This is a genomic window from Planococcus donghaensis, from assembly GCF_001687665.2.
Taxonomy (GTDB): domain Bacteria; phylum Bacillota; class Bacilli; order Bacillales_A; family Planococcaceae; genus Planococcus; species Planococcus donghaensis.
In genome coordinates, this window is sequence record NZ_CP016543.2 from 2,652,359 (window position 1) to 2,710,029 (window position 57,671).

General features: G+C 42.2%; 60 protein-coding genes and 1 riboswitch (2 of these 61 running past the window's edge). Of the genes, 11 read left to right on the plus strand and 49 right to left on the minus strand.

Features of this window, described 5'->3' with window-relative positions; translation table 11 throughout:
• From BCM40_RS13050 to BCM40_RS13100, 11 genes are all read right to left on the minus strand, one after another.
• Positions 1-322, minus strand: the 5' portion of a protein-coding gene (locus tag BCM40_RS13050; RefSeq protein ID WP_065525521.1) for an L-threonylcarbamoyladenylate synthase. It extends 671 nt beyond the left edge of the window; 322 of the gene's 993 nt are visible here — the first part of the coding sequence; the start codon lies at positions 320-322; the stop codon falls past the left edge of the window.
• An 89-nt stretch (positions 323-411) separates the two neighbouring features.
• Positions 412-1,269, minus strand: a complete 858-nt coding sequence (prmC, locus tag BCM40_RS13055) for a peptide chain release factor N(5)-glutamine methyltransferase (RefSeq protein WP_065525520.1) — start codon at positions 1,267-1,269, stop codon at positions 412-414.
• Positions 1,256-2,335 carry a peptide chain release factor 1 gene (prfA, locus tag BCM40_RS13060; RefSeq protein WP_065525519.1) on the minus strand — a complete coding sequence of 360 codons (1,080 nt, stop codon included), beginning with the start codon at positions 2,333-2,335 and terminating at the stop codon, positions 1,256-1,258. The genes prmC and prfA overlap by 14 nt, the downstream gene beginning before the upstream one ends.
• Before the next feature lie 219 nt (positions 2,336-2,554).
• Entirely contained in the window at positions 2,555-3,148 is a 594-nt protein-coding gene (locus BCM40_RS13065; protein WP_008432982.1) for a thymidine kinase, read from the minus strand.
• Positions 3,149-3,473: 325 nt separating this feature from the next.
• The gene (rpmE, locus tag BCM40_RS13070; RefSeq protein ID WP_008432981.1) at positions 3,474-3,689 is read right to left on the minus strand and encodes a 50S ribosomal protein L31; all 216 of its coding nucleotides are present in this window, start codon (positions 3,687-3,689) and stop codon (positions 3,474-3,476) included.
• Positions 3,690-3,839: 150 nt separating this feature from the next.
• Positions 3,840-5,123, minus strand: a complete 1,284-nt coding sequence (gene rho / locus BCM40_RS13075; protein ID WP_065525518.1) for a transcription termination factor Rho — start codon at positions 5,121-5,123, stop codon at positions 3,840-3,842.
• 130 nt (positions 5,124-5,253) lie between these two features.
• Positions 5,254-6,219, minus strand: a complete 966-nt coding sequence (gene glpX, locus BCM40_RS13080; RefSeq protein WP_008432979.1) for a class II fructose-bisphosphatase — start codon at positions 6,217-6,219, stop codon at positions 5,254-5,256.
• 72 nt (positions 6,220-6,291) lie between these two features.
• The gene (locus BCM40_RS13085) at positions 6,292-7,590 is read right to left on the minus strand and encodes a UDP-N-acetylglucosamine 1-carboxyvinyltransferase (RefSeq protein ID WP_065525517.1); all 1,299 of its coding nucleotides are present in this window, start codon (positions 7,588-7,590) and stop codon (positions 6,292-6,294) included.
• Positions 7,591-7,763: 173 nt separating this feature from the next.
• Complete coding sequence (fsa, locus tag BCM40_RS13090) at positions 7,764-8,411, minus strand: fructose-6-phosphate aldolase (protein ID WP_065525516.1); 648 nt, start codon at positions 8,409-8,411, stop codon at positions 7,764-7,766.
• 79 nt (positions 8,412-8,490) lie between these two features.
• On the minus strand, positions 8,491-9,348 hold the full coding sequence (locus BCM40_RS13095; protein WP_065525515.1) for a class II fructose-bisphosphate aldolase: 858 nt from the start codon (positions 9,346-9,348) through the stop codon (positions 8,491-8,493).
• Positions 9,349-9,435: 87 nt separating this feature from the next.
• Positions 9,436-9,792, minus strand: coding sequence for a response regulator (locus BCM40_RS13100; protein ID WP_065525514.1), 357 nt, complete (start codon positions 9,790-9,792; stop codon positions 9,436-9,438).
• 49 nt (positions 9,793-9,841) lie between these two features.
• Between BCM40_RS13100 and BCM40_RS13105 the strand changes: the two genes are divergently transcribed.
• Positions 9,842-10,327 carry a DUF2529 family protein gene (locus BCM40_RS13105; RefSeq protein WP_065525513.1) on the plus strand — a complete coding sequence of 162 codons (486 nt, stop codon included), beginning with the start codon at positions 9,842-9,844 and terminating at the stop codon, positions 10,325-10,327.
• Positions 10,328-10,379: 52 nt separating this feature from the next.
• On the opposite strand, the gene BCM40_RS13110 is transcribed toward BCM40_RS13105, so the two are convergent.
• The 29 genes from BCM40_RS13110 to BCM40_RS13255 form a co-directional block, all read right to left on the minus strand.
• The gene (locus BCM40_RS13110; protein WP_065525512.1) at positions 10,380-11,978 is read right to left on the minus strand and encodes a CTP synthase; all 1,599 of its coding nucleotides are present in this window, start codon (positions 11,976-11,978) and stop codon (positions 10,380-10,382) included.
• Between the two features lie 157 nt (positions 11,979-12,135).
• Complete coding sequence (gene rpoE / locus BCM40_RS13115) at positions 12,136-12,702, minus strand: DNA-directed RNA polymerase subunit delta (protein WP_065525511.1); 567 nt, start codon at positions 12,700-12,702, stop codon at positions 12,136-12,138.
• Positions 12,703-13,782: 1,080 nt separating this feature from the next.
• Positions 13,783-17,034, minus strand: a complete 3,252-nt coding sequence (gene icmF, locus BCM40_RS13125) for a fused isobutyryl-CoA mutase/GTPase IcmF (protein WP_065525509.1) — start codon at positions 17,032-17,034, stop codon at positions 13,783-13,785.
• The gene (locus BCM40_RS13130) at positions 17,034-17,681 is read right to left on the minus strand and encodes a TetR/AcrR family transcriptional regulator (RefSeq protein ID WP_065525508.1); all 648 of its coding nucleotides are present in this window, start codon (positions 17,679-17,681) and stop codon (positions 17,034-17,036) included. Before BCM40_RS13130 ends, icmF begins: the two co-directional genes overlap by 1 nt.
• Before the next feature lie 15 nt (positions 17,682-17,696).
• Positions 17,697-18,836 carry an acyl-CoA dehydrogenase gene (locus BCM40_RS13135; RefSeq protein WP_008432888.1) on the minus strand — a complete coding sequence of 380 codons (1,140 nt, stop codon included), beginning with the start codon at positions 18,834-18,836 and terminating at the stop codon, positions 17,697-17,699.
• A 16-nt stretch (positions 18,837-18,852) separates the two neighbouring features.
• Positions 18,853-19,989: an acyl-CoA dehydrogenase gene (locus BCM40_RS13140; RefSeq protein ID WP_065525507.1), complete on the minus strand. Its 1,137-nt coding sequence runs from the start codon at positions 19,987-19,989 to the stop codon at positions 18,853-18,855.
• A 17-nt stretch (positions 19,990-20,006) separates the two neighbouring features.
• On the minus strand, positions 20,007-20,858 hold the full coding sequence (locus tag BCM40_RS13145; protein WP_065525506.1) for a 3-hydroxybutyryl-CoA dehydrogenase: 852 nt from the start codon (positions 20,856-20,858) through the stop codon (positions 20,007-20,009).
• Between the two features lie 2 nt (positions 20,859-20,860).
• Entirely contained in the window at positions 20,861-22,054 is a 1,194-nt protein-coding gene (locus BCM40_RS13150) for an acetyl-CoA C-acetyltransferase (RefSeq protein WP_065525505.1), read from the minus strand.
• A 224-nt stretch (positions 22,055-22,278) separates the two neighbouring features.
• Positions 22,279-24,420, minus strand: coding sequence for a (Fe-S)-binding protein (locus tag BCM40_RS13155; RefSeq protein ID WP_065525504.1), 2,142 nt, complete (start codon positions 24,418-24,420; stop codon positions 22,279-22,281).
• 209 nt (positions 24,421-24,629) lie between these two features.
• A complete protein-coding gene (locus BCM40_RS13160; RefSeq protein WP_065525503.1) occupies positions 24,630-25,307 on the minus strand; it encodes an alpha-ribazole-5-phosphate synthase in 678 nt (225 codons plus the stop codon).
• Positions 25,297-25,779, minus strand: coding sequence for an ECF transporter S component (locus BCM40_RS13165; RefSeq protein ID WP_065525502.1), 483 nt, complete (start codon positions 25,777-25,779; stop codon positions 25,297-25,299). Before BCM40_RS13165 ends, BCM40_RS13160 begins: the two co-directional genes overlap by 11 nt.
• 1 nt (position 25,780) lies before the next feature.
• Positions 25,781-26,371 carry a cob(I)yrinic acid a,c-diamide adenosyltransferase gene (locus tag BCM40_RS13170; RefSeq protein WP_065525501.1) on the minus strand — a complete coding sequence of 197 codons (591 nt, stop codon included), beginning with the start codon at positions 26,369-26,371 and terminating at the stop codon, positions 25,781-25,783.
• Positions 26,343-26,774 (minus strand): bifunctional adenosylcobinamide kinase/adenosylcobinamide-phosphate guanylyltransferase, encoded by a 432-nt coding sequence (locus tag BCM40_RS13175; protein ID WP_065525500.1) that lies wholly within the window; start codon positions 26,772-26,774, stop codon positions 26,343-26,345. Before BCM40_RS13175 ends, BCM40_RS13170 begins: the two co-directional genes overlap by 29 nt.
• Entirely contained in the window at positions 26,726-27,310 is a 585-nt protein-coding gene (locus tag BCM40_RS13180; protein WP_065525499.1) for a histidine phosphatase family protein, read from the minus strand. The genes BCM40_RS13175 and BCM40_RS13180 overlap by 49 nt, the downstream gene beginning before the upstream one ends.
• Positions 27,283-28,053, minus strand: coding sequence for an adenosylcobinamide-GDP ribazoletransferase (gene cobS, locus BCM40_RS13185; RefSeq protein ID WP_065525498.1), 771 nt, complete (start codon positions 28,051-28,053; stop codon positions 27,283-27,285). Before cobS ends, BCM40_RS13180 begins: the two co-directional genes overlap by 28 nt.
• Positions 28,050-29,507 (minus strand): cobyric acid synthase, encoded by a 1,458-nt coding sequence (locus BCM40_RS13190; RefSeq protein WP_065525497.1) that lies wholly within the window; start codon positions 29,505-29,507, stop codon positions 28,050-28,052. Before BCM40_RS13190 ends, cobS begins: the two co-directional genes overlap by 4 nt.
• A gap of 4 nt (positions 29,508-29,511) precedes the next feature.
• On the minus strand, positions 29,512-30,060 hold the full coding sequence (locus tag BCM40_RS13195; RefSeq protein ID WP_065525496.1) for a bifunctional adenosylcobinamide kinase/adenosylcobinamide-phosphate guanylyltransferase: 549 nt from the start codon (positions 30,058-30,060) through the stop codon (positions 29,512-29,514).
• A complete protein-coding gene (locus tag BCM40_RS13200) occupies positions 30,042-31,121 on the minus strand; it encodes a pyridoxal phosphate-dependent aminotransferase (RefSeq protein WP_065525495.1) in 1,080 nt (359 codons plus the stop codon). Before BCM40_RS13200 ends, BCM40_RS13195 begins: the two co-directional genes overlap by 19 nt.
• Positions 31,108-32,061, minus strand: a complete 954-nt coding sequence (gene cbiB, locus BCM40_RS13205; RefSeq protein WP_065525494.1) for an adenosylcobinamide-phosphate synthase CbiB — start codon at positions 32,059-32,061, stop codon at positions 31,108-31,110. The genes BCM40_RS13200 and cbiB overlap by 14 nt, the downstream gene beginning before the upstream one ends.
• Positions 32,058-33,524, minus strand: a complete 1,467-nt coding sequence (locus BCM40_RS13210) for an adenosylcobinamide amidohydrolase (RefSeq protein WP_065525493.1) — start codon at positions 33,522-33,524, stop codon at positions 32,058-32,060. The genes cbiB and BCM40_RS13210 overlap by 4 nt, the downstream gene beginning before the upstream one ends.
• A gap of 2 nt (positions 33,525-33,526) precedes the next feature.
• Positions 33,527-34,519: a FecCD family ABC transporter permease gene (locus BCM40_RS13215; protein WP_065527664.1), complete on the minus strand. Its 993-nt coding sequence runs from the start codon at positions 34,517-34,519 to the stop codon at positions 33,527-33,529.
• Entirely contained in the window at positions 34,512-35,483 is a 972-nt protein-coding gene (locus BCM40_RS13220) for an ABC transporter substrate-binding protein (protein WP_065525492.1), read from the minus strand. Before BCM40_RS13220 ends, BCM40_RS13215 begins: the two co-directional genes overlap by 8 nt.
• 174 nt (positions 35,484-35,657) lie before the next feature.
• A riboswitch (cobalamin riboswitch) is annotated at positions 35,658-35,844 on the minus strand.
• 45 nt (positions 35,845-35,889) lie between these two features.
• Positions 35,890-37,551 carry an arginine--tRNA ligase gene (argS, locus tag BCM40_RS13225; protein WP_065525491.1) on the minus strand — a complete coding sequence of 554 codons (1,662 nt, stop codon included), beginning with the start codon at positions 37,549-37,551 and terminating at the stop codon, positions 35,890-35,892.
• Positions 37,551-37,958, minus strand: a complete 408-nt coding sequence (locus BCM40_RS13230) for a YwiB family protein (RefSeq protein WP_065525490.1) — start codon at positions 37,956-37,958, stop codon at positions 37,551-37,553. Before BCM40_RS13230 ends, argS begins: the two co-directional genes overlap by 1 nt.
• 194 nt (positions 37,959-38,152) lie before the next feature.
• The gene (locus BCM40_RS13235) at positions 38,153-39,376 is read right to left on the minus strand and encodes a cation:proton antiporter (RefSeq protein ID WP_065525489.1); all 1,224 of its coding nucleotides are present in this window, start codon (positions 39,374-39,376) and stop codon (positions 38,153-38,155) included.
• 152 nt (positions 39,377-39,528) lie between these two features.
• A complete protein-coding gene (locus BCM40_RS13240) occupies positions 39,529-40,026 on the minus strand; it encodes an antibiotic biosynthesis monooxygenase family protein (RefSeq protein WP_065525488.1) in 498 nt (165 codons plus the stop codon).
• Between the two features lie 390 nt (positions 40,027-40,416).
• Complete coding sequence (speB, locus tag BCM40_RS13245) at positions 40,417-41,289, minus strand: agmatinase (RefSeq protein WP_065525487.1); 873 nt, start codon at positions 41,287-41,289, stop codon at positions 40,417-40,419.
• A gap of 3 nt (positions 41,290-41,292) precedes the next feature.
• Positions 41,293-42,126: a spermidine synthase gene (gene speE, locus BCM40_RS13250; RefSeq protein ID WP_065525486.1), complete on the minus strand. Its 834-nt coding sequence runs from the start codon at positions 42,124-42,126 to the stop codon at positions 41,293-41,295.
• 398 nt (positions 42,127-42,524) lie between these two features.
• On the minus strand, positions 42,525-43,040 hold the full coding sequence (locus tag BCM40_RS13255; protein ID WP_065525485.1) for a YwhD family protein: 516 nt from the start codon (positions 43,038-43,040) through the stop codon (positions 42,525-42,527).
• Positions 43,041-43,102: 62 nt separating this feature from the next.
• On the opposite strand from BCM40_RS13255, the gene BCM40_RS13260 reads away from it, so the two are divergent.
• Entirely contained in the window at positions 43,103-43,288 is a 186-nt protein-coding gene (locus BCM40_RS13260; protein ID WP_065525484.1) for a 2-hydroxymuconate tautomerase, read from the plus strand.
• A gap of 307 nt (positions 43,289-43,595) precedes the next feature.
• On the opposite strand, the gene BCM40_RS13265 is transcribed toward BCM40_RS13260, so the two are convergent.
• From BCM40_RS13265 to lipL, 3 genes are read right to left on the minus strand one after another with little or no spacing between them, the layout of a single operon-like run.
• On the minus strand, positions 43,596-44,090 hold the full coding sequence (locus BCM40_RS13265; RefSeq protein ID WP_065525483.1) for a YwgA family protein: 495 nt from the start codon (positions 44,088-44,090) through the stop codon (positions 43,596-43,598).
• A complete protein-coding gene (locus BCM40_RS13270) occupies positions 44,091-45,395 on the minus strand; it encodes an HD domain-containing protein (RefSeq protein WP_065525482.1) in 1,305 nt (434 codons plus the stop codon).
• Between the two features lie 53 nt (positions 45,396-45,448).
• Positions 45,449-46,270 (minus strand): octanoyl-[GcvH]:protein N-octanoyltransferase, encoded by an 822-nt coding sequence (gene lipL / locus BCM40_RS13275; RefSeq protein WP_065525481.1) that lies wholly within the window; start codon positions 46,268-46,270, stop codon positions 45,449-45,451.
• Between the two features lie 175 nt (positions 46,271-46,445).
• Between lipL and hemQ the strand changes: the two genes are divergently transcribed.
• On the plus strand, positions 46,446-47,195 hold the full coding sequence (hemQ, locus tag BCM40_RS13280; RefSeq protein ID WP_065525480.1) for a hydrogen peroxide-dependent heme synthase: 750 nt from the start codon (positions 46,446-46,448) through the stop codon (positions 47,193-47,195).
• Positions 47,196-47,580: 385 nt separating this feature from the next.
• On the opposite strand, the gene BCM40_RS13285 is transcribed toward hemQ, so the two are convergent.
• From BCM40_RS13285 to BCM40_RS13300, 4 genes are read right to left on the minus strand one after another with little or no spacing between them, the layout of a single operon-like run.
• Positions 47,581-47,958 (minus strand): DUF423 domain-containing protein, encoded by a 378-nt coding sequence (locus tag BCM40_RS13285; RefSeq protein WP_065525479.1) that lies wholly within the window; start codon positions 47,956-47,958, stop codon positions 47,581-47,583.
• Between the two features lie 20 nt (positions 47,959-47,978).
• Complete coding sequence (locus tag BCM40_RS13290) at positions 47,979-48,251, minus strand: YwdI family protein (protein ID WP_065525478.1); 273 nt, start codon at positions 48,249-48,251, stop codon at positions 47,979-47,981.
• A 60-nt stretch (positions 48,252-48,311) separates the two neighbouring features.
• Positions 48,312-48,986, minus strand: coding sequence for a uracil-DNA glycosylase (locus BCM40_RS13295; RefSeq protein WP_065525477.1), 675 nt, complete (start codon positions 48,984-48,986; stop codon positions 48,312-48,314).
• Positions 48,987-48,991: 5 nt separating this feature from the next.
• Positions 48,992-49,711, minus strand: coding sequence for a DUF4230 domain-containing protein (locus tag BCM40_RS13300; RefSeq protein ID WP_065525476.1), 720 nt, complete (start codon positions 49,709-49,711; stop codon positions 48,992-48,994).
• A gap of 70 nt (positions 49,712-49,781) precedes the next feature.
• Here BCM40_RS13300 and BCM40_RS13305 point away from each other — a divergent pair, with 70 nt between their 5' ends.
• The 5 genes from BCM40_RS13305 to BCM40_RS13325 all read left to right on the plus strand — a co-directional run bounded on the left by BCM40_RS13305 (position 49,782) and on the right by BCM40_RS13325 (position 53,644).
• The gene (locus BCM40_RS13305; RefSeq protein WP_065525475.1) at positions 49,782-50,036 is read left to right on the plus strand and encodes a hypothetical protein; all 255 of its coding nucleotides are present in this window, start codon (positions 49,782-49,784) and stop codon (positions 50,034-50,036) included.
• A gap of 58 nt (positions 50,037-50,094) precedes the next feature.
• Entirely contained in the window at positions 50,095-50,928 is an 834-nt protein-coding gene (thiD, locus tag BCM40_RS13310; RefSeq protein ID WP_065525474.1) for a bifunctional hydroxymethylpyrimidine kinase/phosphomethylpyrimidine kinase, read from the plus strand.
• 154 nt (positions 50,929-51,082) lie between these two features.
• Positions 51,083-51,433 (plus strand): YojF family protein, encoded by a 351-nt coding sequence (locus BCM40_RS13315; protein WP_065525473.1) that lies wholly within the window; start codon positions 51,083-51,085, stop codon positions 51,431-51,433.
• A gap of 15 nt (positions 51,434-51,448) precedes the next feature.
• Positions 51,449-52,138, plus strand: a complete 690-nt coding sequence (gene bshB2 / locus BCM40_RS13320) for a bacillithiol biosynthesis deacetylase BshB2 (protein WP_065525472.1) — start codon at positions 51,449-51,451, stop codon at positions 52,136-52,138.
• 153 nt (positions 52,139-52,291) lie between these two features.
• Positions 52,292-53,644, plus strand: a complete 1,353-nt coding sequence (locus tag BCM40_RS13325; RefSeq protein ID WP_065525471.1) for a YjiH family protein — start codon at positions 52,292-52,294, stop codon at positions 53,642-53,644.
• A gap of 54 nt (positions 53,645-53,698) precedes the next feature.
• Here BCM40_RS13325 and BCM40_RS13330 read toward each other — a convergent pair whose 3' ends face one another.
• Positions 53,699-54,643: an L-threonine 3-dehydrogenase gene (locus tag BCM40_RS13330; RefSeq protein WP_065525470.1), complete on the minus strand. Its 945-nt coding sequence runs from the start codon at positions 54,641-54,643 to the stop codon at positions 53,699-53,701.
• Positions 54,644-55,098: 455 nt separating this feature from the next.
• Between BCM40_RS13330 and BCM40_RS13335 the strand changes: the two genes are divergently transcribed.
• The 3 genes from BCM40_RS13335 to BCM40_RS13345 are packed head-to-tail and all read left to right on the plus strand — an operon-like array spanning position 55,099 to position 57,379.
• Complete coding sequence (locus BCM40_RS13335; protein ID WP_065525469.1) at positions 55,099-55,908, plus strand: amino acid ABC transporter substrate-binding protein; 810 nt, start codon at positions 55,099-55,101, stop codon at positions 55,906-55,908.
• Positions 55,895-56,596, plus strand: a complete 702-nt coding sequence (locus BCM40_RS13340) for an amino acid ABC transporter permease (protein WP_065527663.1) — start codon at positions 55,895-55,897, stop codon at positions 56,594-56,596. Before BCM40_RS13335 ends, BCM40_RS13340 begins: the two co-directional genes overlap by 14 nt.
• A gap of 36 nt (positions 56,597-56,632) precedes the next feature.
• The gene (locus BCM40_RS13345; protein ID WP_065525468.1) at positions 56,633-57,379 is read left to right on the plus strand and encodes an amino acid ABC transporter ATP-binding protein; all 747 of its coding nucleotides are present in this window, start codon (positions 56,633-56,635) and stop codon (positions 57,377-57,379) included.
• A 101-nt stretch (positions 57,380-57,480) separates the two neighbouring features.
• Here the strand turns inward: BCM40_RS13345 and BCM40_RS13350 are convergent, their stop codons facing one another.
• Positions 57,481-57,671: the end of a mandelate racemase/muconate lactonizing enzyme family protein gene (locus BCM40_RS13350; protein WP_065525467.1), read on the minus strand. It continues 922 nt past the right edge of the window; the window shows 191 of its 1,113 coding nt (coding positions 923-1,113); its start codon lies beyond the right edge, outside the window; it ends in the stop codon at positions 57,481-57,483.

Sequence of the window (57,671 nt, forward strand, 5' to 3'; positions counted from 1 at the left end):
CTGGTTTGGCTTGCATAATCAATGTTAATGCACCGGGCCAAAAAGCATCCATACATTGTAACGCTTTTGCAGAAACTTCTTGCACATAATTTAATGCAGACTCTTTTGAATCCACATGAACTATTAAAGGATTATCTGCCGGACGTCCTTTTGCTTCGAAAATTTTGCTAACTGCTTCAAAATTTGTTGCATCTGCTCCTAATCCGTAAACCGTTTCGGTTGGAAAAGCGACAACTTCACCTGATTTCAACATTTCCACAGCTTGTGCATAACTATTTTCTTCATCCACATTTTTATCCACAACAATCATTTCCGTTTTCACACGAACAACTCCTATTTTTAAGGGTTTTTCAATCTTTACCCACATTTTGTGGATAAATATATGCGACTTGTGCGTAATTTGTGTATAAGTTACTCAATTACCGCAAAAACCATTCGGTCGTTTTTGTTGATATCTTTTTTACAATAGACGAAAGCATCGGGAAAAGCATCTTTTAACATTTTTTCAACTGCTACACCTTGTTGATAACCTATTTCAAAGCCAATTATTCCAGGTTTATTTAGCATTTTTGGAAATTGCTTTGCCATGTTTTCATATAGTGCTAACCCTTCATTATCTGCAAACAAGGCATTGTGCGGTTCAAAATCCCGAACACTATCTGATAATCCAGGCGCTTCGGCATGGGCAATGTAAGGGGGATTGGATAAAATAACGTCCCATTTTTGATTTTCAATCGGTTTTGTTAAATCTCCTAACCGAAAATCAATTAGAGCATTCAACTCTTCTGCATTTTGTTTTGCTGTTTGTAGCGCGGGCTTCGAAATATCTGTAGCAGTGACTTGGGCTTGTGGCAATTCACATTTCATCGTAATGGCGATTACACCACTTCCCGTGCCAATATCTGCAATTGCTAATTCTTTTTTTATCATATGGCGATCGATCAATTGCAAAGTTTCTTCTATTAACTCTTCTGTTTCTGGTCTTGGAATTAATACATCTGCATTAACTTGAAAGGATCTGCCGTAAAATTCTTCGGTTCCTTTTATATGTTGCACTGGGATACCTTTTGCGTGTTTTTCTATAGTGTCCCAGAAATTCTTAAATTGCGCTTCAGTAATTTCATCACGCATCGCTCCGATTAAGCCAGAATACGAAAGGCCCAGTTCATGCTGAAGAAGAATACGTGCTGCTCCTTCTTCACGGCCGTGTTCCTGTAAAAAAGAAGAAGCCCTCTTCAGGGCCTCATAAACATACTTAAGCTTGGTCATTATTGAGACTTTCCATACGCGCAGATTGTTCTTCAATAATTAATGCATCCACAATTTCATCCATTTTCCCTTGCAAAATCTGATCTAGTTTTTGAATCGTCAAGCCGATTCGGTGATCAGTTACACGGTTTTGAGGGAAATTATAAGTGCGGATTCGCTCAGAACGGTCACCTGTTCCAACAGCTGATTTACGAACTGCATCGTATTCAGCTTGAGCTTCTTGCTGGAATTTCTCATAAACACGCGCTCGCAATACTTTCATAGCGCTCGCTTTGTTTTTAATTTGTGATTTCTCATCTTGACACGTTACTACCGTATTCGTTGGAAGGTGAGTTAATCGGACAGCTGACATGGTCGTGTTTACCGATTGCCCACCTGCTCCAGAAGATGCATACGTATCCGTGCGGATGTCGTTTTCATGAATATCCACTTCTACTTCTTCAACTTCTGGCAAACAAGCCACTGTAGCAGTTGACGTATGGATACGCCCACCGGATTCTGTTTCTGGAACTCGTTGCACACGGTGTGCACCGTTTTCGTATTTCATTTTTGAATATGCGCCTTTACCGGTAATCATAAAGACGATTTCCTTGAATCCGCCAAGACCAGTCGGGTTGGAATCCATTACTTGAACTTTCCACCCGTTAGATTCAGCAAAGCGCGTGTACATGCGGTATAAATCTCCAGCGAACAAAGCCGCTTCGTCTCCACCTGCTGCTCCGCGAATTTCCATAATAACGTTTTTATCATCATTCGGATCTTTTGGGATCAATAATTTGTGAAGACGTTCTTCTACAACAGAAACCTGTTGTTCTAGTTCATTAACTTCCTCTTTGACCATTTCACGCATATCGGCATCCATTTTCTCATCAAACATTGCTTTCGCTTCAGCCAATTGAGTTGTTAAATCTTTATATTCACGGTATGCTTCAACCGTTTCTTGTAAGTCTGATTGTTCTTTAGAATAGTCACGTAGCTTGTTGGTATCACTGACGATATCTGGATCACTTAGCAATTCATTTAAACGGTCATACCGATCTTCTACTGATTGTAATCGATCAAACATAGGTGTCACCTCAAGTTCTAATTTTTGGTTATTGTTGTGATATTCCGCAAACTAGCTCCGCTTTCCTGCGGGCTTGCACCGAACTAACTCGGGCTTTATGCCCGAGTGGATTTCGGTACTTCGCTATCCCGCGGGAGTCTCCGCCAGTTTGCTTCATATCTTAATAATTAAGTACTATTAAAAATTCCTGATAATTAGTAGAGAGTAAGTTTTTAGAATTTATTCGCTAACAGTTACACCTGTTGGAACTTCGTGGTGGTGGCGGCAGCGCGGTTCGTATGCTTCTGATGCACCTACTAAAATAGTTGGATCATCTGAGCCTGCTGGTTTTCCGTCGATTAAACGTTGCGTTCGGCTGGCTGGAGAACCACAAACTGTACAGACCGCTTGAAGTTTGGTTACTTGTTCAGCGATTGCGAGTAGTGCGGGCATCGGTCCGAACGGACGGCCTCGAAAGTCTTGGTCGAGTCCTGCAACAATTACGCGGAAACCGTGATTGGCGAGTTTCTGAACATTTTCGATAATGGCTTCATCGAAAAATTGAGCTTCATCAATAGCAATTACATCAAATTCGTCTGTGATGTAATCCCACATTTCCGAAGAGCGAGAAATGGGTAGTGCAATAACAGTTGCACCATTATGCGAAACAACCGCTTCTTTACTATAACGGTCATCGATTTTTGGTTTAAATACAGCGATTTTTTGTTTGGCGAATTGGGAACGGCGAACACGTCGGATCAATTCTTCTGATTTCCCAGAAAACATACTCCCGCAAATCAGTTCGACCCATCCTGTTTGTTTCATGACATACATAGGTGAGACCCCTTTCAAACACTTTGTAATCTTACTTTACCATGGCTTTATCGTTAATAGGTGATGCTATCTACAGACTTGTATTCTTAATCGTAAGCTTATTTTCGTAAGTCAGCCCTTTATTTATCATACCAAAATAATGCTGCATTCTGCGGATTTTTTGGGATATGTAAGGTGTTTTTTCAGATTTAAAACGAAAAAAATACCCGCCTGGCGTTTTCGCGCGAGGCAGGTATAATTTTAATTGATACTTGAAAGCAAAAGACTGGATAATGGAAATTCGCAAATTGAAAATTTCCAATTCCAGTCTGATGCTGAGCAAATATTACTCGTTGATTTCTTCTTTTAAGCCGTACTTTTTGTTGAAACGATCTACGCGGCCATCTGCTGCTGCGAACTTCTGACGTCCAGTGTAGAATGGATGACATTCAGAGCAAAGCTCAACGTTGATGTTTTCTTTTACAGAACCAGTTGTGAAAGAGTTTCCACATGAGCAAGTTACTGTAGCTTGTTTGTAATCTGGGTGAATTCCTGTTTTCATAATAATTTTCTCCTCTCGCCCTGAACCATCTGGAACAGAGTTTAATCTATTTTACTATTGCCTTACACGGTTCTTTAGACCGTATATGCAATAGCTTTAATTTAAATCACTAACATTATCTTATCAAATGCTGCGGTTTTTTGCAAGTACTTAGATCATCTTCTTGTTGCTGCGATGAGTTTTCATTTCTGTAGCCAATTGCTCAAAAAATTCTTCATTCGTATTGGTTTGACCTAATTTCTTTAAGAAACGTTCGCCAAAATCATGCGAATCTGAGAAAGTTTTTCGAATTGCCCAAAGCTTTTCAAGTTGTTTTGGATCAATCAATAATTCTTCCTTACGTGTACCTGAACGGCGAATATCAAGTGCTGGGAAAATACGGCGCTCTGCCAAAGAACGATCAAGATGCAATTCCATATTGCCTGTTCCTTTAAATTCCTCGTAAATGACTTCGTCCATGCGTGACCCTGTTTCTACTAAAGCTGTAGCTAAAATTGTTAAGCTACCACCTTCTTCAATATTACGGGCTGCCCCAAAAAAGCGTTTAGGTCTATGGAAAGCAGCTGGATCAATTCCTCCTGATAGTGTACGACCACTCGGCGGAATAACCAAATTATATGCTCGCGCTAAACGCGTAATCGAATCCATCAAAATAACCACATCGCGCTTGTGTTCGACAAGACGCATTGCACGCTCAAGAACAAGTTCTGCCACTTTTACATGGTTTTCAGGCACTTCGTCAAATGTCGACGACACAACGTCAGCATCTACAGAGCGCTCGATATCCGTTACTTCTTCAGGACGTTCGTCGATTAGCAATACGATTAATTCGGCTTCTGGATGGTTGGTTGTAATCGAATTAGCGATTTCTTTTAACAACATCGTCTTTCCTGCTTTTGGTGGCGCTACGATCAATCCGCGTTGACCAAATCCAACAGGTGAAACCAAATCCATAATGCGCGTAGACAAATGGGCCGGTGTCGTTTCTAAACGAATATGTCGATCTGGATAAAGTGGAGTAAGTCCTGGGAAATGGACGCGTTCTTTTGCCACTTCTGGATCTTCCCCATTTACCGCTTCAACTTGAAGCAAACCAAAATAACGTTCGTTTTCTTTCGGTGGACGCACTTTCCCAGAAACTTTATCGCCATTTCTTAAATCAAAACGACGAATTTGTGAAGCCGAAATGTAAATGTCTTGGGAACTTGGCGAGTAGTTGATTGGTCGTAAGAAACCAAAGCCTTCAGATTGAATAATTTCTAATACGCCTTCCATAAAGAAAAAGCCTTCTAGTTCTGCGCGTGTTTTTAAAATCGCAAAAATAAGTTCCTTTTTGGTCAGTTTACTGTAATTGGTTAGTTTGTATTCTTTCGCTAAATTATAAAGTTCTTTTAGCGTCATATTCTCCAATGCGGAGATTGTAATCGTTGCCATGTATCGGACACCACTCTTATTTGTATTATTTTTGTTTGTAGAATTACTGAGGATCAGTAGTGAATGATTGAGAAGATCTTTAAAGAAGAAGCCCGGCAAAATGCCGGACTCATTTTATGAAGTAGGATCGTTAATCGTTCATTACGAGATTCGGCTTTTTCTGTAGGCTGTGTCGCCCTTCGATAAAGCGGATTGTTCCTGATTTTGCACGCATAACCAATGTATGACTTTCTGCAAAACCACCTTTTAGCTGAACGCCTTTTAGCAGTTCACCGTCTGTAACACCGGTTGCCGCAAAAATAGCATCGTCGCCTTTAACGAGGTCGTCCATCATTAGGACTTTGCTTACGTCAATGCCCATATCAATGCAACGCTGTGCTTCTTCTTCGTTTTGAGGAAGAAGTTTCCCTTGGATTTCCCCACCTAGGCATTTTAAACCTACTGCGGCGATAACGCCCTCAGGTGCACCACCGATGCCGAATAAAATATCTACACCCGTTTGGTCAAACGCTGTATTAATCGCACCAGCTACATCGCCATCTGAAATTAGTTTGATGCGTGCGCCTGCTGCACGGATTTGATCGATGATGTCTTGATGACGCGGTCGATCCATCAATGTAGCAACAACTTCCTCTATGTTTTTATTTTTGGCTTTTGCCACTGCACGAAGGTTATCAATGACCGGTGCATTAATATCGATTTTGCCGACTGATTCGGGTCCAACCGCTATTTTTTCCATATACATATCCGGTGCATTTAAAAGGTTACCGCGGTCAGCGATTGCTAGAACTGCTAACGCATTCCAACCACCCGCTGCTACAATATTTGTACCTTCTAGAGGGTCCACAGCAACATCCACTTCTGGACCATTGCCTGTTCCTAACTCTTCACCGATATAAAGCATAGGTGCCTCGTCCATTTCTCCTTCACCAATAACGACAACTCCACGCATAGGAATCGTATCAAATACAGTTCTCATTGCTGTTGTTGCTGCGTCATCTGCTTCGTTCTTTAAGCCGCGCCCCATCCATTTTGAAGAAGCAATTGCTGCTGCTTCGGTGATGCGCACTAATTCCATCGATAAACTTCGTTCCATACTTTTAGTTCCTCCGTTCGGCATTAACTATATCTATATTATTGTAGCATATATTTTTGCACTAACAGAGAGTCAATTCGCGTCTTGGCTAAGGTCAGACTTCATGCTTGTTACCGGATCAATGGTCTCTCTCCGAATATCAGCACCTAAACCTTGTAGTTTTTCGATAATAGATGAATAGCCTCGTTCAATATGATAAATTTCACGAATTTCGGTTTCGCCTTCTGCAAGTAAACCAGCAATTACTAAAGCGGCTCCTGCACGTAAGTCAGATGCGACTACAGTCGCAGATGTCAACGGGGTTGGACCTGTAACAATTGCAGCTCTTCCCTCAACGCGACCACTTGCATTCATCCGACGAAGTTCATCAATATGCTTGAAGCGAGCTGAGTAAATTGTATCCGTAATCATAGAAGATCCATGAGCTTGGGTCATTAAGACAGAAAATGGTTGTTGCAGATCGGTCGGGAATCCAGGATAAACCAATGTCTTTACATCAATCGCATTTAATTGATTAGACTTTGGAATATAAATCGATTCTTCGCCTTCTTGGACATCAACGCCCATTTCACGTAATTTAGCAGTCAAGGCTTCCATATGGAATGGGATAACGTTATCAATCGTTATACCGTCGCCTACAGCTGCTGCCATAATCATAAATGTTCCAGCTTCGATACGGTCAGGAATAATTGTATGGTTTGTTCCATGCAATTCTTCCACTCCGTCGATACGGATAACGTCCGTTCCAGCACCTTTGATCTTTGCACCCATATTCGTTAATAATGTTGCTACATCAATAATTTCTGGCTCTTTTGCAGCATTTTCGATCGTTGTTTGACCTTTTGCCATAACAGCTGCCAACATAATATTGATAGTTGCCCCAACACTCACTACGTCTAGGTAAATTTTAGCTCCACGAAGTTCATCAGCACGCAAATAAATGGCGCCGTGTTCATTTGTTACTTTTGCGCCAAGCGCTTCAAAGCCTTTAATATGTTGGTCGATTGGACGAGGTCCTAAGAAACAGCCACCTGGTAGACCGATTGCCGCATGCTTAAAACGCCCTAACATCGCGCCCATCATGTAATAAGATGCTCGCAATTTTTTGACGTTGCCATTTGGCAATGGCATATCAATCATTTTCGTTGGATCGATATTCATCGTTCCATCTTCAAATGTGACTTCGCCACCGATTTCTTCCAAAATACTTTTCAGTGTCCATGCATCAGAAATTCCCGGTAATCCTTCAATCGACACAGGCGAATTCGCCAAAATCGATGCAGGAATCAAAGCAACTGCACTATTTTTAGCGCCATTGACTTTAATTGTTCCGGAAAGGCGATTGCCGCCCTTTATTTTATAAACATCCATTGAATTTCTCCTTTATCCACTTTTCTGGCTGTTACGTTAGCCTGAAAAGTTCAATTGGTTCGGCTATAAAATGGCTTGCCGATCACAACTTAGGTTTTCTCCGCTCAAGCGGTCAGCACCCTTTTCTACTTTATCGGCAAAAAGGATACTGCTATTTTTTATTTCACATTATTTTAAACTGAACGTTTTTCCCAATCTGCAAGGAACGCTTCGATTCCTTGATCTGTTAATGGGTGTTTAAACATCTGGTGCATTACTTTAATCGGCATTGTTGCAATATGTGCACCGTTCAAAGCAGCTTCTGTAACGTGCTGTGGATGACGGATAGATGCTGCAATAATTTCTGAAGAAATATCGTGGATTGCAAACATCTCTGCGATTGTTGCGATCAAGTCCATGCCGTTATGTCCGATATCATCAAGACGGCCAAGGAATGGGGAAACGTAAGCTGCTCCTGCACGTGCTGCAAGCAATGCTTGATTAGCGCTGAAGATCAATGTAACGTTTACTTTTTTGCCTTCTGAAGCAAGAACTGCACAAGCTTTCAAGCCTTCTGGTGTCATCGGCAATTTCACTGTAATGTTTGGAGCAAGATCCGCAAGCTCGCGGCCTTCTTTAATCATGCCTTCTGCATCAAGGGCAATAACTTCTCCGCTAATTGAACCATCAACTAGAGCGGCAATTTCTTTTAAGCGGTCGTGAAATGAGACATTTTTCTCTTTTGCCACCAATGATGGATTTGTCGTTACACCTGATAGAATTCCCCAAGCATGCGCTTCTTTAATTTCATCAAAGTTTGCTGTATCAATAAAAAATTTCATTGTTTTTTTCTCCTCCAGTATGATGGGAAAAAGAGAAGCCGTCTTTCGAACGCTTCTCTTGCCTCTTTTTGTTTTCTACTTACGCTTTTTGAGAACTTCCAAACTCACGCATTTTGCCCATTACTGTCTTTTTAATAGCTTCGCGAGCTGGCCCCATGTATTTACGTGGATCGTAAACATCCGGATCATTGTTTAATGCATCGCGTACTGCTTGAGCCGATGTAATTTGGCTTTCTGTATTTACATTAATTTTTGATGTACCTAGAGATACTGCACGTTGAATATCTTTTAATGGAATTCCTGTTCCACCATGTAACACAAGTGGCACGTCACATTGCTGTGAGATTTCTTCCATTTCTTTAAATCCTAAGTTCGGTTCTCCTTTATAAGGACCATGAACAGAACCAAGCGCAGGCGCTAGGCAATCAATACCTGTTTCGTCAACCATTTGCTTGCATTCTTGTGGATCTGCATAAATAACGCCGTCAGCAATAATATCGTCTTCTTGTCCACCAACAGTTCCTAATTCAGCTTCAACCGAAACATTATTTTGGCGAGCATATTCTACAACTTGTTTTGTGATTTCAATATTTTCTTCAAACGGATGATGAGAAGCATCGATCATAACAGATGTGAATCCTGCATCAATCGCTTCTTTACATTTTTCAAAGCTTGAACCGTGATCTAAATGGACTGCCACAGGTACTGTGATTTTGTAGTCGTGCATTAATCCTTTGACCATATTAACCACTGTTGTGAATCCACCCATGTAACGAGCTGCACCTTCAGAAACTCCACAAATAACTGGTGAATTTTCTTCTTGTGCGGCTTGAAGAATAGCCTGAGTAAACTCTAAGTTATTTAAATTAAATTGACCAATTGCGTATCCTTCTTCTTTACCTTTTATCATCATTTCTTTCATAGAAACTAACGGCATTCAAAATTCCTCCTCAGCAATGTTTAAAGCGAATATCTTTTATACTATATCAAAAACCCATTATTTACGCTACTTCTTCGACAATTACTAATCTAATAATTGCTTAACCGCATCACGCACTTCAAAAACATCAAAAGGCTTTGTAAAATAATGCGCTGCTCCCCAATTAATCGACTCTCTAATCAGGTCAAGCTCTCCGTATGCAGTCATCATCAAAACATGAATGCTTGGGTTGCTTTTTTTCAACCGCTTCAAGATTTCAATGCCATCCATTCCTGGAATTTTCATATCTAATAAAACAAGGTCTGGTGGAGATTCCTGAACTTTTTCAATCGCCTCTAAACCACTTCCGGCTGTTATCGCTAGGTAACCTTCTTTAGTAAAGACTTCTTTTAACAACAACCGAATTCCCGGTTGATCGTCTACTATCAAAACGGTTTTCAAAAAAAGCCTCTCCTTTATCTGCTATACTTTTAAAAAACGAGGTGATTTTATGGATTTATCCACAATTCAATTGACCCGCGTATTCGAACCTCTTTCAGAAGAACACGAAGCTATCGACAGCATCGCTTCTGTGTTAGCGCAAGCTGCTGTTGCAGAAGGCACTATTTTCATCGCTGCTTTTGGTGAGATGAAAGCTGTGACAGCCGTTGCCCTCTATAGCGATGCACCTCTAGTCGCTGCAGCTGAATGGTCGCCTGCAAGCATTGTGACCGGTATCGATCGCGTCTTCATTTTAACACCCCATAGCGAAGGCACAGAACTTGCCGGCAGGTTATCAGATGCCGGCATCTCTTTTGCGCTCGTTGCACCGCCTTCAACCGACAGCGAGTTGGCCGAGGCTTTTCTAGCCTTGCCTAATGAAAAAACTCCCTTATTACAAGACGATAACAGACTAGCGTTAGTTCCGCATGCGTTTGCTGGCCTGTATATTTATTATGCCGTTAAATTGCGCATAGATAAACTACTAGCTCAATAAAACATCTTATATACAAAAGCCTTCCCTTTTTTCAAGGGAAGGCTTTTGTCGTTTATTTGTTAGCGATAGACGCTTTAACAAAGTCACGGAACAATGGTTGCGGACGGTTTGGACGTGAGATAAACTCTGGGTGGAATTGGCAAGCTACAAACCAAGGGTGATCTGTCACTTCAATAATTTCCACTAGACGACCATCTGGGCTTGTACCTGTAAATTTGAATCCAGCGTTTTCGAAAGCTTCACGGTACTCATTGTTAAACTCATAACGGTGACGGTGTCTTTCGTATACTAACTCTTCGCCGTATGCTTCATGCGCTCTTGAACCTTTTTCAAGTTTCGCTGGGTACAGTCCAAGACGAAGTGTACCACCTAAATCTTCGATGTCTTTTTGTTCAGGTAGTAAATCGATAACTGGGTAAGCTGTTTTTGCGTTCAATTCAGAAGAATGTGCGCCTTCTAAATTCATGATGTTTCGAGCAAATTCAACAGATGCTAATTGCATGCCCAAGCAAATACCGAAGAACGGTACATTGTTTTCACGTGCATATTGAGTTGCCGCAATTTTCCCTTCAACACCACGATCGCCAAATCCACCAGGAACCAAGATGCCGTCGCAATCTTTTAGTTTTTCTGCTACATTTTCAGCAGTTACGTGTTCTGCATTAATCCAATCTACTTCGATTTCAGAATCGAATGCAAAGCCGGCATGCTTTAACGCTTCTACTACAGAAATATAAGCATCTTGTAGCTCAACGTATTTACCAACTAGGCCGATACGAACGCGGTTCTTAAGAGATTGCACTTTCTCAACAAGTGCTTTCCAATCCGTCATGTCTGCTTCTGGAGCTTCGATTCCGAAATGATCTAAAACGATTTGATCCATATGCTGCTCTTGCAAACGAAGAGGCATTTCGTAAATTACATCAACATCGCGGGATTCGATAACTTCTTCTGATTTGATGTCGCAGAACAACGCAATTTTATCTTTCATGTCTTGTGGCACTGGGTGTTCTGTACGCACAACAATTAGATTTGGTTGAATTCCAAGGCTGCGAAGCTCTTTTACGCTGTGCTGAGTTGGTTTTGTTTTCATTTCTTTTGCTGCGCCCAGGTACGGGATTAACGTACAGTGAACGTACATTACTTCTTCACGGCCAAGATCTGATTTCATTTGGCGAATCGCTTCTAAGAATGGCAGTGATTCAATATCACCAACGGTACCACCAATTTCAGTGATAACCACATCTGCATTTGCTGTTTTTGCAGCACGCAACAAGCGATCTTTGATTTCATTTGTAATATGGGGAATCACTTGAACTGTTCCGCCTAAGTAATCACCGCGACGTTCTTTTTGGATAACAGTCGAATAGACTTTCCCTGTTGTTACGTTTGAGTATTTATTTAAGTTGATGTCGATAAAGCGCTCGTAATGACCAAGATCCAAATCCGTTTCCGCACCATCATCGGTTACAAAAACTTCTCCGTGTTGGTAAGGACTCATTGTACCTGGGTCAATGTTGATGTACGGATCAAATTTCTGGATTGTTACGTTCAACCCTCTATTTTTCAATAAACGTCCTAATGATGCAGCTGTAATCCCTTTACCTAGTGATGATACAACGCCACCAGTTACAAAAATATACTTTGTCATGCTTTGTTCCTCCTCTTATTATAAAAATAAAAAGCGCTCCTCCTGCTGCATGCAGGGGGAGCGCGTAAACTGTACGAATCATCTCTCCTATTTTAAGGAGCCCAAATAAAATCTTATCCAGTCCGGACTCATAAGTCAAGGTAAAAAAATGTTCAGATTACTTCAAGTCATCTTCGTCGTCGTCTTCGTCTTCGTCGTCATCTTCGTCATCGATGATATTGCCATCCATGTCTTCAACTAGTACGTCGTCTTCATCTTTGTCGTCATCCGCATCAAAATCTAGCACTTCGATAGGTGATTTAACCACTTCATCGTCGTCGTCATCATCGTCGTCGTCTTCGCCGAAATCTTCAAATTCCAACTCATCTTCTAATGCCAATTCATCTAAATCGTCAAAGCCTTCATCGTCAGCAACTTTCGCTTTCTTTTTACGCGCTTTAACAGTTGGTGCCGATTCTTCTTCAATTTGTTCAACCGGGTACCACTCACGAAGACCCCAACGGTTTTCGCCCAAGATTAAAAAGCGTCCGTCGATATTCAGATCCGTATAGAATTGGACTAAACGTTCTTTCATATCTTCTTTCGATAAGTTCAATAATTTCTCGATTTCTGCAACAAGTTCTGCATATGTTTTTGTTTCATGTGTCTCTTCCAACATTGCATATGTCAAGTCAACAAACGACTCTTCTATTAGTTCTTCTTTAGATAATTCACGAATTTTCATTCCGTGCACGTCCCTTCTTCTTCTTAACTTAATTCATTATATACAAACTAACTAGTCTCCGCTACCGTGTATTCTTTTTTCTCGGATCTATTTGTTTCCATCCGAAATAAAATAAATAAATCGCCAGAACCATAAATGGAATCGATCCCAAAGCTTTATTGTACAGGAAGAAAATCAGTATGACACAAATTGCAATGATTATGTAGTGTACAGCTTTTCGCATAGGATCCATCCTTCTTGATTTCTGTGATGCGTATTCTTTTATTATACAGAAGATAGTAGGGGATATCGACCGCCTACCTCATTGAATAAAAGAAATTGCCGGATTTGTGGCTAGCGTGCGTATTTTTGTTGGAACGCGCGTTTTTCTCCCGCTCCGCGCGTTTTTCTCCTGCTCCGCGCGTATTTCTCCCGCTCCGCGCGTATTTCTCTCGCACCGCGCGTTTTTCTCCTGCTCCGCGCGTATTTCTCTCGCACCGCGCGTATTTCTCCCGCTCCGCGCGTATTTCTCCCGCTCCGCGCGTTTTTCTCCTGCTCCGCGCGTATTTCTCTCGCACCGCGCGTATTTCTCCCGCTCCGCGCGTATTTCTCCCGCTCCGCGCGTTTTTCTCCTGCTCCGCGCGTATTTCTCTCGCACCGCGCGTATTTCTCCTGCTCCGCGCGTATTTCCACTGCTCCGCGCGTATTTCCACTGCTCCGCGCGTATTTCTCTCGCACCGCGCGTATTTCTCCCGCTCCGCGCGTATTTCTCCCGCTCCGCGCGTTTTTCTCCTGCTCCGCGCGTATTTCTTCTGCTCCGCGCGTATTCCTCCTGCACCGCGCGTATTTCTCTCGCACCGCGCGTATTTCTCTCGCACCGCGTGTATTTCTCCTGCTCCGCGCGTTTTTCTCCTGCTCCGCGCGTATTTCTCTCGCACCGCGCGTATTTCTCCCGCTCCGCGCGTTTTTCTCTCGCACCGCGCGTATTTCCACTGCTCCGCGCGTATTTCCACTGCTCCGCGCGTATTTCCACTGCTCCGCGCAAAAAAGATGGAACCTTTGTCGAACGACAAAGGTTCCATCTTTTTATCTAGCTTCTACTTACATATTTCGTCTATACTGCCCGCCTACTTCGTATAAAGCTGTCGTGATTTGGCCGAGACTTGCGACTTTTACGGTTTCCATCAATTCTTCGAAGATGTTTCCGCCTGTTTTTGCTACTTGCTTCAAGCGGTTTAATGCTTCCGTTGAATCGTTGCGTTCTTGGAATGCGCGCAAGTTGCTGATTTGTGTTTCTTTTTCTTCTGTTGTGGCGCGGGCGATTTCCATTGCGTTAATGTCGTCGTCCGATTGCGGATTCGGATTCAAGTACGTGTTGACTCCGATAATCGGCAATTCACCTGTGTGTTTTTTCATTTCGTAGTGCATCGACTCTTCTTGGATTTTGCCGCGCTGGTACTGTGTTTCCATTGCGCCTAAGACGCCTCCGCGGTCGTTGATGCGGTCAAATTCTGTTAGCACCGCTTCTTCTACCAATTGTGTCATTTCTTCAATGATAAACGCACCTTGTAACGGGTTCTCGTTTTTCGAAAGACCGTGTTCTTTAGTGATGATCATTTGAATGGCCATTGCGCGACGCACAGATTCTTCTGTCGGCGTTGTGATGGCCTCATCGTAAGCGTTTGTGTGCAACGAGTTACAGTTGTCTTGCAACGCCATTAATGCTTGAAGCGTTGTGCGAATATCGTTAAAATCAATTTCCTGTGCGTGCAAGCTACGTCCTGAAGTTTGTACATGGTATTTCAATTTTTGGCTACGTTCGTTCGCGCCGTATTTATCGCGCATCACGACTGCCCAAATGCGACGTGCTACACGTCCGATAACGGTATACTCCGGATCGAGTCCGTTCGAGAAGAAGAACGACAAGTTCGGCGCAAAGTCATCAATGTGCATGCCGCGGCTTAAGTAATATTCCACGTACGTAAATCCGTTCGACAACGTAAACGCCAATTGTGAAATCGGATTCGCGCCTGCTTCTGCAATGTGGTAGCCAGAAATCGATACCGAATAGTAGTTACGTACTTTGTGGTCGATAAAGTATTGCTGAATATCGCCCATCATGCGAAGTGCAAATTCAGTCGAGAAGATACACGTATTTTGTCCTTGGTCTTCTTTTAAAATATCCGCTTGTACAGTTCCGCGAACCACTTGCAGTGTGCCTTCACGAACTTCTGTGAATTCTTCTACTGTTAACGTGCGGCCTAATTTTTCTTCATTAATTTTTACTTGCTGATCAATTGCCGTGTTCATGAACATCGCCAAAATAATCGGCGCAGGGCCGTTAATGGTCATCGATACTGAAGTTGTTGGTGCGCAAAGGTCAAACCCTGCATACAATTTCTTCATATCATCCAATGTACAGATCGATACGCCAGACTCGCCGACTTTCCCGTAAATATCCGGGCGGTGATCCGGGTCTTCCCCGTAAAGCGTTACCGAGTCAAATGCTGTTGAGAGACGTTTTGCATCGTCGTCTTTTGATAAGTAATGGAAGCGACGGTTTGTGCGTTCAGGCGTACCTTCACCCGCAAACTGACGCTTTGGATCTTCTCCTGCACGCTTGAACGGGAATACTCCTGCCGTATAAGGGAATGAACCTGGCGCGTTTTCTAAATAAACCCATGACAAAATTTCGCCGTAATCAACGAATTTCGGCAAGACAACACGTGGCACTTTAATGCCGGACAAGCTTTCTGTACGTAAAATTGTGCGGATTTCTTTGTCACGTACCGTTGTGACAAATTCGTCACCCGCATACATTTCTTTTAAGGCATCCCAGTTATTTAGTATACGTTTTGATTCGGCTGTTAATTCATCACGAACGCCTTCTGCAAGCGACTCGAGTGACGCGACTAACGCATCATCTGGCGCTTTTTCTTTAACTGCTTCAATCGCGCCTTCTAATTGGAACAAACGACGCGCGAACGCTGCTTGTTCTTTTGTTTTCGCGTGATAGCCACGAACCGTATCGGTTAACTCGCGTAAATAATAGCGACGTTCGTTTGGAATAATGAGGTTTTCTTTTTGGGTTTTAACGAATTTATCGTAATCTGTCTCCCAATCCGTCCCACATTTTTCGTTTACTTTGCCGACTAGTGCCGCGAACAATGAGTTTGTGCCTTTATCGTTAAACTGACTCGCAATAGTACCGTAAACTGGCATATCATCTAGCTCTTTATCCCACAGTAAACGGCTACGCTGATATTGTTTTTGTACTTGACGAAGCGCATCTTGTGAACCGCTACGTTCGAATTTATTGATGCAAATTAAATCTGCGTAATCGATCATATCGATTTTTTCAAGCTGGGACGGCGCGCCAAATTCACTTGTCATGACATACATCGAGACATCAGAGAAGTTCGCAATTTCTGCATCGCCTTGTCCAATTCCGCTTGTTTCTACAACAATCAAGTCAAAATCAGCCGATTTCACAACATCTAATACGTCACCAATTGCGCCTGACAATTCAGAACGCGAACCACGTGTCGCAAGACTTCTCATGAATACGCGCTTGTTGAAAATCGCGTTCATGCGAATACGGTCACCTAGCAGTGCGCCGCCTGTTTTTTGTTTTGTTGGATCGATTGATAAAATCGCGATTTTTTTGTCTGGAAGTTCTGATAAGAAACGACGAATCAATTCATCTGTTAATGAACTTTTACCAGCTCCGCCTGTTCCTGTAATCCCGAGAATCGGCGTATTTTTCGTTTTTGCTCGAACCGTTTCTAGTAACTTCGTTGTATCTGTATCACGTGTGTGCGCTTCTTCTGCCGCTGTAATAGCGTTTGCTAATACAACTGGCTCTTCGGTTGATAAGTTGTCGAAAGACTGATTTTCTTTAACTGTGGAGAAATCACATTCTTCCACAATTTCCGTAATCATGCCTTGTAACCCTTTTTTACGACCATCTTCTGGTGAGAAAATACCCGCGATACCATATGCTTCAAGTTCTTTAATTTCACGAGGTAAAATAACGCCTCCGCCTCCGCCATAAATGCGGATATGCGAAGCGCCTTTTTCCTTTAGTAAATCGTGCATATACTTGAAGTATTCCATGTGACCGCCTTGGTAAGAAGAAATACAAATTCCTTGAACATCTTCTTGGATTGCAGCATTGACCACTTCTTCAACCGACCGGTTATGTCCTAAGTGAATCACTTCGGCACCGCTTGCTTGTAAAATACGGCGCATGATGTTGATCGACGCGTCGTGCCCGTCAAACAAGCTGGAAGCTGTGACAAAACGGATATGGTTTTTCGGCTGATAGGTTTTCGTTTCTTCAATAATTGCCATTATGATTTAGCCTCCTGTATTGAGATGTTTTCCCCTGCCATCCCCTGCAAAAGAAATTTAGTTTGTATATCGATAAATTCCTGAATGGTGAAATCGTCTAATGCCCAGCGTCTGAAAGCCCACATTTGCCCTTGAACGAATAAATGATGAGCCGCCATGACCACTTCTTTTGGCGTCATTTGAATTTCTTCATTATCGACGCATTGGGTTAGTAGCCGTTCAAAAATCGCTACCATTTGGAGTTCTTTGTTTAAGACATAATTTAATGCGTCTTTTGGCAAAGATTTGGATTCCTGGTACATGACGACAAATTCATCCTGCATTTCGTCGATTAATGTGTAATAATGTTCGATTGCGGCTACTAAAACACTAATCGATCCTTTTTCAATATCCAACCGATCAAGGCGACTGTGCACTTCGTCGTAAATCGAGTCACAAACGAGATACAGTACATCTTCTTTTGTCCGAATGTATTCATATAACGTTCCGATGCTAAAGCCTGCTGCTTTTGCAATTTCTCGCGTTGTCGTCCGGTGAAAGCCTTTTTCTTTAAATAGCGTGACAGCGCCGCGAATCATTTGTTCACGGCGCTTTTCTATTAAGCTTTCATCTTTAACGGAAGACTCAATCTCACGCTTTTTGTTCATAAGGCAACCCTCCGCTTATTTCGTGACCATCCGGGAAATAACTAGACGCTGAACTTCTTGTGTACCTTCATAAATTTGTGTGATTTTCGCATCGCGCATATAGCGTTCAACTGGATAATCTTTTGTATAACCGTAACCACCAAATACTTGAACCGCTTCAACAGTCACTTTCATAGCCGTATCACCAGCCATCAATTTCGCCATTGCGGACTCTTTGCTGTATGACAATTTGTTCGACTCAAGCCATGCAGCTTGGTATGTCAACAAACGAGAAGCTTCGATTGAAGTCGCCATATCTGCCAATTTGAACGAAACGCCTTGGTTTGCAACAATTGGCTTACCGAATTGCTCGCGCTCTTTTGCGTAATCGATTGAAGCGTCAAGTGCACCTTGTGCAATTCCGACTGCTTGCGCTGCGATTCCGTTACGACCACCATCAAGTGTTTGCATCGCAATTTTGAATCCTTGTCCTAGTTCGCCTAAAACGTTTTCTTTTGGTACGCGGCAGTTATCGAAAATGATTTCTGTTGTCGGGCTTGAACGAATTCCTAGCTTGCGTTCTTTTTTACCAACCGAGAAACCTTCAAAGTCTTTTTCAATGATAAATGCTGTTGTGCCTTTATGTTTTGATTCTGGATCTGTTACTGCAAATACGATGTAAATGTCTGCAATGCCACCGTTTGTGATAAATATTTTCGACCCGTTTAACACGTAATGGTCGCCATCTTCTTTAGCCGAAGTGCGCATCGCACCTGCGTCAGATCCTGAAGCTGGTTCTGTTAACCCGTATGCCCCAATTTTTGTTCCTTCAGCCATCGGACGAAGGTATTTTTGTTTTTGTTCTTCTGTTCCGAATGTGTATACTGGCCATCCAGCTAGTGAAGTATGTGCGGATAATGTAACGCCCGTTGATGCGCACACACGTGATAATTCTTCAACTGCGATGCAGTATGCCAAATAATCCGAACCGATTCCGCCGTACTCTTCTGGCCATGGAATTCCTGTTAAGCCAAGTTCAGCCATTTTATCGAAAATTTCACGATCAAAGCGTTCTTCTTCGTCACGTTCTTCTGCTGTTGGAGCTACTTCTTTATTTGCGAAATCTCTTACCATTTTGCGGATCATTTGGTGTTCTTCAGATAGTTGAAAATTCATTTTTATATTCCTCCAATTATTTGGTTAGTTGCTTGCTAATAACGATGCGTTGAATTTCACTCGTGCCTTCGTAAATTTCCGTTACTTTTGCGTCACGGAACAGGCGCTCAACTGGATAGTCTTTTGTATAACCGTAACCGCCGAACACTTGAATGGCTTCAATAGTTACGTCCATTGCTGTTTTTGAAGCGAAAAGTTTCGCCATTGAAGCTTCTTTGTTACAGTCTTTTCCTTTTGAATACAAATCAGCTGCGTTATAAACGAGCAATTTTGACGCTTCTACTTGCGTTGCCATATCTGCTAGTTTAAAGCCCACACCTTGTTGCTGAGCAATCGGTTTACCGAATTGCTCACGTTCTTTCGCATAAGCCACTGCGTATTCATAAGCCGCTTCAGCGATGCCCAATGCTTGTGCCGCGATACCAATACGTCCAACATTCAAATTCGCCATTGCGATGCTGAATCCTTTATTTTCTTCGCCTAATAGGTTTTCAGCCGGTACGCGCATGTTTTCGAATGTTAACTGAACGGTTTTCGAACCATGAAGACCCATTTTCTTTTCGTTTTTGCCGATGATCAAGCCCGGTGTGTCTTTTTCAACAATAAAAGCTGAAATTCCACGAGAACCAGCTGCTGGTTTTGTGGAAGCAAAGACGATATACGTATCAGCTGCTCCGCCGTTCGTGATAAAAACTTTAGAACCGTTTATGACGTAGTCCTCACCGTCTAGAACTGCTTTTGTTTTCAAGCTTCCTGCGTCAGACCCGGCAGCTGGTTCTGTTAAACAAAAAGCGCCTAAGTATTCGCCACTAGCTAGTTTCGGTACATATTTTTCGATTTGTTGCTGTGTTCCGAAATTGAGAATTGGGTTTGTTCCGACAGACGTATGAACAGACAAGATCACTCCGATTACACCGCTAGCTTTCGATAATTCATGAATCGCTGTGATATAAGAAGTGAAATCCATTTCCGAACCGCCGTATTTTTCAGGAGCGGTAATCCCCATCAATCCAAGTTCGCCCATTTTCTTTAAAATAGCTGTTGGAAATTCGTCGTTTTCCATATTTTCGATAAAAGGCGTAATTTCTTCTTTTGCGAAATCTCGCACCATGTTGCGCATCATAAGTTGTTCATCTGTAAAGTGCAAATCCATTTCGGTTCCTCCTAATATTATGAGTAGTTATAGAAACCGCGTCCGGTCTTCTTACCTAGCCATCCCGCTTTTACGTATTGACGTAATAATGGGCTCGGACGATATTTACTGTCGCCAAATCCTTCATGCAATACTTCCATGATATAAAGACACGTATCTAGTCCTATAAAATCAGCCAGTTCTAGTGGTCCCATCGGATGATTCATGCCCATTTTCATGATGTCGTCAATTGCTTCTTTTGTTGCGACTCCTTCTTGAAGCGTGAAAATCGCTTCGTTGATCATTGGCATTAAAATTCGGTTTGAAACAAATCCTGGGAAATCATTTACTTCTACTGGTGTTTTCGACAGTTGCACCGTCATTTCTTCTACTTTTTTGTACACTTCATCTGAAGTTGCCAAGCCGCGGATAATTTCCACTAATTTCATAACAGGTACTGGATTCATGAAGTGCATGCCGATTACTTGTTCAGGACGATTTGTCACCGCTGCGATTTCTGTAATTGGTAGCGATGATGTGTTTGTTGCTAAAATTGCGTGCTTTGGAGTTACTTCGTCCAATGTTTTAAAAATGCTATGTTTAATCGCCATATTTTCAACAGCTGCTTCAATCACAATGTCAACGTCATGAGCGTCTTTTAAATCCAATGAAGCTGTAATGCGGCCAAGTACCGCTGTTTTTTCATCTTCAGTCATACGTCCTTTTTCAACATTGCGTGATAAATTTTTCGTAATTGTAGCAATGCCTTTATCGTATGCTTCTTGCTTCATATCGTTTAATTTCACATTTAATCCTGCTTGTGCACAAACTTGTGCGATACCAGAACCCATTTGTCCGGCCCCGATTACCATTACGTTTTGAATCGACATTTTTATTCTTCCTCCTTAGGAACTCTAATCATGATAGCGTCGCCTTGTCCGCCACCTGAACAGATTGCCGCGATACCAATGCCGCCTCCGCGACGTTTCAATTCGTAAGCGAGCGTTAAGATAATGCGCGCACCGCTTGCTCCGATTGGATGTCCAAGTGCTACAGATCCACCGTTAACGTTGACTTTTTCAGCATCAAGTCCAGCAATTTTCGAGCTTGCTAATGCGACGGCTGCAAACGCTTCGTTAATTTCGAACAAATCAATTTCATCGATTGTTTTGCCTGTTTTCTTCAATAATTCGTTAATGACGATTCCTGGCGTTTCAGGGAAACGGTGTGGTTCGATTGCCACTTCTGTATGGGATAGAACATGAGCCAATACATTTTTGTTTTCTTTTTGTGCGCGTTCTTCACTCATTAAGACAAGTGCCGCTGCCCCGTCATTAATACCAGGTGCATTTCCGGCAGTGATGGTGCCGTCTTTTCCGAATGCAGGTTTTAGTTTTGCCAACGCTTCAATTGTAGAGTTAGCTCGAGGCGCTTCATCTACATCGACTGTAATTGGATCTCCTTTACGCTGAGGAATATCGATGGCAACGATTTCTTCAGCAAATAAATCTTTTGCTTTGATCGCACGTTCATGCGAACGAGCTGACCATTTGTCTTGTTCTTCACGAGACAAATCAAAATCTTTGGCAGTTGAGTTGCCGTAAGTTCCCATATGAACTTTGTCAGGGTGGAAAGAACAAGACAAGCCATCATGGACCATGCCATCAATAACTTGTGAATCGCCCATGCGAAGACCCCAACGTGCTTTTGGCAAATAATAAGGTGCGTTAGACATCGATTCCATGCCGCCTGCTACGATTACTTCTTCATCCCCTAAGCGAATCAATTGATCTGCCAATGTGACACTGCGCATGCCCGATGCACAAACTTTATTGATTGTTTCAGATTTTACGTTATACGGAATTCCCGCTTTTGTTGCTGCTTGGCGGGATGGAATTTGCCCTTGACCAGCTTGTAAAACGTTCCCCATAATTACTTCTTGAACATCTTCTGGTTGGATATCTGCGCGGTTCATTGCAGCTTTGATCGCTTCTGCTCCAAGGTCACTTGCTGATAACGTGCTCAAGTTTCCGCCGAATTTCCCAAATGCTGTGCGTGCTCCGTCAATAATCACTGTTTTTGCCATGATGATTTTCCTCCCTTAATATGCTTCATTGTAAACGGTTTCAATTTCACTAAAAAAATAAAGCGAGTTGCTTTTTTATAAAATTTATATTGACTGAACGCTCGCTCGGTTTTTATGCAAAAGAAAAGGGAGCATTCGACTCCCTTTCTTTTTTTATACTTATTCTATTATTCTACTTAATTTTCTGTTATTTAGCAATTATTTTTTGCTAGCCTTGTAGTGACTTATTGAACAATCGCTTCCGGCTCTGGCGCTTCATTTCCGAGAACAGCCATTTCCAATAGTTCAGCTACGTCGTAAGTTCCAACTTGTTCTTCGACTTCTTTTGCTTTCGTCCCATCCGATAACATCGTCAAGCAGTATGGGCAACCAGAAGAAATCATTGTTGGGCTTACTTCAAGCGCTTGTTCAGTACGAGCAACGTTAACGCGGTGACCTGCATCTTCTTCCATCCACATCATTCCGCCGCCGGCTCCACAGCACATGCCGTCTTCACGGTTACGTTTCATTTCCACTAATTCTACGCCTTCGATTGCTTTCAATATTTCGCGTGGTGCGTCGTACACATCGTTATAGCGACCAAGGTAACAAGAATCATGGAACGTAATTCGTTCGTTTACTGGGAATTGCGGTTTTAATCGACCATCTTGAACGAGGTCAAACAACATTTCCGTATGATGATACACTTCTGCTTTAAAACCGAAGTCTGGGTATTCATTTTTGAAAATGTTGTAAGCGTGAGGATCGATTGTAACGATCTTTTTAATCTCTGCTTTTTCAAATTCTTTAATATTTCCAGTTGCAAGCTCTTGGAATAAGAATTCATTCCCAAGACGACGTGGTGTATCGCCTGAGTTTTTCTCTTTGTTTCCGAGAATCGCGAATTTCACGCCGGCTTCATTCATCAATCGAGCAAATGATAAAGCGATTTTTTGTGAACGGCTGTCGAATGATCCCATCGAACCAACCCAGAATAAGAATTCGAATTCTTCTCCTGCTTTGTTCATTTCTTTTACAGTTGGAATATGAATATCTGGACGTGCATCTCTCCAGTTTTCTTTTTCTTTACGATTCAGACCCCATGGATTTCCTTGACGTTCGATGTTTGTCATCGCACGCTGTGCGTCGGGATCCATTTTTCCTTCTGTCATTACAAGGTAACGGCGAAGGTCGATAATTTTGTCTACGTGCTCGTTCATAACCGGACATTGGTCTTCACAGTTACGGCAAGTGGTACATGCCCAAATTTCTTCTTCTGTGATCACGTCTCCGATTAAGCTCGGGCTATAAAGCTCATCGATTGTAATGCCTTCAGCGCCAGCAGCCATTGCCAACTGATTTCCTTGTGTATTGTTAAATGCCATTGCCGGCACCCACGGTTTTTTCTGCGTCATGACTGCACCTGTATTTGTTAGGTTGTCACGAAGTTTTGTAATCAAATCCATTGGTGACAGCATTTTCCCTGTTCCAGTCGCCGGACACATATTCGTACAGCGGCCACATTCTACGCAAGCGTAGAAATCAATCATTTGGCTTTGTGAGAAATCCGTGATTTTCCCAACACCAAATGACGGCATTGCATCTGGATCGTCTTCGTCTTCATCTTCCATCTCTTCAAAGTTGATTGGTTTTAAACGACCAACATGATCAACTCTGTGGAACCATGTGTTAACGGGTCCGAAAATTAAGTGAGCGTGTTTCGATTGTGGTACATACACTAAAAATGTGAGTAGGAATAGTAAATGCGCCCACCACATCACGTAGAAAATTGTAACGGTTGCAGCTTCCGGTAACCAAGCAAATGCGCTAGCTACTAAAGAAGCCACTGGCTCAGTCCAAGCAGTTTCATGCCCGTGCCAGTTCATGTTCATGCCGTTACCGATCAATACTGTCACCATTAAACCACCAATGAAAATAAGAACAAGCCCTGATTTCCATCCGCGTTTCAAACGAACCAGCTTTTCAATATAACGTCTGTAGAACGCCCAAATCACTGCTACCAAAATCGTTAATGTCACGATTTCTTGGAAGAACGTGAATGCCGGATAAAGAGGTCCTAGTGGTAAATGTGAATCAGGAGATAAGCCTTTAATAATAAAATCAATGGCACTCGCCTGCACTAACAAGAAGCCATAAAAGAACATAACGTGAATCGTTCCACTCTTCTTATCTTTCAATAACTTTTTCTGACCAAACACGTTGACCATGACTTTACGCAAACGCTCATTGAAGTTTTCTTCAAACTCGACTTTTTTACCGAGTTGGATAAAATCATATCTCGACTTCAATAAATAGATGAAGAGATAGATAGCGTAAGCGGTTACAGCTATGAATAAAATCCAGTTTGCAATTAACAATGGCTCCATCGCGATATCCCCCTTGTGTTGTGTATATTCAAAAAATAACTTACTCAAAGTTTACGTGAATGACTACAACTTGTCGATACTATGTTCTATATTAAAATATGAATGAGCATTCAGTCAACCTAAATATATAAGAGTTTTCAAATTCTTTTTTATAATAAAAGCGATGGATTAAATAAAGCCGTATCCTGTAATAGGATACGGCTTAGATTTTATACAAATTGGATGGAATACATATGCTCCCCAAAATACCGCCTTGCTTGTTCCAGGTTGTCGTGTTGCACACCAACTAAAACACAACTAGCAGGTCCGCTAGATTTTTTTGAATCTACTGAAGTTAAAATTTTCACCGGTCGCTTCATTAGCAATTCGAATTCTTTCGATATGCCTTTTGAGCCAACCGGCCAAATTCGTTCTACTAAAGATGTATCGAGCGCTTTTTTAAGTAGTGCCAGATTGGCCGTTTGATGCACATGAGTCAAGACTTCTTGGCCAACTAGCGGGACGCCGTAAACAAACCAATCTAAAGAGTCGACTGACATGTACTTTCGCAATTCCTTGCCGATCATCGTCACTGCGATACCCGATTGCACTGTAGGCATATTGGTTTCAGTACTCCCAGAAATAGCTGGAAGCACTAATTGCGCTTCTACGAAAAGTTCGGTTACCCCTTCGACATAGGCCTCCCAACTCGAAGCTCCACTAAAATTGTGAATGAGTACTGCTTGCGGTTCGCTGCCTGCTGCCCATTGTTCGAGCAAGGCGACACGTGCCGCAAATTTTGCTGTAACGGTGTCAGAAACTTGTACCACATCTTGTTCTTTTCTACCGATTGCTGCCGAGTTATCGGAAGTGATGACAAGCCCATCTATTAATAACTCATGTCGCATGCCCCGAACCTCCACTAGCCTTTACTACATACGGCAGTAAGAGCGCGGCTACTGCGGCATTGATCAAGGAAGCTATTAATAGTGCGGGGACAGCCGCATAAAAAAATGCGGGCGACAATAAAAAGTAAAACGGGATAGCCGCTACCACACCGTTACCAATGATAAATGCTAGCCATTTCAGCCAATGTTTACCTGCATGATGCAGTTTTGCAAACAACCATACGACTGCCCACATTTCGATTGCGATTATTACGTGAAAGGGGCCGAGTGGCATGCCACCGAACAATGCGGAAATCAAATGCCCGAACGCCGCTATAGTCCCAACAAGTGGCGCTGAAAAAAAAAGTACCGCTACTAGCGCTGGTGTTGCATCAAGTGCAATAGACGCTATGCCGAGCGGAATTTTAATCATGCCCCCTATTGCGGACAAGCTGATAAATAAAGCCGCAAGTGCTAATTTTTTCGTAGTCATCTTACTCTACCGATTTCTTACTGCGTCCGCCGTTCTTAAATACTTTGGCACTACGCACATATTCGTTATCTGGCACATTAGCACGTGAATTGACGACACGTGACGCTGCGAATAAATAATCCGACAACCGATTTAAATATCGCTGTACCACTGGAGGAAAGTCCTCTCCAGACTTCAGCAACGTAACTGTTTGTCTTTCAGCACGACGCGTAATTGTGCGCGCGATGTGAAGCGTTGCAGCAGCCGGAGTTCCTCCTGGCAAAATAAAACGTTCGAGAAGTGGTGGTTCTTCCATCAATTCATCAATGCGTTTTTCTAGAACTTCTACTGGTTCTTCCGTCATTTTATAATTTGGCTCTTTTCGAACATCTGCCAAATCGCCACCGCAATCAAATAATTCATTTTGAATCGCTTCTAAATCTTCCAACAGATCCGCATAAGTTTCAGGTGCCAATTCAGTCATCGCTTTGCCGATAAATGAATTAACTTCATCAATCGTTCCGTATGCTTCAACGCGCGGTGCATCTTTATCAGTACGCGCTCCGATTAAACTTGTTTGTCCTTTATCCCCGGTTTTCGTGTAAATTTTCATTTTGATCCGCCCCTTTTATCGTTTGTGGAATACCGTACCAAATCCGTGTAATTTGTTGTGCTTCTGAAAATAAAAATTGATACATTCGGCCAACAAGGTCGCGCGTTTCACGCTCGATCCGTTCTGTTGGTACAATGCCTCGGTTTAAATCTGTTAACACCCAGATTTGTTTTGATTGACTAGAGCTTAGCGTTTTTTTGACTTGCTCTATTATTTGCGGTTCTGTTAAACCTTGTTCGAGTTCATCTTTTACCCAACGCTCCACTCCAGCAATTACCGTCACGGAATCATTACGTATCAATGGTGGCATCATACCTTCATGCCAAGATGCTTCTTCATTTTGTATCAAGTTTTTCACATATTGTCGTTTGCCGTTAAAGGCTCCACCGAAAACGATGTGCATAATGCTCGCTCCTCAAACGCTTGGCGACTTTGCCATGTTAACTTATGGCAACCTCCGTGTAGCGCAATTTGATCTTGAAATCTCTCACCTAAAGCTTGCGCGATTAAGTAACGAATCGGTCCCCCGTGTAGAACTAACGTAACTTCGTTGCCATTTGGTATTTTTCGCATACCTCGTTCAACCCGCTCCGCCATGTCTTTTAAACTTTCACCACCAGGCGGACTGATGTTCCACGGATCATCTATCCAGTCGCGATAATGTTGAATATTGTTTAACTGTTCATAGGTTTTCATTTCCCATTGTCCAAAATGACATTCCCGTAACTCTCTGTTTGCTCGGTATATGGCATTTGGAAACAACACAGCTGCCGTTTCTCGACATCTCTTTAAATCACTGCCCATAACTTCTTTCTTCTGCAAATCAGGTTTAGCGTCAAATGGCAAAACCGATTCATCGGTCCAGCCAATATAACGTTTTTGCTCGTTTCCTCGTGTTGGAGCATGGCGAATTAAACGAAGAACAAAAAAGTCATCCATACTAAAATCTCCACTCCTTCCACATATGCACCTAACAAATCACCTGTGACACCGCCAAAATTGCGTAAGCACCAAATGCGGTATAGCCACGAAACAAGAATCACAACAACTACAATTAACAGCGCATTTCCATTGCCCATACTTGCAATCAAGAGCGCTACATTCACTACAGTTGCGATAATTGCAAGTAGTCGCAGCTTTTTATGATTGGTTCGTTGCTGAAAAAAAGCTGCTACCCCATCAGGCTTGGCTGGCTTTGTAGTACTGAATAAGCCCAATAAGCCAATTCGTGAAAACACAGGAACTAACAAAATCCATAAAAACGACACTTCGTTAATGATTTCTGCAACAAGGATAATTTTGCCCACAATGGCCACTACTAACACCATCGCACCAAAAGCTCCAATTCGCGGGTCTCCCATAATCGCCAACCGCTTGTCCCGATCTTGGTAAGAAAAATAGGCATCTCCCGTATCTGCCAAACCGTCCATATGCAATCCACCGGTCATCACCATCCCAATCAACACCACGATAAAGCCGAGCAGTAAAGAGCTAATATCTGTTGCATCACGCAGCAACCAGACAGTGCTAGCCAAAACACTGCCGAACAACAAACCTAATAGAGGGAGCATGGCATACATAGTCGTAATGTATTCTTTCTCCATCGGCAATTGTTTTTTAACAGGAATGACTGAGAAAAATTGAAGCGCCAATAAAAATCCGGTTTTTAATTGCCGAGTCATGGTGTTGCCCCCATTATTTCTGTGACTTTCTGCCAGTCTATATGGTTTTTAACATGTTTGGCCCAGCGATTAAAAGGATCTTCCGATTTTTCATGTACTTGAATCGGTAAGTTTTTCTGTTTGCGAATCGGTGTTAAAAATGCAGTTCTACAGCTCCGATCGCGGAAAAAACCATGTAAATGCGTTCCAATCATGCGGTCACGATAATACCCTTCAACTGACTCTCCATAATCAACTAGCGAATGTTCGATTCCTGTGACTCGACCATGATGAATTTCATAGCCGCTCACTTCGACTTCTAAAGCATCAAATTTCACTATGCCTTTTTGACGTTGAACGGTTTTTTCTTTTTCAAAACTAACGTGCATATTTGGCACCAAGCCAAAACCCGCTTCAACTTTTACTGCAACACCGTCGTGTCCATATGGATCTGACAAGGTTTCCGCAAACATTTGAAAGCCACCACATAAACCGACAATCCATGTATCTTTTGCTAATGATTGTAATTTTTCTGCTAACCCCTGCTTTTTCCAATACCGCAAATCCGCAACCGTGCTCTTCGTGCCAGGCACTAGTAAAATATCGGGTTGTCCGATTTCTTCAACGGTTTTTACCCAACGAACCGATACGTCCGGCTCTGTTAAAAACGGTTCAATATCCGTGAAGTTGGATATGTATGGATGCTCACACACCACCAAATCGATTGCACCTTTAATCGTGGATTGTTTTTGTACCGCACCCACTCCAAGTGAATCTTCTTGCTCGATTTCGTGACTGTCCATATAAGGAATCACACCAAGAACTGGAATTCCTGTATACGATTCTAAAAACTGCACACCATCTTCAAAAAGTTTGGCGTCCCCTCTGAATTTGTTGATGATCAAGCCTTTCACTCGTTGTTTTTCTGGGATTAAAGCGAGCGTTCCAACAATTGAGGCAAAGACGCCACCACGTTCAATGTCAGCCACAAGAATTACGGGAACATCTGCCCGTTTTGCAACTGTCATATTGACCAGTTCGCGGTCGTTTAAATTCATTTCAGCGGGACTTCCCGCTCCTTCAATAACTAAATGCGTGAAATCTTTTGCTAAATTGGTCAGTGCTTGATCGATTGCTTGTAATCCTTTTTCGTAAAATTGCGCTCGGTAGTCCATGCCGTCCATCGTTTCAAGTTTTTTACCGAACAACACCACTTGCGATTTCATGCCGCTTTCAGGTTTTAATAAAATCGGATTCATGTCGACAGTAGCTATCGTCCGAGCTGCTTCTGCTTGCACGCCTTGCGCGCGACCAATTTCTTCGCCAAGTATCGTCACATAAGAGTTATTTGACATGTTCTGTGATTTAAAAGGAGCAACTTTCACGCTTTCATCCGAAAGAATTCGGCAAAAAGCGGTACACAGCATACTTTTGCCGACATCTGAAGAAGTTCCTTGAATCATTATTCCGCGCATGTTTTCACTTCCTTCTAAAAGCCAGACCGTTCTCCATCTCAATTGCTTGATCCGCTTTCTCCACTAACCAAATGTGAATTTTACCGAGCCATGCTTGGTATCGTTCATCACGCACGAAGTCATCTAACACTTCGTTTGAAACAATGGTCAATAGTTCAACTGCGTTTAGCATTTGATCGATTGTCTCTTGCAACCTCGTCCATTTCGCTTCCATACATCCGGCTTTATCAACGCACATATTACCCGTTTCCCAGCCTTCGTATAGTTCGTTGGCAAGCCAGGTCGTCACACAATCCCACAACACTAAATCATGCGGTTGTAGTTTTTCGATAGCATTTTCCATTTTGTGTGCTTGTTCGATTGTGAACCAGTTGTCTTGCAAACGGTCGTCACGGTGGCGTTCAATCCGTTCTTTCATTTCCTCATCGTACGCTTGTCCACTTGCGATATAAACTTTACGAGTCTCGCCAAATGTGCGGACAATCGTTTCGGCATAAGCACTTTTGCCACTGCGAACGCCGCCGCTAATAAAAATCAATTCGCCTCGAGCCATTCGCTAATCGCCTCCCGAAGTTTTTCCATATTGTCAGGTGATTTCATCCCGATTCGGAACCACTGGCCATTCATTCCTTGAAAAGATTCGGTATGGCGAAGAACAATTCCTTTTTTTAAAAGGTCTGTAAAAAAGGCAGAAGTGTTTTTTGATTCAGGCAGCTTAAAAGACAAAAAGTTCACCGCAGAATGGGTAGTCTCGCAGTGATACATGGCTAAAAATTGTTGCATTTTTTCTCGTTCAGCTGTTGCCACTTTGATCACCTTTTCACGATAATCTCGTTGTTCCAAACAACTTGCGCCGATTGTCGCGGACAACGCATTGACGTTCCAATGCGCCGCTCCTTTTTTTAATCGCTCAATTGTTTTCCTCTGACTAACTACATAGCCAAGACGCAGACCCGGAATCGCATACATTTTGGTCATTGACCGAACAATAATGACATTTGGAAACTCGTTTAAAAAAGGGATAAAAGAAGCTTCCTCACCAATAAAATCGATAAATGCTTCATCAAGTACCAGTTCACAATCGTGTTCGAGACAGGTTTTCGCGATTTGCTGAAGCTTTTTAATATGTATGAAAACACCGGTCGGATTATGCGGATTGCATATATAAAGCGCTTTGCAGCCGGATATAGTAGTTTGAATGCTTTCAAGTGTTAATATCCAGCCGTTTCCCGGTTGTAATTGAATCGTCTGAATTTCAACATTTTCTGCTTCTAAAGTTTGACGGTATTCCGAAAATGCCGGTTCAACTAACACAACCTGTTGGTTTCTATACCTTTTAGCCAGCCAAGTAAACACCTCAGCTGCTCCGTTTCCTGTAGCTACTTGGTCCACATCAACTTGATGAAAATGTGCTGCTGACGTTCGAAACGGTTCACCGTCCGGATCTGGATAAGAGCCGATTAACGCGTACATTTCCGACCATTGTTCTTTTAAAAACGCAGGAGGTCCAAATGGATGGACATTTTCACTGAAATCTATTAGTTGTTCGGGCGGGCTGATACCCGCTTGTTTATATAAGCGCAGTGGATTGGCTCCATGATTAGGCAATTCCAAGTAAGACTCCTCCTAACGCAAATAAAATAAAAAATCCAATTGTCACTTTTTTCATCTGTTGAATTGTTTCTTTAATATGATGTGCTTTGAGTTGGTAAACCGGCCTTCCCATGAGCGCACGGTGAGATTTAACACCCCGGTACCAATTGGTTCCGCCTAATTGAACGCCTAACTGTACAGCCGTTGCCGCTTCTAACCAGCCGCTATTTGGACTTGGATGCTTAGGGGCATCTTGCAACCAAATTTGAAGACGCTGACGTAATGAGAGTGTTTGGTGGCTTTTTGTCATGATTATAAGTAAAAAGCCTGTTATGCGACTCGGAATGAAATTCAAGACATCGTCCGCTTTTGCCGAAGCAAATCCAAATTCCTTAAATTCATCATTTTTGTAACCTACCATTGAATCCAGTGTATTCACCGCTTTGTAGAGCCATAAACCAGGCGCTCCTAATAAAAACGCCCAAAATAACGGTGCGGTTACGCCATCACTTGTGTTTTCGGAAACCGTTTCGACAACGCCACGCGTAATCTCACTTTCATCTAATCCATCTGTATCTCTTCCAACAATCCAGGACAACTTCTCACGTGCCAATTCCATATTTTGATCGATAAGTGGGTGATAAACATCCATTGCTGCATCTTTCAAACTTTTTTGCGCCAGTCCTGAAGCGATTAACAACGCTTCTATCGCAATACCAACAACTGGATGAATCGAATAAGCTAAAAAGACAATGGCATATACAATTATGAATACAGCAACCGCAATGGTTGCAAGAAGCAAAAATCCGTTTTGGAATGCAACATTCCCACGATTCCACCGATTGGTTAAGTTTTTTATTGCTCTCCCAATCCAACGAACGGGGTGTGGCCAATTAAGTGGATCTCCAACAATGCGGTCGATAATGATCCCTAAAAAAATCGCTAAAAGATGTGACATCATCCGTTGTCCGCTTTCGCTAACTCATATAATATGAGGGCTTCAATGGTACATTCAAAAACGCCGACTCCGATCAATTTACCAAGCTCGGTAATGGGTCCTGCATAAGGTAACTTCTTACCTTGTTGCGTCGCCGCTACTAAACAGCTGTCAGTTGATGTACCTGTTGCAATCGTACCTGTGAGCGGGTCTTTGACTCTTCTTTCTTGAAGCGCTTTCGTTTTCGCTTCGGTCGCTGTAATCATCGCTTGTATAAATGCTTCGTCTGACAAAACACCATTGACCATGATCCATGTATTAATCGTACCAACTTGGACGGATCGTTCTACCGCTTTTGACACGTCGACACCATTGCCGACTCCAGCAGTCACGGCAATGACGACGGAACCAAACGGCCCTTCGTATTCCTTGACGATGGCGTCTTGTGTTTGAACGGCGGTCATCATCCCTACTGTATCCGTAGTTTTCAACCCATTTCCCGCAATAAACTCGGTCATTTCTTGAACACTATCATTTACGTTGTAAGCTGCATCTACGTGACGGTTCATAAAATTACGGAACCATCCAGAACCTGCATTCACCACAGCTGAAGAAACCGTTTTTAATGGCGTCGGGCTTTGATACAACACCATATCATTTGAAACGACAAAGTCTTCTGCACAGATGCGATGGGTTGCTATTTCATTTTTCACTCCTGGCAATAATGTGATTTGCGGTTTTGGCAATTCCGGATGCGGATGGTTGCTAACTCTTGTTTTATAAACCGCCTCAATATCCTGCTCTCGCACCACTTCATGCGGCTCACCGATGCGAACGATGGTGCCTCGATCGAGCAGCAATAATTGATCACAATACATAGATGCTAAATTTATATCATGGAAAATCGATACAATCGTTAAGTTTTTTTCGATCGCTTGTTTTTTTATCGTGTCGAGCAACTCTTTTTGGTGATTGATGTCTAAATGATTTGTTGGTTCATCGAGCAATAAAATCCCCGCATCTTGCGCTAACGCTTGTGCGACAAAAACACGTTGCTGTTCGCCACCGGACAAACGATCAATTTGTGTTTTTTCATAGTGGCTAATGTCCATTAATCGCATAGCTTCTTTCACCGCATGCTCATCTTCTATGGACCAAGATGAAAACCAACCTACTTGGTGAGGGTAACGACCAAGTGATACGGTTTCCCGAACGGTATGAGCAAAAGAGTGAGCATGAAGTTGAGGCAATACCGCCATTTTTTTCGCTAGTTCTTTTGCCGGAAAATCTGCAATAGACGTCTCTTCAATTCGAACTTCGCCACTAGTCGCTGGCAACACGCCACTGATTAACTTCATTAACGTTGATTTCCCACTGCCGTTCGGTCCTAAAATACCGAGTATAGAGCCTTTGTTAACAGTGAAGGATACATTCTCAACGATTTTTTTGTCCCCGTACCCGCCTGTTAGTCTCTTGATTTCAAGCATCGTTAAACCCCTCCTTTGCGTTGACGGAAAAAGATAAAGGCAAATACCGGTGCTCCGATAAACGCAGTAATGACACCAATCGGCAATTCTGTCGGGGAAATAATCGTTCTTGATACTAAATCACAAACGATTAATAAAGCAGCCCCGTTGATAAAAGATAAAGGCAACACATGGCGATGATCTGATCCCCAAAGCAAACGAGTCATATGTGGCACTACTAGACCAACAAAACCAATGGTTCCTGAAACGGAAACGGCAGCTCCTGTTAGTACCGAACCACCAATTAAAATTGTCATTTTGCTTTTTTTCACATCGACACCAAGATGTTGTGCGCGTTCTTCACCAAACAACATGGCGTTTAACTCACGACGTTTGAGCCACAATACGAATGATCCGATTAATACGAAAGGTAATGCCATTCGCACATATGGCCAACCACGCATTGATACGCTTCCGAGTAACCAGCCAATAATTTGTCTCAACTCTTCTCCGGTTAAGGCAATCATCAACGAAATAATTGATCCAAGAAAAGAGCTAAATATAATCCCCGTCAAAATCACGGTTTCCATTTTCATCGAGCGGTCCACCAATTTCGCAAAACTGACAACAGCTAGCATCGTCAGTAATGCGCCGATCATGCTCATAACCGGTAAAGTAAATGGACCTAAAAATGGAATAGAGATACCAAAAAAGAGCGTCATCACAGCGCCGACTGAGGCACCGGAAGACACTCCCAGGGTGTACGGATCGGCCAATGGATTTTTCAAGAGCCCTTGAAATGCCGCACCAGCAATCGCCAATGCCGCACCAACAAGCCCTGCTAAAACGACACGTGGCATACGAATATTCCATAAAATATTGGCAGCCGCTTCATCGAACGAAGGATTCCATAGCACCACTGGTGATATGGATACCGTCCCGACCGTGACACCTAGCAATATCGCTCCCGCTAAAATAAATAGCGAAACGCTATATGCTACTATATTTTTACTCATTGAACACATCAGGGTATACTGCCTGAGCCATTTCCATTAGTCCCGCTGTTAAACGTGGGCCAGAACGAGTGAGCATATCTGAATCTAAGCTGTAAACTGCTTCTTCTTTAACTGCTGTTACTTCTGCAAAACCACCACGAGATTTGATTTGACCTACGGCATCTTCAACATAAGCGCCTTCGGTTGTAATAATCACGTCTGGATTTGCTGCAACAATTGCTTCTGGGTCCATAATAACCCATCCTTCTAATTCGCCAGCAACATTTTCCGCGTTGATTAGCGTTAACATCTCGTCCATAAATGTCCCGCTACCAGTTGTGTAAATATCCGGCTGACTACCGACTTCTAAAAAAACCGTTTTTGGTTCTTCGATTGTTGCTGCCAATTCTTCAATCGATGCTACTTGAGCTTCCATTTCCGAGACAATATTTTCCGCTCGTTCCATGCTACCTGTCGCTTCTCCGATTGTTGTAATTGAATCGTACACTTCCTCAAAGCTCGCTGCGTTTTGAACGACAAACACATCAAGTCCGGCATCACGTAATTGCTGTAGTCCCGCATCGCCCACACCTAATCCTGATTCGTGAGCCAAGACTAAGTCTGGCTGAAGACCAATGATTTTTTCTACATTAAATTCTTGTCCCCCAATTTTTTCAACGTCAACTGTTGCTTCTGGGTAGTTGTCATAATCCGATACGCCAACGATTTTTTCGCCTAATCCCAGTTCATATGCAATTTCTGTATTAGAAGGAATCATGGAAACAATCGCTCCAGGCTCTTCGTCAATTACAACTTCATTGCCCGCTGCATCTGTCAGCGTTACGGGAAACTCAACATCTCCCACTTCAGTTGGTGGTTCTGCTGGTGTTTCGACGTCCTCTTCAGGTGTCGCGGTTTCTCCGCACCCTGCCATTAAAACTGCTGCTAATCCTGCTGTTGCTCCAAACTTCCAAATCTTGTTCATCTTTAAAATCCCCCTGGTTGGTAGTGTTATTTTTGTCAGCAATCGCTGCAGGCGGAAGCTGTTTTGTGGATTACTAAAAACCGATACAAAACAAAATCCCCCGCAAAGTTCTGCGAGGGATTGAAAGGACGCCATAAAAAAGCATGCGCATCCAGCCTTTCCTCGCAGGCGTATGGGTGTGTTGTCATAAAGGCAGGTCTCCTGGCTTGTGATCATTGGTCTTTGCACCTTCCCAAAGCATTGCTTCAGTGGCATATGGCAATTTCCTCTCACTTACAGTGGCGGGACCGCGCCGGAATCAAACCGGCTTCCCTTTTAACTCATGTTCTTAGACATAAGCACCTTTATGAATCGCTATTAAGTTCTAATTCTGTTTTCATTATACACGTAACTGTTTAGCTTTTGCTTACATTTTTTCAGGAGCTTTGACGCCCACTGTTTTTAATGCATTGGCTAACGTTGTTTTCACAGCTGTGATCAGTGCTAAGCGAGCACTAGTCATTTCGACATTTGATGCATCCAATACTTTGTTGGCATTGTAGAAGCTATGGAAATTTGACGCCAACTCTTGAATATACGTTGTAATGCGGTGAGGTGCGCGTTGTTTCGCTGCATCTGCGATGACTTGCGGGAAATCCCCGATTTTTTTCAAGACATCAATTTCTTTTTCAGAAGTCAATAAGTTTAAATGTTCTTCTGAAGCCAATAAACCTTGTTCTTCTGCTTGGCGTAAAATCGAGCTAATACGAGCATGCCCATATTGCGAATAATAAACTGGGTTTTCGTTTGACTGTGAAACCGCCAAATCCAAATCAAAGTCCATATGCGAATCGCCTGAACGCATGGCGAAGAAATAACGCACAGCATCTAATCCAACTAATTCGACAAGTTCACGCATCGTTACAGCTTTTCCTGTACGTTTGCTCATCTTCATTTTTTCGCCGTCTTTATACAATTGCACCATTTGAATAATGCTAACTTCAAGGGTATCGCGATCATAACCAAGGGCTTCAATAGCTGCTTTCATACGTGGAATATAGCCGTGGTGATCGGCACCCCAAACGTTGATCAGCTTCCCAAATCCGCGTTGTAATTTATCTTCATGATAGGCGATATCAGGCATTAAATATGTGTACGAACCGTCATTTTTAATCAATACGCGGTCTTTGTCATCACCAAACGTTGTTGAACGGAACCAAGTAGCGCCGTCTTCTTCATAGACATGACCGTTTTCACGAAGTTTAGCCAAAGCCTCATCAATTTTACCGTTTTTGTAAAGAGACGATTCTGGATACCAAACATCAAATTCCACACGGAAGTCTGCTAAATCTTGTTGCAGTTTAGCCAATTCCACTTTTAAACCGTGTTCACGGAACGTTTCAAAACGTTCTTCGTGCGTCATGCTAACAAATTTATCGCCATGTTCTTGAACCAATGCTTCGGCGATATCTTTAATATCTTGTCCACGGTAGCCGTCTTCTGGCATGCTATCGCCTTTACCTAACGCTTCAAAATAACGCGCTTCGATTGATAATGCCAAATTGTTAATTTGGTTACCGGCATCGTTAATATAATATTCACGAGATACATCGTATCCAGCAAAATCTAAAATATTGCAAAGCGAATCGCCGACTGACGAGCCGCGCGCATGACCTAAATGCAAGTCACCAGTTGGGTTCGCCGAAACAAACTCAACTTGGATGCGTTCATTGCCACCTGCTGATGAACGACCGTAATCTGCTTTTTGCTCCAGTACGGTTTTGACTACATCCTGCAAATAATCTTTTTTGATCGTAATGTTGATAAATCCTGGTCCAGCAATATCCACTGTTTGAATGTTTGCAGCATCTTTATCAAGATTCGCTACAATCGCTTCAGCAATCGCACGAGGTGGCTTTTTCGCCAAACGTGTTAATTGCATCGCAATATTCGTAGCATAGTCTCCATTGGTTTTATCTCTTGGTGATTCTAATTGTACTTCAACAGCTTCTGTCGTTAATTCTGCTTTTTCGATTGCTTCTGCAAATGCTGTTTTAATGGCACGTTGAACTTGTTCTACTGCATTCATTATTTAGCCTCCATAAATTGTATTTCCATTTCATATTCCCCGACATGATCTAAGCCCAATGACAAATCGTAGCGGACCATAAACCGTGTGTCGCTGACGAAAATCTCATGCGCTTTGGTCGTCAACATAAACGAACCTTGTTCATTTGTTAAATTGCCGGTTTGTTCTTTATGTAATAAAAAAGGGAGCCGCATCTGCAAGCCGCCGCTTCTCATAATCACTGCTTCATTTTCTTGAAGTTTTACCGTCGTCCGAATTTCAAGATCGTCTTGCTGTTCAGCATATTGCAAATAACGCAGCTGGTTTTTCTCTGTCAATGTTCCATGAGATTCCAACACCATCACTTGTTCTTCCATATCCGGCTGACGGATCGTCGTTATCAGTTTTATTTCTACTGTCTTTTGCATGTCTCTCCGCCTCCCCGTCAAATAATAACCTTCTCATTATAGCCCGATTCACTCGGCTTTTTCAATACAGCACCCATTGTTTACGCCAGTTCTTTTTATCTAAATGCGATGTGAGATGAATTTCGACTAATTTAAAGGAAAAGCCGATCCTTTTTTAGGATCGGCTAATTTCTCATTTCTTCAAATTTCCGGTGTTATTTTGACTGCAATCCTAATACTTTGATCAACGGTTTGATGGTTAAACCTTGGATAACTAGAGAAAACAAGACGACGGCAAACGTTAATATCAAAATCGTTTCACGGCCATCGAAACTTGCCGGAAGACTTAACGCCAAAGCAATGGATAAACTGCCTTTTAGTCCACCCCAATTCAATAAAATTCGCTCTTTTCGATTTAAATCTTTGGCTGGCATCGTGCTGAAAAATAGCGCAACCACTCTTGCCAGTAAAACGATGATAATGGCTAAAAAGATAGTCCCCCATTGACCGGAAAAATCGATATTGCGAATTTCCAATCCAACAATTAAGAAAATTAACGAGTTCGCAATAAGTGTGATGACATCCCAAAACGTATTAATCGCGTTTTCCGTCAACTTAGACATCCCGATTCTAGCGCCGTAATCATTAAAAACAAATCCGCCTGCTACAACGGCGATGATTCCGGATACGTGGATATGTTCTGCGATAAAATAACTACCGAAAAACAATAATGCCGATATCGCAATCTCAAAAGGATAGTCGTCATAAAAGCGAATAACTTGTGAAAACAGGTACCCCAGAATGACCCCAACCAATATGCCTCCTACTGCAAAACGAAGAAATAGCAAAACGCCACTGCCTAATCCTGCCCAGCCCATATCAATATAGGTCAGCAAATAAACAGACGCGATTTGAAAAAGGACGATGGCAATACCATCATTAAAGAGGGACTCACCTTCCATAATCGTTGAAAGTTTTTCTGAAACGCCTGCTGATTTAAAAATGGATAACACACTGATTGGATCGGTTGCGCTCATCAATGCGGCAAATGTAAAAGCGACTGCTAAAGGAAGACCGAGTAAAAAGTGAGTTGAAAAGCCAATAAGCACAAACGAGATAAACGTCCCTCCTAAAGCAAGACCGATTACAGTTTCTTTTCGTTTATACAAATGGTGAAAAGGAAGTTTTAACGTAGCATCCCCAAGCAGAATGGGGAGAAATAAAGAAATGATAATGACCTGGAAAACTTCTGATTGGGTGATAAATTGTTCGGCTTGGTCAATAAAAGGAAATGGAAAACTGGTAGTACCAAGTAAAAGTCCGACTAAAACCAACGCGATTGTATCTGGCTGCTTTACTTTTCTAGCGATGCCGACAACCGTTATCGCAATGGCTAGTAATACTAAGACCTGTATAAAGACTTCATCAAATTCATGCATAAGTCACACTCCTTTCCGGATAATTGCTTACTCCAACTATATCTCTTATTGCCCATTACTAAACACATACTTAAAATTCAATTTGCGTAAGACATAAAAAAGCCTCCCATAAAGGAGACTGGTTTTAACATTACTTTAGGCAACTGCTTTATTTATTTCGTGTAACTGGTTACAAAAGAAGAGCGCGGAAAAATGTTTGGACGTTTATCGATTCCTTCTTCGGTACCGCGTTTCGCGTGCGCATGACCGTATGCTTGAGACTGTTGCCAGTCTAAGAACGATTGTTTGTCTTCCCATAAAGTCAGGATGACGTAAACATCCGAATCGAGTGGACGCAATACGCGAATTGCAACAAATCCAGGCTCTTTTTCTACCATGCCTGCTCTATTTTGAAAACGCGATTCAAAAAGCTCTCGACCTTCATCTGTCACGGGAATGTTGTTAAATACCGCATAGTGACCTTCCGCAAATTCACCCACAGCATTTAATACTTCATACGCTTCAGACGCCTTTAAACCTGGCCCTCCGTCTGTTTCGTAAAGCACTACCGATTCTTCATCGTTTTTCAATAGAGTCAGCTCGGCATTCGACAAACTTTCTAGTAAGTCTTCCGCTTGATCTTGTGGACCTGTCCATTTATACAATTGCATCGTCAGCACCTCTTTCAGTTCGCTCGTTTCTTTTATCTTATCGTTTTTAGATGAAAGATTCTAATTTGGGGTTGTGAAAAAAATAAAAAGTCGGCCTGGATTTCCCAGGCCGACTTTAATGTATTTAAAGTGCGCTTACGCTTTTCTTATTGGCTAGCTCTAGCGGCTAGTCCCTCGGGGTCTTAAGTCAGCCCACTACGGAAATCTAGATTTCCTACGTGTTCTGCCTTAAGCCTGTCGGGACTGAACAACCGCTTACGCTTTTCTTATTGGCTAGCTCTTGCGGCCAGATTCTAGGGTCGTAAGCCACTCTGGCTATGCGGCTGGAAAAACGCCGCTTCGCCAGAGCGTCTTACGCCCGTCGAATCTACACGGCCGCTTACGCTTTTCTTATTTAACCCAGCCTAAAATCATTTCGCGCATTAGTTTGCTTGCTGTGTTCGCCGTTTGGTCAGAATGGTCGTAAACGGGTGCTAGTTCCACAAGATCAAAACCAACTACGTTCACGCCTGACGCTGCGATAGCGTGGATAGATGCTAATAGTTCACGAGACGTGATACCGCCCGCATCAACTGTTCCAGTGCCTGGTGCGTGTGCAGGATCTAATACATCCATATCAATCGTGACATAAACATTGCGACCTTCTAGTGTTGGCAATACTTCTTTTAACGGCTCCAGCACTTCAAATTTCGAAATGTGCATGCCGTTTTCTTTTGCCCAGTCGAATTCTTCTTTCATTCCTGAACGAATACCGAATGAATAAACGTTCTTCGGTCCGATATGATCTGCAATTTTGCGGATTGGTGTCGAATGTGAGTATTCTTCGCCTTCGTAGTTTTCGCGAAGGTCTGTGTGTGCATCAAAGTGAATGATCGCAAGGTCGTCGTATTTGCTAGCGACTGCTTTCATTACTGGCAATGACACCAAATGCTCGCCACCCATACCCATAGGAATTTTTTCATCCGCTAAAAGCGTGTGTACATACGTTTCGATTTCCGCTAAGCTTTTTTCCGGATTACCGAATGGTAATGGAATATCGCCTGCATCAAAAAACTTAACGTCTCCCAGTTCACGATCAAGGTACGGGCTATATTCTTCTAGTCCAATTGAAACTTCGCGAATTTTGTTCGGGCCAAAACGAGAACCTGGACGGTAACTAACTGTCCAGTCCATCGGCATGCCGTAAAGAACCGCTTTTGATTCTTCGTAATTCGGGTGGCTTTTGATAAATACTTTTCCTGAATACGTTTCGTCAAATCTCATGTGTTATTCTCCTGTCAAATCTTTCACGAATTTCGGTAAAACAAACGCAGCGTTGTGCAACTCTGGCGTGTAATACTTCGTGTCGATTTCATGGAAACGTTCTGCTGGTACTTCTAGTGGGTTGTACTTTTTCGAACCGATTGTGAACGCCCATAAACCACTTGGGTATGTTGGGATGTTCGCCAAATACAAGTTTGTGATTGGGAAAATTTCTTTTACATCACTTTGAACTTGTTTGATCAAATCAGCTTTAAACCATGGGTTGTCTGATTGTGCGACAAAAATTCCGTCTTCTTTTAATGCTTTTGAAATTCCTGCATAAAAGCCTTTTGAGAATAAGTTTACAGCCGGTCCAACAGGTTCTGTTGAATCTACCATAATTACGTCAAACTCGTTGTCTGATTCTGCAATGTGCATGAAACCGTCGCCAACAATTACTTCCACGCGTGAATCTTCTAGGCCTGAAGCAATGCTTGGCAAGAATTTTTTCGAGTACTCGATTACTTTTCCATCAATATCGACAAGTGTTGCTTTTTTAACAGACGGGTGCTTTAAAATTTCACGGATTACGCCGCCATCACCGCCGCCAACGACTAAAACGTTCTCAGGGTTAGGGTGTGTAAACAACGGTACGTGTGCAACCATTTCGTGATAAACAAATTCATCTTTTTCAGAAGTCATGACCATGCCATCTAAAAATAGCATATTGCCCCATTCTGCTGTTTCTGCCATTTCAAGATATTGAAAATCTGTTTGTTCTGTATGAAGAGTTTTATTAATTTTCATCGTAATTCCAAAGTTTTCTGTTTGCTTTTCTGTATACCAAAATCCTGCCATCTATAATCAAACTCCTTTTCATTCTGAATAAAATCCACTTAAAAAAGTATAAGTGTTTTCAAAAAAAGTGCAATATTTATTTCATACTCTTCTTTACCCGCTCTTCGCCACACTACACTAAATATAAAAAGGTTTTCTGCACAGGGAATCTTTTCCCTTCGCAGAAAACCTTTTTATATCCTGATGGTGCGGAGAAAGAGACATGAGGCATTGGGCTTGGGTTTTATCGCAATGGCTCACGGCACTTGCTCGCTATCAGGTGTCCTAGCTTTCTATTGAAAAGCTGTAGTTCTAGTGTACTGCCTTTTATAGACAACTTCAACCATCCGGTAGACGCAATTTGAAATGTCACATTCTGTTCAAAAAGCAATTTTTTATTAGAAATGTATCTTTACTTATCATCTACCTAGGTCTTGATGAAGTTGCTCTGAGCTGTTGTTCCACATTTCTGCATTATGCGATTCCAAATAGTCGGCCAGCACGCGTTTTGATGGCTCATCCATTTGATCAACAAGAATTTTGCGTTTCATCGACTTGTCCATACGGTTAACATGATCGGCCAATATTTTATAGCCTCTGCGTTTTTCACGGTTCACGACCATTTCACACGCTGCAACTCCTGCATAATAAGGCCCTATAGGATTAAAATCAATCGTGATCCATACAAGCCAGTAATCTTTGCCGCCTTCTGAATCTTCGCGGTTTGTTGTAAATTTGATGCCACGTTCAACTTCACTGCGGGCATGCATGGCGCCAATATCGATAAAAGCTTCTTGCTCTTCCACATCAATAAATAATGGAGAAACGTTTTCCAAAGATAGAGACCCGATGCCGTATCCTTTATGACCGTCCGTCGGATCGTTTTTTATAATAGTAAATCCTACTTTTTGTTTTGGTTTTTCTTCATTCGCCATTGTCTGAATCCTCCGTTCTGCTATGATGATAGTATTCTTAAGAAAAAGGAGCTGCATCCATTATGCCATACGTCACTGTAAAAATGCTCGAAGGTCGCACAGAAGATCAAAAACGCGCACTAGTTGAAAAGGTATCTGAAGCTGTTTCTGAAACAACTGGCGCGCCAATCGAGAACGTCACTGTCTTTATCGAAGACATGAAAAAAAGCGATTACGGCACAAAAGGCAAACTCTTTAGCGATCAATAAAGAAAAGTGAAAGTGCCTGTTCAGCTCCGACAGGCATAAGACAGACCGGCAGTGTGGCGCTCTTTGCCACGCGGCTGGGTTGACTTATGTCCCGAGGAGCTAGGCACTTGCAACTGGATCAAAGAAAAGTGAAAGCAGCCGTATAGATTCGACAGGCATAAGCCACGCTGGCGAAGCGGCGTTTTTCAGCCGCACAGCTAGCGTGGCTTATGACCCTAGAATCTGGCTGCTGGAGCTAGACAACTAGAAAAGTGAAAGTGCCTGTCCCTCATTCAATACCTGAAAAACTCCCATAACGGGAGTTTTTTTATGAGCTTAACTCTTCAATAAATGCAAAAGCTTCATCGATTTCTGCTGTTGTAAAGTTTAACTTCCCTTTAACTACATGCAGCTTATCGATTTGTTCTTGACGATTTAGATGATCAAAATAAAGTAGTGTCGCGGTCAATTCCAAAAAACGACCACTTTTAGCATTTAATTTTCCTGCAGTGAGAGGGTTATCCAAAATTGATTTCCCCAAAACTTTACGGAATTCTTGGCCTTCTTCCGTTACGCTATATTTATATTGAACATAAGAACCTTTGTCTTCTAATGTCTCTGACAAAAACCCCATGTCGCATAATTCTTCTACACGAGCAGTTAGTTCTTCTGAATACGGTCCATAAATATGAAACTCATACTTTTCCTGAAAAGGGATGTCTAGTTTCTTCATTATGTAAATCATTTTCTGCAATTTTTTGCGGCCGGTTACACCTTCCGCTGCGGCAATAAAGTCCACGATTTTTGCGTGTCCCTGGAGCAACTATACCCCTCCTTCTCGAAGCATTTCCAAAATCTGCTGCTTGATTGCTGTTTTCTTGCCATCAATTAATAACTCAGCTGGAAAATACAATTTATAATCTGTTCTGCGTTTCCCCGAAATGGCATCTACAATTTGAGACAAACGTGATAATTCTTTAATATCCCCGTTTGGCATCAATAAATGAATCGGCAAACGCTCTTCTTCTTCTCCTGGTCGGTAAAAATCATATGGCAAGTCAGACGTAGAGTCATCGATTAAATAATATTCCGGGTCAATGCCGGCAGACCGGAACAGTTCCGCCAATTCACCTAGCTTTTTGTAATCTTTGCCTGGGTCAAAATCGACATACTGAAACAGACGTCGATTCACAAAACGGTCGCAAAGATCCGCTAAAATCGGATCGCGTTCAGTCATCCACAATTGGAAATAAGTCATTAAAACACCTTCGTCCAATGCCAAATACTCTTTCAATGTAAAGCTCTGATCAAAAAATGACAGGAAATGTGTTGGCGGTTGTTCAAATTTATAACCACTTGCACTTAACTCTTTTGCCCGTTGAAGAATTTTTCGCAAAATAACTTCGGCGCTGCGAGCAACCGGATGAAAATACACTTGCCAATACATTTGGTAACGGCTCATGATGTAATCTTCTACCGCATGCATCCCGCTCGACTTGATAACAACTTGGTCATCTAGTGGGCGCATTACGCGAAGAATTCGCTCCATATCAAAATGGCCATAAGAAACCCCTGTATAATAAGCATCTCGCTGAAGGTAATCCATGCGATCCGCATCTATTTGACTGGAAATCAAGGAAACGACTTGTTTATTTGAATAGGTTTTTGCAATCACTTCTGCCACTTTTGTTGGAAAATCTGTAGACACTTTTTGAAGAATTTCATTAACTTCCGTATCTCCAAGTAAAATTTTCCGCGTGTATTCTTCGTGATCAAGTGCAAAAACTTTTTCAAATGAGTGCGAGAACGGCCCATGTCCCAAATCATGCAAAAGTGCTGCACATAATACGACAAGACGTTCGCTTTCATCCCATTCCGGACGACCATGAAAAATATCATCCGAAATGCGGCGTACAATTTCGTACACACCAAGTGAGTGATTAAACCGGCTATGTTCCGCGCCGTGGAATACTAAATAAGAGGTGCCCAATTGCTTAATTCGGCGCAAACGCTGAACTTCACGCGAATTGATCAAATCCCAAATCACTTGGTCGCGCACATGGATATATCGGTGAACCGGATCTTTAAAAACTTTTTCTTCAGCTAATTTTTGTGTTGCGTAGCTCACTTGCGCACCTCCGTTTTTTCATGTACCAGCTATTCTACACTAGGGTCTCGCTTCTATTCAAGGGAACGTTCGAGCATTTTTTGGTTGCGTTCGACAACGCGATTTAAATAAAATCCGTATAACTCTGTCTCATCGGGCTGCAACGACATGGGTGTCGGTCCCCCCATTAAATCATGAAGATCGATTACCACTTCTTGAACTGTAATTTTTCTTCCCAATAACTCACTGAGCGATGCCATCGTTTCAGGTTTTATTTCTGGGTAAGTGAATTTGGTTTCTTCGTTTTGTAGTCCCGCATTGTAAAAGTCTCGAATAATTTCAGCGCGTTGTGCTCCACTGCCTTCGACACATAAATACACTTGCACGGCGATACCGCGGCGAATTCGGCGCTGTGAAATACCTGCGAATTTCTGACCGTTAATGCTGAGGTCATAAGAACCTGGGCAATACGAGCCGACAATTTCGTACGCTTCTATCGTAGCTTCCGGGAAAAGTTCGCGCACCAACTCAAGCATTAAGTCATAACCCGCTGAGATATCGATGGCGTTGTCTTTTTCCGACAAGACGAGCGAGATGTTTAAAACACCGGCATCCAGCACCACTGCTAATCCTCCAGAATTTCGAACAATTGGTGTGAAACCATGGTCTTTTAACACATCCATGCCTTTTTCAATATGCGGTAAGCGATGATCTTGGATTCCTAACACTACTGTATCGTCATGTACCCATGTTCGAATGGTTGGTGCGCTTTTTCCTGACCCCACCAATTCGCACAATGTGTCGTCTGCGGCAAATGATTCAAGCGCAGAGCGACTTTTTGCGCTTAGCGACTGATCCCAAAAACGCCAAGCTGTTTCTTCAAAAAATAACGGCATGCCCACTTCTCCTCTTTCTACAATTCCTTATCTTCAGTCTACCCTTTTCACCATGCGCTGAAAAGCCGTGTGCGCTATGTCGAATTCGTGACAGGCGTTAGTTTTAAAGGAAGTTCGATGCTTGTTGTGCTAAACTGAAAAATGAGAGATTGATATTAAAAGGAGTGTTTGAATAATGAATGAAGCAGCAATTACATTAGACGGCTGGTACGTTCTCCATGATTTCCGCTCAATGGACTGGGTTTCGTGGAAAATGCTAACGGACGAAGAGCGCCAATTCGCGATTGACGAATTCCAAGCATTTATGGACAAAATCAACCAAGCCGATGAAAATAAAACCGGCGCACATGCCTTGTATTCAATTGTTGGCCAAAAAGCCGACTTGATGCTCATGATGTTGCGTGAAACAATGGACGAATTAAACGAACTTGAAACAGAATACAACAAGTTAACATTGATCGCTTATACCGTTCCTACGTATTCATACGTTTCAGTAGTTGAACTTTCCAACTACTTGGCTGGCAAATCAGATGAAGATCCTTACCAAAATCCGCATGTGCGTGCACGTTTATACCCAGAACTTCAACGTTCGCAGTATATTTGCTTCTATCCAATGGACAAGCGTCGCGATGGCGATGACAACTGGTACATGTTGCCAATGGACACGCGCAAGGAACTGATGTTATCTCATGGTAAAATTGGCCGCGGTTATGCTGGCAAAGTAAAACAGATTATTTCTGGATCTGTTGGCTTTGACGATTACGAATGGGGCGTTACATTGTTCGCAGATGATGTTCTTCAATTTAAAAAATTGATTTACGAAATGCGTTTTGATGAAGTGAGCGCGCGTTACGCAGAATTCGGTTCATTTTATGTAGGCACACGCCTAGATGCTGAACGTACGGTTAAATTTTTAGAAGTTTAAATGATTAAAGTCGCCTTCTGGGCGGCTTTTTTGTTTGATTTTCGGGTTGATTCTTCCTTTTTTTGGATATACTGTCGAGATATGATGAAATACTGTCGGATTCCGCTTGAATACTGTCCAAATTAAGTGGAATACTGTCCAAATCTGAAAAATACTGTCCAATCCAGAAATAAGAGAATTTCCGCAGTCTCACAGCATGATTTTCCAGTTATTTGGATATACTGTCCGATTGGAATAAAATACTGTCCGATTGGAATAAAATACTGTCCGATTTGCAACAAATACTGTCGGAATCCAATAAAATACTGTCCAAATCACACTATTTACTGTCCAAACGCTAAAAAAGGCAACCCGCACAATGCGGATTGCCTCTCCTCTTACCTATTTACAAAGCTTTCACTGCGGCAATTATAATCATTACCCATGCAGTGATAAACGCGACGCCACCAATCGGGGTAATCGCACCAAGAATACTAATCCCTGTTAAGCTTAATACATACAAGCTACCTGAGAAAATGATAATTCCAGCAAGCATCAAATAACCTGCCCAGTTTAATGAACCAAGCGAACCGAGTAGTGATGAGCTCATTAAGATTGCAACGACCATCAATCCAATCGAGTGGAACATTTGATATTGCACAGCGGTTTGCCATGTATCTAAATATTTGTCTGCGACGCGGCCTTCTAAGAGATGCGCTCCGAATGCGCCAAACGCGACAGACAATAGAGCATTAACCGCTCCCGCAATTAAAAAAAACTTCATAGTCGATTTCCTCTTTCCATTTAAAATTCAAACAGTGAATCACCGTTTGCGTCTTCTTCTTTCAGCTTTTTACCAGCAGATAGTGTCTGTGTTTGCGGTTGTGGCTGAGGGGAAGAAAGCGGCACGGCACGTGGTGCTTGGATGTCGTTCCTTGGTTGGTCGTCTTCTAACAATAAATCGCACAGTGCACGAATGGCAGCAACCGAGTCACGAGCTTTTGCCACATCGCCGCTACGAGCACGTGTTGTGTGTTTGTCAATTTCATTTAAAATTCGCATAGTGTCGATGGCCATGATACAGCCCCCTCTCCGTTTTTGATTTCATTTCATTTTAACACGCTACTCTTCTGCAGGTCAGTCCAAACAGAAATCGATTGGCGCGTGCCCGCGGCTTTGTAACAGACTGTTCACTTTTGAATACGGTCGACTGCCAAAAAATCCGCGATGGGCACTGAGCGGGCTTGGGTGAGGCGCTTCAAGTACATCGTGTTTCTCCACATCGATTAATCGTTTTTTCGTTTGCGCCGGTTTGCCCCACAATACGAAAATGATAGGCTCGTCGCGCTCAGACAATTTGCGAATCACTTCGTCCGTCAGCGTTTCCCACCCTTTATCACGATGAGAGTGCGCTTCGCCCGCTCTCACGGTTAAAACGGTGTTCATCATTAACACGCCTTGATCTGCCCATTTGGTTAATCGGCCGTCCTTTGGTTGGGCGCAGCCGATATCTTCTTGTAATTCCTTCAACAAATTTCGTAAACTTGGCGGATGCTTTACTCCTGGTAAAACAGAAAAACTCAGACCATGTGCTTGGTCTGGGCCATGATACGGGTCTTGACCAAGAATTACGACTTTTACATCGTGATAGGCAGTGTGTTCAAAAGCTGACCAAATGTTTTCCATTGCGGGATAAATCGTTTGTTCCGCGTATTCTTTTTTCAGAAACTCACGCAACTTCACGTAATATGGCTTATCGAATTCTTCACCTAGCACGTCTTGCCAGTCGTTATGGAAAATTCGTTTATTCAACTCGCTCACTCCTTAAATTTCACAGTTACATCGTAGTCAACTAAGCCAAACATTTCTTGCACGGAACGTACCGCATTGGTTTCTGCAGTTTGAAGCACTCCTTGACCTTCTGTTTCTTCAAGCATCATTTTCTTCGCTTCATCGGCCAAATCAAATGCTTCAGAAATGTCCGTTCCGCTACGGAACAACCCTTCATAGGAATACACTTCGACTTGGTCCATAAACAATTCCGGCCCCCCTAAAAATTCCGCTGGCGGCAATGTTAATGTTGCTGTTTTGGTTTCCTCATCTACCACAATATCCCCTTCAGACACTTTGGAAAAATCAATTCCTGCACGAACCGACCCTGGAATGACCACCAATAATTGACGTTTCGTTCCTGGCAAATCAAGTCCGATTTCTTTACCAAATAACGCATTGTCTTCGCGTTCAATAATCACCTTGGAAAATGCTTCAGCTGTCGACAATTCATTGAGTTCTTGAATTTGCTCTAAAAAAACACCTTTGCTTTCAGTAGCGGTACTGCCTTGGATCATCCAAAAAGTGCCGAGTGGCAAAGCTACTAGTAGGAGCAATAAAACGGCAATTAAAACTAGAAAAGTATTCCGCCATACTCCCATCAATAATTTAACGCTTTTCCAGAAGCCGGATTCTTTTGTTTCTCCTTGCTCTTTCATTTCTTCTAACAAACGTTCGATTTCCGTCAATTTTGGATCTTTCGCCATTATTTCCCCTACTTTCCTATATTTTATTCAGCTCGGCTTCATGGTACGATTACTTAAAGGAGCGATGATGATGGCCGATTGGCGTGGAAAAATTACGAGCGTTTCAAAAACTAAAGGTACTACAGCTCCAGAAAGCGCAAAACGCGCTGGACTCGGCTGTCTCGGTATAATCATTGCAGTTGTTTCCATTCTAACATTACTCATTACAATTGGCCTTTTCAAAAGCGGCTTTGTTTTAATGGGCAGTTTCGCAACGTTATTTTTACTTATTAGTATGGCCACCACTGTCTTACTTCTTGTGCCTCGTAAGCACAATCCGTTGTAAATGCTCGAATATTTGTTAAAATAGTGGCAAAGACAATCTCATTAGAGGAGCTAACCCAATGACACTCAAAAAAACATTAACAATCGCTGGATCAGATACTTCTGGCGGTGCAGGTATACAAGCAGACTTAAAAACGTTCCAAGAACACGGAACTTATGGCATGAACGCGTTAACGGTAATTGTTACGATGGATCCTGAAAACGGCTGGAGCCATGGCATTCACCCGATTGCATTAGACACATTAGATGCTCAGTTAAATACAGCCTTTTCGACAGGCATTGACGCTTTGAAAACAGGCATGTTGCCAACTGTCGATATTATCGAAATGGCCGGCAAAGCAATTGCTGCTTCTGGCATCAAAGATGTTGTCATCGACCCCGTTATGGCATGTAAAGGTGAAAACGAAGTGTTATTCCCTGAAAATGTAGATGCGATGATCAAGCATTTACTGCCGAACGCGAAAGTTGTAACACCAAACTTAGTCGAAGCAGGTCAATTATCAGGTCAAGGCGCATTGCAAACCGTTGAAGATATGCAAGCGGCGGCTGAAAAAATTCATGCCCATGGTGTAGAGTTTGTCGTCATCAAAGGCGGTAAGCAGTTGAAGCACGAGAAAGCTGCTGATTTACTGTTCGATGGCGAAGCACATTATTTGTTGACTTCGGATAAAACAGATACAACTTATAACCACGGTGCAGGCTGTACGTTTGCTGCTGCGATCACTGCTAACTTAGCAAATGGTCAATCGGTTAAAGACGCGGTACTGAATGCGAAAACTTTTGTCTCTACAGCGATTCAACACGGCTGGAAATTAAATGGGTATGTAGGTCCGGTTATGCACGGTGCTGCATCGAAATTTACAAAAGCTGAAGTTGAAGTTACTAAACTATAAAATAAAAACGACCACAGGAACCCATTTCACTTCTTCCTGTGGTCGTTTTTTTATGGGAAATTTCCTAGAGCAGTTAATGATTAGAGCAACCTAATCGCATTCTCTTGCGCATTTCCTTATACTGATAGAATACCGATTTTATAGGAGGAACATCATGGAATTAGTTGAAGTAAAAAAATTACAAGTCCAGCTGGATGCATTTGCAGGCAAAGATGTTTTTCTTCATTTGGAAACGACAAATGGCTCTTATGCATCACATTTTAACGAAGGTTTTTTCAACGCCGGTGCATTTATCCGCAACGTTGTGATCAATTACGAACTTGGAAAAGTTGTTGGGGACAGCCCGCATCGTGTCGGCCTGAAATTGCCACACGGCTGGGTTTATGCGCAAGGCATCACTCATTATGAGTTAGATGACCAAGGTCGACTATTGCTAGCAGGACACGACGGAACTGGAAAACTAGCGGTGGCGCTCGAAATTAGCGAAACACCGTTTAGTTATTAAAGGAGGAAAATAATAATGACAATTCAACAAGAACGTCATGTGCTGGTCATCTTTCCTCATCCTGACGATGAAGCGTTTGGGGTTTCCGGAACGATCACCACATACATTCAACAAGGCACTCCCGTAACATATGCCTGCTTAACTCTCGGCGAGATGGGACGTAATCTTGGCAATCCGCCATTTGCTACAAGAGAATCATTACCCGCAGTCCGTAAAAAAGAACTTCTAGCTTCTGCAGAGGCGATGGGATTAACGGATCTTCGGATGATGGGATTGCGTGATAAAACTATTGAATTTGAAGACGATGAAAAAATGGTCCGTATGATGACAGATTTAATCGAAGAATTAAACCCGTCGAAAATCATTACGTTCTATCCTGGCTTTGCCGTTCACCCTGATCACGAGGCGACTGCCCGTGCAGTTGTTCGCGCAGTGCGTCGAATGAAAGATCGTCCCACTCTTCATGGAGTGGCTTTTGCTAACGACACACTTGAAAAACTCGGCAACCCCGATGTTGTTTACAATATTAGTGACGTTCGCACACAAAAAATGAATTCGATGAAAGCTCACATTTCTCAAACTGCCTGGATGCTTGAAGAAATGGAACATAAACTTCAACAAGGTGACACTGAAACCGAAAACTGGTTAATGCAAGAACGTTTTTATAATTATCGCTGGAACGAAGATTTTGAAAAGTCCTTTTAAAATGACCCCTCAACTTTTTTTAAGTTGGGGGTGTTTTTTATTGTCGTTTTCAGATAATATAAACATTGGCGATAAAGCGTTTTCACGGGGAAAAGCGCTGTATAATCAGTTATTATCGCGTGTAATCATGCATAGAGAAAAGGGGAATTAGTTATGAAAAAGTATTCAACTTCAACATGGTTATTGTTCTTGATTCCTTCTTTACTCGGAATCCTATTGTTCTTGGTACCAATCCCAACTGAAGACGGTTGGTTGGTAACGATTGCAGTGCTCGCTAACCTCATGGCCGGAGCTATCGAATCCATCGTACCGTGGATTGTAATGGGTATTTTAATCGTGGCCGCGCTAGGTTCATTGTTCTTTGTCACGAAAAAAGTTAACGAAACCGAATATGTTTCATTTTTAGACAAGCTCTTTAACGTCAATCTTTTCTGGACTTTTGTACGCGTTCTTGGTGCGATTTTCTCGATTATGGTCTTATTCCAAATCGGTCCAGAGCCTGTATGGAACGAATATACTGGTGGCCTTCTTCTTTCAGGAAGCGGATTGCTATCTTTCCTTTTCACCATTTTCTTTTTTGCCGGACTTTTCCTTCCACTACTAATGAACTTTGGATTGCTTGAGTTTTTCGGAACGATGATGGTCAAAATTATGCGTCCACTTTTCCGTCTGCCTGGCCGTTCATCTATTGATGCTTTAGCTTCGTGGGTTGGAGATGGCACAATTGGTGTACTCCTTACAAGTAAACAATACGAAGCCAATAAGTACACGCAACGTGAAGCAGCCATTATTGGAACTACTTTCTCAGTTGTTTCAATCACATTTGCGATTGTTGTTATTCAAGAAATCGGTCTTGGAACATACTTCCTTCCGTATTACGCAACTGTTATTTTAGCAGGCGTAATCTTGGCATTAATCATGCCACGTATTTATCCTTTAACAAACAAGCCAACCACTTTCATGGATGGCACGCCACAGGAATCTCAAACAGAAGATGTTCCAAAAGGCTATAACGTTGCAACGCACGGACTTGAAAAAGCATTGTCAAAAGCTGATAACAACCGCTCACTTAGCGGATTCTTTAAAGACGGTTTTAAAAATGTTTTAGATATGTGGATCGGGGTTGCACCAGTTGTTATGGCCTTTGGTACAATTGCATTGATTCTTGCCGAGTACACTTCCGTATTTACTGTACTTGGTATGCCGTTTGTCCCTTATTTAAACTTACTAGGGGTTCCTGAAGCGGCTGCAGCGGCTGAATTGATGGTCGTTGGTTTTGCGGATATGTTCTTACCCGCGATTCTTGGTGCAGGCATTGAGTCTGAACTGACTCGCTTCGTTGTTGCCACAATGTCCGTTACACAATTGATTTACATGTCTGAAGTCGGTGGATTATTGCTTGGATCTAAAATCCCTGTAAACATTTTAGATTTAGTTGTGATTTTCATACTTCGTACAGTAATAGCGTTACCGATCGTTGTCGGTGTTGCACATTTACTGTTCTAATTTACAAAAAATGCCCTCCGCAAATTGCGGAGGGCATTTTTTAATTAGGTTTTGTTACACTAGTTGAAGCTTTTTTTTTAATTTTTCGAGCATATCGAAAGTCATTGCATCTAAGTCGTACGCAGTTTTAAAGCCCCATTCTGCTTTAGCAGCAGATGCATCGATACTATCTGGCCAGCTATTCGCAATTTCCTGTCTCACCGGATCAACTGCATAGGACATCTTGAAATCTGGAATATGCTTTTGAATAGACGCTGCGATTTCTTCAGGGGTGAAACTCATTGCCGTAACATTAAAGGCATTGCGATGAATTAATCGATCTGAATCTGCTTCCATTAAGTCAACGATGGCTTGCAAGGCATCTGGCATATACATCATATCCATAGCTGTACCTTCTGCAATATAAGACGTGTAGCTGCCTTTTTCAATTGCTTGGTAATAAATATCGACTGCATAATCAGTTGTGCCGCCACCTGGTTGTGCTACGTTTGAAATCAATCCTGGGAAACGAACGCCGCGTGTATCAACACCAAATTTGGTGTAATAATAATCACATAACAATTCCCCAGCAACTTTATTGACGCCATACATGGTTGTTGGACGCTGCAACGTATCTTGTGGCGTGTTTTTTTTAGGTGTTGAAGGACCGAATGCCCCAATAGAACTAGGCGTGAAAAATTGCATACCAAGTTTACGAGATGCTTCTAGTGCATTTACAAGACCACCCATATTTAGATTCCAAGCAAGCAAAGGCTTTTCTTCAGCAGTTGCCGACAATAACGCAGCCATATGAATCATGGTATCTGCTTTAAAGTCTTCTGCTAAATCATGCATTCTTTGTGCATCCGTAACATCTAAAATTTCAAAAGGTCCTGATTGATCATCAGATTGACGAATATCCGTGGCCAATACGTTTTCGTTGCCATAAATACCGCGTAATTTCCCGACAAGCTCTGACCCTATTTGTCCTAAAGCACCTGTAACCATAATTCGTTCCATTTCCAACACTCCTTTTCCACAAAAACATTTGTCCGTCCTAAAAACACAAAAAATACGTTATAAACCTTGTTAATCTAACCTTTAACATAAATTGATTATAAGTTGTTCTCTTTAAAAACACAAATATTTTCTTTGGAATAAGAGCTTAAATTAGCAGTGGCCTTAGTTCCGAAGCCAATAACTACAGGTGTACATTGCCTTATTTAAAAAAAATTTATTTTTCTGTTTATGTAGTTTGAGACTTCAAGAAATGCGTGCTATAATAAATCAGCTTTAGCATTCCTAGCGCTTTGCTAAGTAAACGCCATTTTTTTTTACTCATAAAACCAACTAAACAAGTAGGTAATGTAAACTATTAAGTTTAATTGGTCGATTTACTTTTCGGCAAAAAAGGGTATAGAGCTACAAAAAGGCAGAAGGAAAGACAAAACATTAAAAGAAATGAGGAGATTTTCATGAAGAAAATTAGTTTAGCGTTTTTATTATTCGTAGCAATGTTGGTGTTAGCTGCTTGTGGTGAGTCTGAAGAAACAGACACTTCTAAAGAGGAAACAGGTGGATCAGATCTATTATCTACTGTGCAAGAAGAAGGAACTTTAGTTATTGGAACAGAAGGTACTTACCCACCGTTTACTTTCCACGATGCTTCAGGCGAATTAACAGGATTTGATGTGGAAATTGCACGTGAAGTTGCAGATCGTCTTGGTGTTGAAGCTGAGTTTCTTGAAACGCAATGGGATGCTATGTTTGCTGGACTTGATGCTGGTCGTTTTGATATGGTAGCCAATCAAGTCGGGATTAATCCTGAGCGTCAAGAAAGCTATGAATTTTCTTCTCCTTATATCACATCTACTGCTGTTTTAGTGGTTGCTGAAGACAATACAGACATTAAAAGCTTTGAAGATTTAGAAGGTAAACTTTCAGCACAGTCGTTAACAAGTAACTATGCGGAAACGGCTACTTCTTTCGGCGCAGAATTAGAAGGTGTTGAAGGATTTAACCAAGCAATCGAATTGTTGAACTCAGGTCGTGTCGATGCAACAGTCAACGATAATTTAACGGTTTTAGATTTCATGACACAACGTCCAGATGCTAAAGTAAAAGTAGTAGATAAATCAGAAGAAGCTGCACAAAGTGGATTACTGTTTAGAAAAGACAGTGGCGCAATTGTGGATGAAGTCAGCAAAGCTTTAGCTGATATGATCGAAGACGGCACATACGATGAAATTTCAGAAAAATGGTTTGGTGAAAATGTACTTGAATAGTATTTTCTCAGACCCGGTCAGAATGGAACGGCTTGTGGATATTGCGCAATCCTCATTTCTTCCTTTGATCGAAGCAACGCTGCAATTCACTTTGCCACTATCCATTATTTCGTTTATTCTTGGATTGGCATTAGCGATTTTGACAGCATTAGCTAGAATTTCGACGGTTAAAATTTTTCAAATTATCGCTCGCGTTTATGTATCGATTATTCGAGGTACTCCTCTACTGGTTCAATTGTTTATTCTTTTTTATGGACTGCCAACACTCGGCATTACGATTGATCCATTTCCAGCAGCTGTGATCGGATTTTCATTAAACGTCGGAGCTTATGCTTCTGAAGTTATTCGAGCAGCCATCTTGTCGATACCGAAAGGTCAATGGGAAGCAGCCGGCACAATCGGCATGTCCTATACGCAGTCATTACGACGCGTGATTTTGCCGCAAGCCTCACGTGTTTCGCTTCCCCCTTTGTCAAACACGTTTATCAGCTTAGTAAAAGATACATCGCTTGCTTCGCTTATTCTCGTGACCGAAATGTTCCGAGTCGCTCAGCAAATTGCCGCAACGAATTACGAATTTTTGTTATTATACGGACAAGCAGCCTTGCTTTACTGGGTCATCTGTTTTGCCTTGTCCTTGGTTCAAGGCAGGCTGGAAAATCGTTTTGACCGGTATATTTCTAGATAATAAAAGCAGTTTACTGATTGCAGTAAGGAGTCCACTATGATTTCAATAAAAAATTTGCATAAAAAGTTCGGCAATCTCGAAGTATTAAAAGGCATTGATACAGAAGTTCAAAAAGGACAAGCGATTGTTGTCATTGGTCCATCAGGTTCTGGGAAAACAACCTTTCTTCGGTGTCTCAATACATTAGAGACCCCAACTTCTGGTTCGGTTACAATTGACGAACAAACAGTTGATTTTTCTAAGCCGTTGTCGAAAAAGCAAATTATGGCTTTTCGCAAACAATCAGCGATGGTGTTTCAGCATTATAATTTATTTCCTCACATGACCGCTCTTGAAAATGTGATGGAAGGCCCCATCATTGTGCAAAAACAAGACAAAAAACGAGCAAAACAAAAAGCGGAGCAATTGCTAACAAAAGTTGGGCTCGGCGAAAAGATGAACGATTATCCGTTTCAACTAAGCGGTGGTCAGCAGCAACGCGTCGGCATCGCTCGCGCTTTGGCACTTGAACCAAAAGTGATGTTATTCGATGAGCCAACCTCAGCCCTCGATCCCGAGTTAGTCGGAGAAGTATTACAAGTAATGAAAGAGCTTGCTGCTGAAGGTATGACGATGGTCGTAGTGACGCACGAAATGCGCTTTGCTAAAGGTGTCGCTGATGAAGTATTGTTTATGGACGAAGGTCGCATTATCGAACGCGGCAAACCAGAAGACATTTTCAATCACCCGAAAGAAGAACGCACTCAACGGTTCTTGAGTTTGATACAAGAAACAGAAGTTTAAGGGAAAGTGAAGCAGCCGTCTAACGACTTCTGAGTTTTTCATAGTAGTTTCCACTCAAAAAACCTCGCATCCTTTTTAGGAATGCGAGGTTTTTTCAATTTCTATTTAATAACACATGATTTCTCTGTCAGTTTGTCTAGTTGTGCTTGGTCTACTTCGATACCTAATCCCGGTTTGCCTGATAATAAAACATATGGATGTTCGTACTTTAAATCACCAATTTCTTCGCTGAATAAAAGCGGCCCAGTCAATTCGGTGCTTTCGATATTAATGCGGGACATAGCTACATGAT

What these genes read in the sequence shown, in the direction of transcription:
- lipL (WP_065525481.1), bottom strand. Translation starts at nt 46,270, where the DNA reads ATGCCGTTATTTTTTGAAGAAACAGCTTGGCGTTTTTGGGATCAGTCG.
- BCM40_RS13065 (WP_008432982.1), bottom strand. Translation starts at nt 3,148, where the DNA reads ATGTATGTCATGAAACAAACAGGATGGGTCGAACTGATTTGCGGGAGT.
- BCM40_RS13300 (WP_065525476.1), bottom strand. Translation starts at nt 49,711, where the DNA reads ATGGCGAAAGATCCAAAATTGACGGAAATCGAACGTTTGTTAGAAGAA.
- prmC (WP_065525520.1), bottom strand. Translation starts at nt 1,269, where the DNA reads ATGACCAAGCTTAAGTATGTTTATGAGGCCCTGAAGAGGGCTTCTTCT.
- BCM40_RS13290 (WP_065525478.1), bottom strand. Translation starts at nt 48,251, where the DNA reads ATGGCCATCGACACTATGCGAATTTTAAATGAAATTGACAAACACACA.
- BCM40_RS13110 (WP_065525512.1), bottom strand. Translation starts at nt 11,978, where the DNA reads ATGACAAAGTATATTTTTGTAACTGGTGGCGTTGTATCATCACTAGGT.
- BCM40_RS13215 (WP_065527664.1), bottom strand. Translation starts at nt 34,519, where the DNA reads ATGAGTAAAAATATAGTAGCATATAGCGTTTCGCTATTTATTTTAGCG.
- BCM40_RS13330 (WP_065525470.1), bottom strand. Translation starts at nt 54,643, where the DNA reads ATGGAACGAATTATGGTTACAGGTGCTTTAGGACAAATAGGGTCAGAG.
- cbiB (WP_065525494.1), bottom strand. Translation starts at nt 32,061, where the DNA reads ATGATGTCACATCTTTTAGCGATTTTTTTAGGGATCATTATCGACCGC.
- cobS (WP_065525498.1), bottom strand. Translation starts at nt 28,053, where the DNA reads ATGACTCGGCAATTAAAAACCGGATTTTTATTGGCGCTTCAATTTTTC.
- BCM40_RS13150 (WP_065525505.1), bottom strand. Translation starts at nt 22,054, where the DNA reads ATGGCAAAAACAGTGATTATTGACGGAGCACGCACAGCATTTGGGAAA.
- BCM40_RS13190 (WP_065525497.1), bottom strand. Translation starts at nt 29,507, where the DNA reads ATGCGCGGAATAATGATTCAAGGAACTTCTTCAGATGTCGGCAAAAGT.
- BCM40_RS13180 (WP_065525499.1), bottom strand. Translation starts at nt 27,310, where the DNA reads ATGGATGACTTTTTTGTTCTTCGTTTAATTCGCCATGCTCCAACACGA.
- speB (WP_065525487.1), bottom strand. Translation starts at nt 41,289, where the DNA reads ATGAGATTTGACGAAACGTATTCAGGAAAAGTATTTATCAAAAGCCAC.
- BCM40_RS13255 (WP_065525485.1), bottom strand. Translation starts at nt 43,040, where the DNA reads ATGGCGAATGAAGAAAAACCAAAACAAAAAGTAGGATTTACTATTATA.
- hemQ (WP_065525480.1), top strand. Translation starts at nt 46,446, where the DNA reads ATGAATGAAGCAGCAATTACATTAGACGGCTGGTACGTTCTCCATGAT.
- BCM40_RS13305 (WP_065525475.1), top strand. Translation starts at nt 49,782, where the DNA reads ATGGCCGATTGGCGTGGAAAAATTACGAGCGTTTCAAAAACTAAAGGT.
- BCM40_RS13145 (WP_065525506.1), bottom strand. Translation starts at nt 20,858, where the DNA reads ATGTCGATTCAAAACGTAATGGTAATCGGGGCCGGACAAATGGGTTCT.
- glpX (WP_008432979.1), bottom strand. Translation starts at nt 6,219, where the DNA reads ATGGAACGAAGTTTATCGATGGAATTAGTGCGCATCACCGAAGCAGCA.
- BCM40_RS13240 (WP_065525488.1), bottom strand. Translation starts at nt 40,026, where the DNA reads ATGCAATTGTATAAATGGACAGGTCCACAAGATCAAGCGGAAGACTTA.
- BCM40_RS13285 (WP_065525479.1), bottom strand. Translation starts at nt 47,958, where the DNA reads ATGAAGTTTTTTTTAATTGCGGGAGCGGTTAATGCTCTATTGTCTGTC.
- BCM40_RS13105 (WP_065525513.1), top strand. Translation starts at nt 9,842, where the DNA reads ATGGATTTATCCACAATTCAATTGACCCGCGTATTCGAACCTCTTTCA.
- BCM40_RS13165 (WP_065525502.1), bottom strand. Translation starts at nt 25,779, where the DNA reads ATGACTACGAAAAAATTAGCACTTGCGGCTTTATTTATCAGCTTGTCC.
- rpoE (WP_065525511.1), bottom strand. Translation starts at nt 12,702, where the DNA reads ATGAAAATTCGTGAATTATCTAAAGAAGAACTAATAGAAGAGTCGTTT.
- BCM40_RS13155 (WP_065525504.1), bottom strand. Translation starts at nt 24,420, where the DNA reads ATGGAGCCATTGTTAATTGCAAACTGGATTTTATTCATAGCTGTAACC.
- argS (WP_065525491.1), bottom strand. Translation starts at nt 37,551, where the DNA reads ATGAATGCAGTAGAACAAGTTCAACGTGCCATTAAAACAGCATTTGCA.
- BCM40_RS13175 (WP_065525500.1), bottom strand. Translation starts at nt 26,774, where the DNA reads ATGCACATCGTTTTCGGTGGAGCCTTTAACGGCAAACGACAATATGTG.
- BCM40_RS13085 (WP_065525517.1), bottom strand. Translation starts at nt 7,590, where the DNA reads ATGGATGTTTATAAAATAAAGGGCGGCAATCGCCTTTCCGGAACAATT.
- bshB2 (WP_065525472.1), top strand. Translation starts at nt 51,449, where the DNA reads ATGACAATTCAACAAGAACGTCATGTGCTGGTCATCTTTCCTCATCCT.
- BCM40_RS13325 (WP_065525471.1), top strand. Translation starts at nt 52,292, where the DNA reads ATGAAAAAGTATTCAACTTCAACATGGTTATTGTTCTTGATTCCTTCT.
- BCM40_RS13160 (WP_065525503.1), bottom strand. Translation starts at nt 25,307, where the DNA reads ATGCGACATGAGTTATTAATAGATGGGCTTGTCATCACTTCCGATAAC.
- BCM40_RS13210 (WP_065525493.1), bottom strand. Translation starts at nt 33,524, where the DNA reads ATGCTTGAAATCAAGAGACTAACAGGCGGGTACGGGGACAAAAAAATC.
- speE (WP_065525486.1), bottom strand. Translation starts at nt 42,126, where the DNA reads ATGGCAGGATTTTGGTATACAGAAAAGCAAACAGAAAACTTTGGAATT.
- BCM40_RS13335 (WP_065525469.1), top strand. Translation starts at nt 55,099, where the DNA reads ATGAAGAAAATTAGTTTAGCGTTTTTATTATTCGTAGCAATGTTGGTG.
- BCM40_RS13315 (WP_065525473.1), top strand. Translation starts at nt 51,083, where the DNA reads ATGGAATTAGTTGAAGTAAAAAAATTACAAGTCCAGCTGGATGCATTT.
- icmF (WP_065525509.1), bottom strand. Translation starts at nt 17,034, where the DNA reads ATGGCAATTATTGAAGAAACGAAAACCTATCAGCCGAAAAACCATATC.
- BCM40_RS13170 (WP_065525501.1), bottom strand. Translation starts at nt 26,371, where the DNA reads ATGAAAATTTACACGAAAACCGGGGATAAAGGACAAACAAGTTTAATC.
- BCM40_RS13345 (WP_065525468.1), top strand. Translation starts at nt 56,633, where the DNA reads ATGATTTCAATAAAAAATTTGCATAAAAAGTTCGGCAATCTCGAAGTA.
- BCM40_RS13130 (WP_065525508.1), bottom strand. Translation starts at nt 17,681, where the DNA reads ATGAACAAAAAGCGTGAGATTGAGTCTTCCGTTAAAGATGAAAGCTTA.
- BCM40_RS13235 (WP_065525489.1), bottom strand. Translation starts at nt 39,376, where the DNA reads ATGCATGAATTTGATGAAGTCTTTATACAGGTCTTAGTATTACTAGCC.
- prfA (WP_065525519.1), bottom strand. Translation starts at nt 2,335, where the DNA reads ATGTTTGATCGATTACAATCAGTAGAAGATCGGTATGACCGTTTAAAT.
- BCM40_RS13230 (WP_065525490.1), bottom strand. Translation starts at nt 37,958, where the DNA reads ATGCAAAAGACAGTAGAAATAAAACTGATAACGACGATCCGTCAGCCG.
- BCM40_RS13140 (WP_065525507.1), bottom strand. Translation starts at nt 19,989, where the DNA reads ATGGATTTGCACTTTACAGATGAACAACTTATGATGCGCAACATGGTG.
- fsa (WP_065525516.1), bottom strand. Translation starts at nt 8,411, where the DNA reads ATGAAATTTTTTATTGATACAGCAAACTTTGATGAAATTAAAGAAGCG.
- BCM40_RS13340 (WP_065527663.1), top strand. Translation starts at nt 55,895, where the DNA reads ATGTACTTGAATAGTATTTTCTCAGACCCGGTCAGAATGGAACGGCTT.
- thiD (WP_065525474.1), top strand. Translation starts at nt 50,095, where the DNA reads ATGACACTCAAAAAAACATTAACAATCGCTGGATCAGATACTTCTGGC.
- BCM40_RS13220 (WP_065525492.1), bottom strand. Translation starts at nt 35,483, where the DNA reads ATGAACAAGATTTGGAAGTTTGGAGCAACAGCAGGATTAGCAGCAGTT.
- BCM40_RS13135 (WP_008432888.1), bottom strand. Translation starts at nt 18,836, where the DNA reads ATGAATTTTCAACTATCTGAAGAACACCAAATGATCCGCAAAATGGTA.
- rho (WP_065525518.1), bottom strand. Translation starts at nt 5,123, where the DNA reads ATGGCAACGATTACAATCTCCGCATTGGAGAATATGACGCTAAAAGAA.
- BCM40_RS13195 (WP_065525496.1), bottom strand. Translation starts at nt 30,060, where the DNA reads ATGGCTCGAGGCGAATTGATTTTTATTAGCGGCGGCGTTCGCAGTGGC.
- BCM40_RS13260 (WP_065525484.1), top strand. Translation starts at nt 43,103, where the DNA reads ATGCCATACGTCACTGTAAAAATGCTCGAAGGTCGCACAGAAGATCAA.
- BCM40_RS13095 (WP_065525515.1), bottom strand. Translation starts at nt 9,348, where the DNA reads ATGCCGTTAGTTTCTATGAAAGAAATGATGATAAAAGGTAAAGAAGAA.
- rpmE (WP_008432981.1), bottom strand. Translation starts at nt 3,689, where the DNA reads ATGAAAACAGGAATTCACCCAGATTACAAACAAGCTACAGTAACTTGC.